This is a genomic window from Actinosynnema sp. NPDC050801 (genome assembly GCF_040673975.1).
Taxonomy (GTDB): Bacteria; Actinomycetota; Actinomycetes; order Mycobacteriales; family Pseudonocardiaceae; genus Actinosynnema.
In genome coordinates, this window is the sequence record NZ_JBFAQZ010000026.1 from 1 (window position 1) to 56,728 (window position 56,728).

Sequence of the window (56,728 nt, forward strand, 5' to 3'; positions counted from 1 at the left end):
CGCTGCGCTCGGCGCTGCCGGGTCGTTCCGGCGGGCGCGGCAGCCTGACCGGCGATCACGCTCTTCGATCGTCGGGGAATCAGGGCGCGAACGACCGACTTCCCGGCGACCGAGCCCGCCGTCTGCGGAGCAGCGGCAATCCAACACAGGCGCGAACGACCGACTTCCAGGCGACCTCGCCCGCCGTCTGCGGAGCAGCGGCCTAGTACTCCGAGGCGTACAAGGCGTCCAGTTCGGCGTGCAGCTCGGTGGAGTCGGCCAGCGTCTTGCCGTCCAACGTGTGCAGGCGGGTGATCTTGCGGACGCTCGACGCCAGGAACAGGCCGTCCGCCGAGTACAGCTCGTCCACCGCGATCGGCCGCACCTCGACCGTCCAGCCCTCGCGCTCGGCGGCCCGGAACAGCGCGGCCTGCGTGGTGCCGGGCAGGATGCCCAGCTCGGCCGGCGGCGTGGTCAGGGTGCGTCCGCGGGCCATGATCAGCGTGGACGTGGGGCCCTCCAGCACCGAGCCGGACGACGTGGTGAACACCACCTCGGCCGCGCCACGCCGTTCCGCCTCACGGATCGCGGCCATGTTCACCGCGTACGAGAGCGACTTGGCGCCCAGCAGCAGCCACGGCGCGCGTTCCATCAGACCGGGCTCGATGCCCCGGTCGAGGGTCACCGCGGCGAGGCCCTCGGCCCGCTGCGCCATGACCTTCGGCGCGATGTCCATGCCCAGGGCGAACCCGGTCGGCGTGCCGTCGCCGCCCTCGACACCGCGCGTGTAGACGAGCTTCAGCGCGATCTCCGCGCCACCCGTCCAGTGGTCCAGCACGAGGCCGACGGCGCGCTCGAACGCCGCCCGGTCGGGCTCGGGCAGGTCGAGCATGGCGGCCGACCGGGCCAGCCGGTCCAGGTGCGGGCCGAGCTCCCGCGGCTTGCCGTCGACGACGAGGATGGTCTCGAAGACGCCGTCGCCGCGCAGCAGGCCGTAGTCGTCCACCCGGATCAACGGGGCGTCCGGGTCGGCGAGCGTTCCGTCCAGTAGTGCGAGCACACGCATACCGTGAGACTACTCACGGCCTACCATCGGATTCGTGGACACCGCCAGCGCTCCGAAAGCCCTGCGCAAGACGCTGCACGAACGCGGCATGCGGATGACGCCCCAGCGCCAGCTCGTGCTGGACGCGGTGCGCGAGCTGGGGCACGCCACGCCGGAGCAGATCTGCCAGCGCGTGCAGGTCACCGCGCCCACGGTGAACATCACCACCGTCTACCGCACGCTGGACCTGCTGGACCGGCTCGGCCTGGTCCGGCACACGCACCTCGGGCACGGCGCGCCGAACTACTCGGTCGACGCGCACGAGCACGTGCACCTGGTGTGCCACCGGTGCGGCCGGGTGGACGAGGTGCCGTGCGAGCTGCTCTCGCCGCTCGGGGGAACACTGCGGGACCGGTACGGGTTCGAACTTGATGCGAGCCACCTCGCGCTGTCCGGCACGTGCCGCGAGTGCCTGACCCAGAACGTCCCCGAGGAGTCCGAGTGAACTCACCGCTGTTGACCGCCCCCGGCGCGATCGCCCCGTTCGAGGGCGTTCCCGACCAGGGCGTGCCGTGGCACTTCGGCGACCCGTTCGCCGAGCAACGCGCGGCGGCGCGGTCGGTGGCGGTGTTCGACCGGTCGAACCGGGCCGTGATCGCGGTGCCCGGCGACGACCGGTTGACCTGGCTGCACTCGCTGACCAGCCAGCACTTCACCGCGATCGGCGAGGGCGAGGGCACCGAGGCGCTGATCCTGGACGTCCAGGGCCGGGTCGAGCACCACGTGGTGGTGGCGAACGTCGGCGGTGTCGTCTACCTCGACACCGAGGCCTCGCGGGCGGCCGAGCTGCTCGCCTACCTGACCAGGATGGTCTTCTGGTCGAAGGTCGAGCCGCGCGACGCCACGCCCGAGCTGGCGGTGCTGACCGTCGTCGGCCCGGAGGTCGTCCGGTTGTTCACCGAGCTGGACCTGCCGCTGCCCGACGGCCCGCACGGCGTGGTCGCGCTGGCGGGCGGCTTCGCCCGCCGCACGACGTGGCCGGGCCGGAACGCGGTCGACCTGGTGGTCCCGCGCGGCGACATCGCCGCCTGGTGGGCCAGGCTCACCGACGCGGGTGCCCGCCCCGCCGGCAGCTGGGCGTTCGAGGCGCTGCGGGTGGAGTCCCTGCACCCCCGGCTCGGGGTGGACACCGACGAGAAGACCATCCCGCACGAGGTGAACTGGATCGGCGACGCCGTCCACCTGGACAAGGGCTGCTACCGGGGCCAGGAGACGGTCTCGAAGGTGCACAACGTCGGCCGTCCGCCGCGCCGGATGCTGCTGCTTCACCTGGACGGGTCACGCGAGGTGCAGCCGGAGACCGGTGACCCGGTGCTGGTGGACGACCGCGTGGTCGGCCGGGTCGGCAGCGTGGCGATGCACCACGAGCTGGGCACGATCGTGCTGGCGCTGGTCAAGCGGTCGGTCTCACCGGAGACGGAGCTGCTGGTCGGCGCGGAGGACCGCCGGGTGCAGGCCAGCGTCGACCCCGACTCGGTCCCGCCGGACACCCCCGGCCTGGGCCGCGAGGCGGCGCGCAACCTCGGCCGCTGATCATCCGGACCGGAAAACCGGACACCGCGCCTGCCTGCGGTTCCGGGTTCCGGGGGCACCGCTGAGTCGCTGGTCCGAACGGGTTCTGTGCCAGGATCACCGCATGTCCCGACCCGGATCCCACGGCACGCTGCTCACCGTCGCCCCCACCGGGGCCGAGCACGCGAAGGCCGACGTCCCCAACCTGCCGGTCACGGTGGAGGAACTGGTCCGCACCGCGCAGGCGTGCGAGCAGGTCGGCGCCGCGATGGTGCACGTGCACATCCGCGGCGCGGACACCAGGCCGACGCTGGACCTCGGCCGGCTCAAGGAGACGGTCGCGGCTCTGCGCGAGCACACGAACCTGATCGTGCAGCTGTCCACGGGTGGCGCGGTGACCGACCCGGAGGCCGACCGGCTGCGGGTGCTCGACGCCCTGCCGGACTCGGCGTCCTGCACCATGGGCACGGTGAACTTCGGCGACGACGTGTTCCTGAACCGCTGGGAGTTCGTCGTCGCGCTGCACAAGGGGATGCGGGAGCGGGGCATCGTCCCGGAGTACGAGATCTTCGACATCGGCCAGCTGGCGTCGTTGCGGCGGCTGCTGGACCAGCACGGTCTGCCCGCGGGTGGCAAGGTGCACGTCGACCTGGTGATGGGCGTGCCGGGAGGCATGCCCGGCGACGCGGAGACGCTGGTGGCGGCGTTGCGGCTGCTGCCGGAGGGCGCGTCGTTCTCGGCCACGGGCATCGGGCGGACCACGCTGCCGGTGATGCTGACGGCGTTGGCCGCCGGCGGTCACCTGCGCGTGGGCATGGAGGACACCATCAGCTACGCGAAGGGCCAGCCGGTCCGGGACAACGCCCAACTGGTCGCCCGTGCGGCGGGACTGGCGAAGATCGCCCAGCGGCCACCGCTGTCGCCCGCGGATGCACGTGCACTTCTCGGCGTGCGCAGTCCGGTACAGGTTTGAGACAACTTTGGAAGCAGGTTTGTGTTGGCGGGTGGACACGAACTACCTCAGGATGAGTACGTGATCGAGGTGCGTCCCGGCGGGCGCCGCCGTATCGACCGGGTGCTCGCCCCCGACTACGCGGAGGGGGTCGAGCGGCTCCCGCTCGCCGAGGTGCGCGCGTTGCGCGACGAGGCGGCGCAGGAGGAGACGGACCTGTCGTACCTGCGGCGACTGCTGCACGCGCGGATCGACATCGTGCGGGCCGAGCAGGAACGGCGGACCTCGGGCGGTTCGGCGGTGGTCGACCAGCTGGCGACCATCCTCGCGTCGAACGCCGTGGGGCCCGCCACCGGTCTCGGGCGGTACCAGACGCAGGAGCCGTCCCGGGCCGAGGCGCACCGGCGGCACGTCGAGGCGCTGGTCTCCGACGTCGACCTGTCGGACGTGAGCGCGCTCTCGGACGACAAGCTGAACCTGGCCCTGCGGGTGTTCATCGGCGAAGAGGCCTCGGTCTCGTCCCGGCGGCGCGAGGTGCAGGCCGTGGTCGACCTCCTCAACGCCGAGATCGCCGGGCGGTACCAGAGCGGCAGCGCCTCGGTGGACGAGCTGCTGGCCGCGGAACGGGGCTGGCCGGCCAACCCGGGCCGCAACAAGGAGTAGCCCACGCCGGGCCGTACCACATGGTAAGACGGCACTCCCGCCATCTGAACAGGCCGCCTAACGTGGCCGGTTGATGGCACACCAACGGTCCGCGGCGCCCGGGTACAGGTGGGTGGTGCTCGCGGTCGGTGCGGTCGCGCAGGGCACCAACGCCGCGGTGTTCCTCGGCCTGCCCGCGATCACCCCGCAGCTGCGCGCGCACTTCGGGCTGTCCCTCCCCCAGGTCGGGATGCTGCTCGGCGCGGTCAACCTGGGCACGATGCTCGCCCTCGTGCCGTGGGGCGCGGCGGCCGACCGGCGCGGTGAGCGGCTGGTGATGGCCGTGGGCGGTTTCGGCGCGGCCGGCTGCCTGGCGCTGGCCGCGTTCGACGGGCCGGTGGCGGCCGGGTTGGCGCTGGTCGGCGTGGGGTTGTTCGGTGCGAGCGTGAACGCGGCCAGCGGCCGTGCGGTGCTGACCTGGTTCCCCGCCGAACGGCGCGGGTTCGCCATGGGCCTGCGGCAGACCGCCACCCCGCTCGGCGCGGCCGTGGCCGCCGCGGTGCTGCCGGTGGTCGCGCTGCGGGCCGGGGTGCCGGTCGCGTTCCTCGCGCTGGCGGGCTTCACCGGGTTCGTCGCGGTCGCGGTGGCGCTGTGGATCCGCGAACCGCCGTGGGCGGTGCGGTCGGGCCGCGGTCGGCACGGTGTCGTGCTCAAGGACCCGAACCTCATCCGGCTCAGCACGGCGAGCGGCCTGCTGGTGGTGCCCCAGTTCACGGCGGCCGCGCTGATGGTCGAGCTCCTGCACGACCACCGCGGCGTGGCTGTCGGGTTGGCCGCCGGGTTGTTCGCCGCGGCGCAGGTCACCGGCGGTGTCGGCCGGCTGGTCGTCGGGGTGTGGTCGGACCGGTCGACCACCCGGGTCCAGCCGTTGAAGGTGCTCAGCGTGCTGATCGCGGTCGGCTTCGTGCTCTGCGCCGCCCTCGACCGGGCGCCGGTGTGGGTGCTGGCTGCCGTGCTCGTCCCCACGGCCGCGCTCGCGCTGTGCTGGAACGGGGTCGCCATCACGGCCGCGGGCGAGCTGGCCCCTCCCGGGCGGACCGGGATCGCGCTCGGCATGCAGAACACCGCCAACTACCTCAGCGCCACCATCACGCCACCGCTGGCCGGCTGGGTCGCGGTGGGCATCGGGTGGCCCGCCGCCCTGCTCATGGCCGCGGCGGCGGCCGCGGCCGCCCGCGTGCTGCTATCCGTGCCGTTCGTGGCGCGCGAGCTCGCCCCAGAACTCCCGTAGCTGCTCGTACCGGAGCGCGACCTCCTCGGCGTCACCGGTCTCCAGCGCGTCCACGATCGCGTTCACGTCCGCGGCGGAGCTGTCTTCGAGCAGGTCGGGGTCGTCGATGAGCTGCACCAGGCCGCCGTAGTCGAGCTCGACCGCCGAGTCCGGCGCGAAGTGGTCCAGCCAGCGCCCGGTGTCCGCGAGCACCTTGGCCGGACCCGCCTCGCCCAGCGAACCCTCCACCACGCGGTGCGCCCGCGCCACCCGCTCGCGGGCGTCCGCCATGGACACCCGCCACGACACCTGGCGCTCCGGGTCGTCCTTCGGCGCCAGGACGACCCGCCGCGCCTCCGGCTCGACCAGGGCGAACCACGGCAGCGGCACGGTCCAGGTGGTCGAGATGACGTGCACCGCGCCACCGGTCAGCTCGGCCATCACCGACGACGCCCGCGCCCGGATCGTCTCCGGCTCGACCGCCACCGCCTCCTCGCGCAGCGGGCCGGTGGCCGTGGCCAGGAACCCGACCAGCGCGGCGGCCGACCGGGCGCGCAGGTCGAGCGGGCAGACCAGCGGACCGGGACCGACCTCACCCGGCACCTCGGCGGGGCTGATGGTCATCACGTCGAACGGCGCGTCGGGCGAGACCCGGCCGTCCGACCGCTCACCGGGCAGGAGGCGGCGCGGCCGGGCCAGCTGTGATCGCAACCACAGCTCCCGTTCACGCGCGCCGACGTCCGCGCGGCTCAACGGCCCGTTCTCCAGGGCTTTTCGCACCTGATCCGCCAACGGTGCGTCAAGAGCCGACAGCGGTTCGTACACCCTGAGGTAGGCGACGAACGGTCTAGGCACCCGCGCATCCTCCCACGGTGAGATTTGGCGGTACGTGTCACGCCTACCGCGTCGCGGGGAACCCCTTCGACACGGTACGGTAGTTACCAGGAACTAGTTGTCGAGACGAGTGGGGCCGCCGTTCCCCCGGCCGCCCCCGTCCCTGTGCGAGGGGGTCGAGCCATGGGGCGCGGCCGAGCGAAGGCCAAGCAGACCAAGGTGGCGCGAGAGCTCAAATACAGCTCTCACAACATCGACGTCGACGCCTTGCAACGCGAGCTGTCCGGCGGTGAGTCCGCTGGTGTTCGTCGAAGCGAAGAACGCTTCGACGAGCCGTCGGACGACGAATACGACGACTACCGTCGCTGAGACACACCAACACCCGCTGCTGAGGTTGGGCTGCCGGTTCTCCAGACCGGCAGCCCGACCTTTGCAGCGGGCACCTACAACGCCCTGGCGTACTGCCTCGGCGGGTCGACCTGCACCCCCAACTGGCGTGCCGCGTGCAGCGGCCAGTACGGGTCGCGCAGGAACTCCCGGCCGAGCAGCACCAGGTCGGCCGATCCGTCGGCGAGGACCTGTTCGGCCTGCCGGGCATCGGTGATCATGCCGACCGCCCCGGTGGGCACGTCGGCCTTCCGCCGCACGGTCTCGGCGAACGGCACCTGGTAGCCGGGGCCGGTCGGGATGTCCGCCGCGGGCACGTTGCCGCCGGTGGACACGTCGACCACGTCGGCACCCAGGGCCGCGAGGTCGCGTGCCAGCTCGACGCTGTCCTCCGCGGTCCAGCCGCCCTCGACCCAGTCGGTGGCGGAGATGCGCACGAACACCGGCACGTCCTCGCCCACCGCCGCCCGGACGGCGGCGGTGACCTCGCGCACCAGCCTGGTGCGGTTCTCCGGGGAGCCGCCGTAGGCGTCGGTGCGGTGGTTGCTCAGCGGTGACAGGAACTCGTGCAGGAGGTAGCCGTGCGCGGCGTGGACCTCGACCACCCGGAAGCCGGCTGCCAGCGCGCGCCGGGCGGCCGCGGCGAAGTCGGCGACCACCTGCGCGATGTCCTCGCCGTCCAGCTCGGCGGGCACCCGGTAGCTCTCGTGGAACGGCACGGCGCTCGGCGCGACCGGCGTCCAGCCGCCGTCGGCGTCCGCGACCCCACCCCGTTCGGGCGCGAACGGCGGGTAGGTCGAGCCCTTGCGCCCGGCGTGGGCCAGCTGCACACCGGCCACGGCGCCGTTGGCGTGGATGAAGTCCACCACCGGTCGCCACGAGGCGATGTGCGCGTCGTCCCACAGGCCGGTGTCGGCGGGCGAGATGCGCCCGACCGCCTGCACCGCGGTCGCCTCCGTGAGCACCAGGCCCGCGCCGCCGACCGCACGCGAGCCGAGGTGCACCAGATGCCACTCGTTCGGGTGGCCGTCCTGCGCCGAGTACTGGCACATGGGGCTGACCGCGATGCGGTTGGGCAGCGTGACGGTGCGGAGGGTCAGCGGGCTGAACAGCTGGCTCACGTGCGGCTCCTGGAGGCGTTCGGGCACGACATCCGCCCTTCGGCGGGTCAACCCGTGCAAGTCCGCCGGATCGGCCCCTTGTTCCCCGGTGTGGTGCCCGTCCCACCTCGCAGGAGCTGCGCAATTCCATTCGATTCGGTATTGCGCCCGCATTCGCAGGTGATCTTCAATGGGGGTCGCCGGGCAAAACGCCGAACAAGAGGACACCAGTTACGCCCATTCGGGTGTACTGTCCGCAGCACGTTCGGGGAGACCATCACTTGCCGCCCGACGCAGGTCGGCCCATTCGAAGTCCCGCCGGTCACGACAGTAACAGGATCCACATGCTGCCCATGCCGACCACGATGACGCAGGATCCAGGGTGGCCCAGCAACAGCCTCCTGGGTCGCCTCCGAGACAACACCCGACAAGAACTGCTGAACATCGGCACGGTCGTGCGGTACACGGCCGACCGAGAGGTCATCGAGCAGGACGCGAAGGACACTCACGTCCTGCTGCTGCTCGACGGCGTGGTCAAGGTGCAGACCACGGACGAGACGGGTGACACGGCGCTGCTCGCGATCAGAGTCGCGGGCGACCTGGTCGGCGAGATGGCGGCGCTGGACCAGAAGCCCAGGTCGGCCACGGTCGTCACGTGCGGTGACGTGGTCGCCAAGCTGATCACCAGCGGTGAGCTGATGAGCTTCCTGCACCGACGCAACGACGTGTTCGTGGAATTGATCGGGATGATCAACGACCGGCTCCGCTGGGCGAACCAGCGCCGACGGGATTTCCTGTCCCACCCGGCCGCCGAACGGGTGGCCAGGGTGCTGGCCGAATTGGTGCAGACCTACGGGCGCGAAGAGGCGCACGGGTGGACGTTGGGAATTCCGCTGACGAAGGTGGAACTCGCCTCGATCGCCGGCATGAAGCCCAGAACGGCCGAGAAGGCCTTCTCCGATCTGCGAAAAGCGGGGGTGGTGGTCAGTCACCTGAGGCGCGACGTGCTGGTGCCGGATCTGGCGGGACTGCGTAAATTCGCGGGCTTCTGACGCGAGACCGCATTTCTGCGGTATTCGCGCCGATGCAGTAGTCCACAGTGACTCTGCGCAGTCGTGTGTCCGCAGTGCGTCAGCACCCGTCGAAAGGCCGAGCCCATGAGCTTCCAGCGCAGTCTGCTGGTGTGTTGTGACCTGAAGAGCTACGGGTCGGCCGACGACCTGCTCCAGCGCGAGCTGCAGGAGCTGCTGGTGCGCAGCCTGGACCGGGCGGGCGAGGCCGCCGGTCTCGACCGCTCGGCGTGGCGGCGGCAGGCCAAGGGCGACGAGGAGTGGGCGGTGCTGCCCGCCACGACGCCGGAGGGCGACGTCGTGGACCGGTACGTCCGCGCGCTCGACGCCGAACTGGCCGCGACCAACCGGTACCGGGTGCCGGAGGCCAGGCTGCGGTTGCGGCTGGCGATCCACTTCGGCACCACGGTCGAGGGCGCCAACGGCTACCCCGGCCAGGACGCGGTGCTGGTCAGCAGGCTGCTCGACAGCGCGGCGGCGCACGCGGCGCTGGAGCAGTCGCCGGCCGACCTCGTGGTGGTGCTGTCCGAGACGCTGTTCACCTCGCTGGTCGCGGCCAGGTTCACCACGCTGCGGCCGGAGGACTTCCGGCGCGTGGACGTGCGGGTGAAGACCTTCAGCGGCCACGGGTGGATGTGGCTGCCGAGCGGGAACGTGCACGAACTGGTGCTGGACGACGCGGCCGCCGCGGGTGCCGCGCCCGGGATCACGCTCGACGCGGACGCGGTCGCGCCGGTCGTGGGCGGACCGGTCGCGGGCGGGCCTCCGTCGGTCAACCAGAGCGCGGTGGCCACCGGCGGGTCCACGGTGGTCCAGGCCGGTCACGACGCGCACGTGTCGACCCAGCAGGCCGACGTGATCCAGCACTTCGACCGCAACGACCAGCGGGGCTCGCACTTCGGCCCGGTCTACCGCAAGGACACCGACGAGAGGGCATGAGGTGCGTGAGGAACCGCTGAGACTCCTCGCCGGCGCGACGGCGGGCGCGCTGGCGACGGTCGTGGACACCGAGCAGTGGCCCGCCCTGCGCGCGCGGGTGGCCGCGGTCCTCGCGCCGGACCTGGTCGACCTGGTCAGCGCCCGGATGGACGAGGCGCGCCGCAGGCTCGTCGCGGTGCCGCGGGCGCGGCTGGAACTGGCGCGCGCCGAGTTCACCACCGAGTGGCGCGGTTCGATCCACACCATGCTGTGGGAACGCCCCGAGGCCGCCGGCCCCCTGCGCGCGGTGCTGCACGACGTGAGCCCGGCCCTGCCGCGGGTGGTCGGTGATTTCGCGACCGGCGCCGGCACCCGGCGTTGATCGGCGGTTCGTGGAACTCGGCGGTCACAGGTAGCGAATTTGTTTCGCCTTTCCGGTGGCCACTTCGTCGTGCGCCGCGGTGATGTCCGGGCGGTGCGCCACTTCCGGCACGCCGATTTCCCACCAAGCGCCCGCTTCCGTCCACGCGGACGGGTGGGTGCGAATCACGACCACGGCCGGGCGGCGTTCGGTTCTCGCGACCGAACGGGCTTCGCGGTAGGCGTCGCGCAGGCCGTCGAGGTCGTCCACCGGGAACGCCGCACACCCCATCGCGGCGGCGTGTGCGGCGAAATCGCTGCGCGGCGGCCGGGCGTGCGCGGTGCGGACGTCGGCGTAGAGGTTGTTGAAACCCGCGCCGCCCTGACCGGTCTGGAGGCGGTGGATCACGGCGTACCCGTCGTTGTCGCACACCACGGCCACGAAGCCGTGCCCGGCGAACGCCGCCGAGAACAGCTCGGAGTTGAGCATCAGGTAGGAACCGTCGCCCAGGAGCGTGGTCACCACGCCGTCGGGCCGGGCGATGGCCGCGCCCCACGCGCCGGCCAGCTCGTAGCCCATGCAGGAGAAGCCGTACTCGACGTCCATGGTCGCCTCACCGACCGCGCGCCAACCGCCGATCAGCTCGCCGGGCAGGCCACCGGACGCGGTCAGCACGTAGTCCCGCGGCGTGGACTCCTCGTTCACCACGCCCACGACCTGCGCGTACGTCGGCGTGCCGCCGGGCGCGCGCAACCCGTCGACGTGCGCGTCCCACTTCCCGCGCTCCTCGGCCGCGCGTGCGGCCCAGGTCCGGTCGGCCCGCCAGTCGCCGAGTTCGTCGGTGAGTTCGCGCAGGCCCTCGTCGGCGTCGGCGACCAGGGCGAGCGCGCCGTGCTTCACCGCGTCGAACCGGGCGGCGTTGAGGGAGACGATCCGGACGTCGGGTGCGAAGACGGTCCACGACGCGGTGGTGAAGTCCTGCAGGCGCGTGCCGACGGCCAGCACCACGTCGGCGTCGGCGGCCAGGGCGTTGGCCGAGGTCGAGCCGGTGATGCCGAGCGGACCGGCGTGCAGGGGGTGGTCGTGCGGGACGAGGGTGCGGCCGGCGGTCGTCTCGGCGATCGGGAGCGCGTGCCGCTCGGCGAAGCGGATCGCCCGGCCCGCCGCGCGGGAGTAGCGGACGCCGCCGCCGAGGACCAGCAGCGGTCGGCGGGCCGCGCGGATCGTCGCGGCGGCTTCGCCGAGGTCGCGGGTGTCCGGGCGGGGACGCGACGGGCGGTGGACGACCGGGGTGAACAGGGCGTCCGGGAAGTCGAACGACTCGGCCTGCACGTCCTGCGGCAGGGCGAGCACGACGGGTCCGCAGTCGGCCGGGTCGGTGAGCACGCGCGCCACCTGGGGCAGGGTGTTGAGCAGCTGCTCGGGCCGGGTGATCCGGTCGAAGTAGCGGCTGACCGCGCGGAACGCGTCGTTGACCGTGGTCGTGGGGTCGCCGAAGTGCTCGACCTGCTGGAGCACCGGGTCCGGCGCGCGGCTGGTGAACGTGTCGCCGGGCAGCAGGAGCAGCGGCAGGCGGTTGGCGTGGGCGACGCCGGCGGCGGTGACCATGTTCAGCGCGCCGGGGCCGATGGACGAGGTGGCGACGCCGACCTGGCGGCGGTGGGTGGCCTTGGCGACGCCGACCGCGGCCAGTGCCATGCCCTGCTCGTTGTGGCCGCGCCAGACCGGCAGTTCCGCGCGTGCCTCTTCGAGGGCGTTGCCGAGGCCGAGCACGTTGCCGTGGCCGAAGATCGCGAACACGCCGGGGAACAGCGGTGCCCACGTGCCGTCGGAGAGCTCGGTGCGTTGCGCGACGAGCCAGCGGACCAGTGCTTGGGCGGTGGTGAGCCTCATTCGACCCGTCCTTCGGCGGTGGTGACCGGGCAGCGGGGGTCGGGTTCCCGGCTCGCCCAGGTGTCCCGGATCCAGGTGTGCGCGGGGTCGTCGCAGAACGCCATGGAGCGTTCGGGGTTCGGGCCGGCCAGCACGTTCAGGTAGTACATCGGGTAGCCGGGCGCGGCGACGCACGGGCCGTGGTAGCCGCGGGGGATGAGGAAGACGTCGCCGTCGCGGACGACGACGTCCTCGTCGATGGCGTCGGTGTCGGTGTCGCCGTCGCCGGTGTAGGTGCGGTGGAAGCCGAACCCGTCACGCGACGGGGTGATCTTGTCGCGGCCGGCGATGCGGAAGTAGTAGATCTCCTCGTTGACGACGTCGCAGGTGTGGTCGTGCTTGTGCGGCGGGTAGGACGACCAGTTGCCGTCGGGGGTGATCAGCTCGCAGGCGATGAGCTTGTCGGCGTGGTCCCAGACGCCGGGCACGCCGAAGTTGGTGACCTGGCGGGTGGCGTTGCCCGCGCCCCTGACCTCGACCGGGACGTCCTCGGCCGGGCCGTACCGGGGGGTGAGCCGGCGGTCGCAGCGGGCCATCGGCAGCGCCACCTCGACGCCGTCCTTCGTGGACAGGCGCACCTCGGCGTCCCTCGGCACGTAGGCGAAGTCGGTCACCCGGGTGAAGACGGAGTCCCGCCCCCGCAGCTCGAACCGCTCCCCGGCCACCTCGACCACGCACCCGCCGGAGAGCGGAAGCACGAACGCCTCGTAGTCACCGGTCTCGAACGTGGTCGTCCCGCCGGGGTGCAGCAACAGGACGCGCAACCCGGCGTGGTCCCACCCGGCGGTGTCGGCGGTGAGCTCGACGGCGTTCTCGCCGTCCGACAACGTGCCCAGCGGACGGTGCAGGCTCATCCCTCGACTCCCCTCCTCATGCGCCGACCCCTTCCCTCGCGGACTCCCGGGCCGTGCGCAGCACCCGAGCCGCGGCGTCGACCGCGGCGGCCACGTCACCGTCCGGCGGGTAGAGCAGGGCGCGCCCGACGACCAGCCCGCGCACGGTCGGGTGACGCAGGGACCGGCCCCACGAGGCCAGGTCGTCACCCAGCCGGGCGGACGGCACGCCACCGAGCACGAGCGCGGGCAACGTCGTCGCGCCCAGCACCTCGTCGGGCGACGGCGGCAGCTTGAGCCAGGTGAACGCCGACGTCGCGCCCAACCCGGCCGCGACGCTCGCGGCCCGCGCCAACGCGGCGGCGTCCGTCTGCAACACCAGCTCACCCGCCGCGTTCCTCGCGTAGGGCAGCGGCTCGACCATCGCCATCAGGCTCCGTTCGGCCAACGCCGACACCGCCGCGGCACAGCTCTCCAGCGTCGGCGCGGTGCCCGCGTCGGAGTCGACCAGGCGCAGCAGCATCTTGCCGCCGTCCAGCCCGTTGCCCGCGATGGACGTGGGGTCGTAGGCGGTGAACCGGTCGTCGATCTCCCAGTCCGCACCCGCCAGGCCGCCGCGGTTCATGGAGCCGATGACGACCCTGTCGTGCAGGCCGTCGAGCAGCAGCAGCTCCTCGATCACGTCCGGCGTGCCGAGCACCCCGTCCACCGCCGGGTTCGACAGTGCCGTGAGCAGCCGGTCCAGCAGCGCGCGGCGGTCGGCCATGGCCAGCGGGTCGCCGCCGACGCCGAGTGCGCCCCGGGCCGGGTGGTCGGCCGCCACCAGGAACAGGGTGCCCCGGCCGGAGAGCAGCTGGGTCCGCCGCCGGCGCGCCTGGTAGGCCCGGCGGATGGCGGCCGGGTCGGTCGCCCTGGTCTCCAGCAACCCCCACCACTGCTCGTCGGTGATCAACCGGTACCTCCCGGACGGATGCGTGCGCGGGAAGGTGGGGTCGTCGCCCGGAGGACCGGTTGACCTCGGCGTGGGTGCGCCCGTCGCGGCGTCTTCACAGGTGGTCCTCGATCTCGGTGGGTGTCGGCATGGCGTCGGCGCAGGCCAGTCGGCCCGCCACGAGAGCGCCGGCGACGCTCGCGTAACGGGCGATCCGCTCCGGCTCCCAACCCGCCAGCAGGCCGTGGGCCAGTGCCCCGCCGAACGCGTCACCGGCGCCGAGGCCGCAGACCACGTCCACCGGGTGCGGCGGGAGGGTCCACGAGTCGGTGGCGGTCGCGAACAGGACGCCCTCGCCGCCCTTCTTCACCACGGCCAGCGCGACGCCACGGCCCAGCAGGCGCGCCGCGGCCTCCTCCGGATCCGCGGTGCCCACCGCCACCTCGACCTCCGCCCGGTTGCCCACGGCCACCGTCACGTGGTCGAGCATCCAGGCGATCTCGCGCCGCGCTGTCGGCACGTCGGGCCAGAACATCGGCCGGTAGTCGAGGTCCAGGACGGTGTGCGCGCGGCGGGCCCGGTGTTCCAGGATCCGCCGTTGGGTGGCACGGGCAGGCATCGCGGAGACACCCGTCCCGGTGACCCACAGCAGCGGCACGTCGGCCACCAGGTCCCACGGCACGTCCTGCTCGGTGAGCGCCAGGTCCGGCGCGAGGGGCGCGCGGTAGAACAGCAGCGGTGGGTCCTCGGGCGGGTCGAGGGCGCAGAACACCACGGGCGTCTGGAGGTCCGGCGCGGTGCCCACGTAGGACGACGACACGCCGAAGGACTCCAGCGCGGAGCGCACGTACGGGCCGAAGCCGTCCGGGCCGACCTTCGTCAGCACGGCGGCGGAACGGCCCAGGCGCGCCGCGGCCACGGCCACGTTCGTCGCCGTGCCGCCGAGCGACTTGGCGAACGTCCGCACCAGCGCCAACGGCACGCCGCTCTGCTCGGGGTAGAGGTCGACCCCGACCCGGCCGACGGTGAGCACCTCGACCGTCATCCGTCGGCCCCGCGCAGTTCGTCGACCCCGCGCAGCTCGTGGGCCAGCGCGTCCAGCTCCACCCCGCCGGCCATCTGCCGGGTCAGCTCCTCCAGGCCGATCTCCGACTTCCGGTAGGTCCCCAACGCCCGCCCGCGCTTGAGCAGCAGGAACCGGTCGCCGACCGGGTAGGCGTGGTGCGGGTTGTGGGTGATCAGCACGACACCCAGCCCGCGGTCACGCGCCTGCGCCACGTACTTCAGCACCACACCGGCCTGCTTGACCCCGAGCGCGGCCGTCGGCTCGTCCAGGATCAGCACCTTCGCCCCGAAGTGCACCGCCCGCGCGATCGCCACGCACTGCCGCTCGCCGCCGGACAGCGTGCCCACGGGTTGCTCCACGTCCCGCAGGTCGATGCCCATGTCGGCCAACGCGCGCCGCGTCACCTCCCGGCCCCGCCGCCGGTCCAGGAACCGGAACGGGCCGAACCCGACGGTCGGCTCCGACCCGAGGAAGAAGTTCCGCCACACGCTCATCAGCGGCACCACGGCCAGGTCCTGGTAGACGGTGGCGATGCCCAGGTCGAGGGCTTCGCGCGGCGACGAGAACCGGACCGGGGAGCCGTCGACCAGGTACTCGCCGGAGTCGTGCTGGTGCACGCCCGCCAGAACCTTGATCAACGTGGACTTGCCCGCGCCGTTGTCGCCGAGCACGCACGTCACCTCGCCGGCGCCGACCGAGGTCGAGACGTCCTTCAGCGCGATCACGCTGCCGTGGGTCTTGCCGATCCCGCGGACCTCCAGCAGTGTCCGACCTGTCGGGACGCTCATCGCCGCACCCTCTCCGCCCGCCGCCGCAACGCGTTGTTGACCAGCACGGCGGCCAGCAGCATCACGCCGAGGAACAGCTGGAACCAGTCCGAGTTCCAGTTCGCGTAGACGATGCCCTGCCGGGCCATGCCGAAGATCAGCGCGCCGATCGCGGCGCCGACCGCCGAGCCGAACCCACCGGTCAGCAGGCACCCGCCGATCACCGCGGCGATGATGAACTGGAACTCCAGCCCGATGCCCTGGTTGGCCTGCACGCTGGTGAACCGCAGGATGTTGATCGACCCGACCAGCCACGCCGCGCCCGCCGTGGTCATGAACAGCAGGACCTTCGTGCGCACCACGGGCACGCCGACGGCCCGCGAGGACAGCGCCGACCCGCCGACCGCGTAGATCCAGTTCCCGAACCGCGTGCGCACCAGCACGAGGGCCGCGGCGATCGTGAACAGGACCCACCACGCGATCGACACGTAGAACGTCGCGCCGCCGAGGGTGAACGTCGAGGCGAACAGGAACCCGGCCGACGAGTAGCCCTCGGCCGACCTCATGCCCGACACCTGGACGGTGCCGGTCACCAGCCTGGTCACGCCCAGGTTCAGGCCCTGCAACGCCAGGAACGTGCCCAGCGTGACGATGAAGCTGGGCAGCCCGGTGCGCAGCACCAGCCACCCGTTCAGCGCGCCGACCGCCAGCGCGAACACCAGCGACGCGAGCAGCGCGAGCCACACGTTCCAGCCGAGCCGGGTGGCCAGGACGGCCGTGACCAGCGCGGTGGAGGCGGTCATCACGCCGGCGGACAGGTCGAACTCGCCGCCGATCATGAGCAGCGCCACCGCGACGGCCATGATGCCGAGCGTGGACGCGTCGTCCAGCCAGGTCGCCACACCGCCCGCGCTGAGGAACCGCTCGGTCACCGCGGTGAAGAACACGAAGACCAGCAGCGCGCCGAGCAGCGCGCCGATCTCGGGTCGGAGCACGAGCCGGTCGACCAGCCGAGCCGAGCCGACCCGCTCGTCCGGTGGCGCGGCCGAAGGCGCTGTGGTCACGGGCGTCCTCCTCAGCGGGTGCCGCGCGCGGCGTACTCGGCCACCTTGTCCACGTTGGACTTGTCGACGAAACCGGGCCCGGTGAGCACCGGCTTGCCACCGCCGACGGTGTTGGCGTTGTCGCGGTAGAGCTTGAGCATCACGATCGGCAGGTAGCCCTGCTCGTACTGCTGCTGGTCGACGGCGAACAGCACGTCACCGGCCTTGATCGCGGCGGTGACGTCGGCGTTGAGGTCGAACGTGGCGACCGCCGCCTTCGACGACGCGCCCTTGACCGCGCTCACCGACGACACCGCGACCTGCGGGTTGAGCGCGAGCACCGCGTCGACCGACGGGTCGGTCTGCAACGCGCCCTTGATCCGGGACTCCACGTCGGTGGGGTTGTTGATGTCCACCTGGAGGTTGGTGACGGTGCCGCCGAAGCCGGTGCGCGCGCCGTCGCAGCGCTGGTTGAGGCCGACGTTGCCCGCCTCGTGGATCACGCACAGCAGCTTGGTCTTGCCGGCGTCCTTCAGCTTCTGCCCGGCCTGCTCGCCCGCGACGTTCTCCTCCTGGCCGACGTGCGCCAGCGCGCCGAACGACGTGCTCTTGTCCGAGCCGGAGTTGATGGTGACGACCGGGATGCCCGCCTTGACCGCGTTCTCGATCGAGGTCCGCAACGCGTCCGGGTTGGCCATCGACACCACGATGCCACCGACCTGCTGCGAGACCGCGTTGTCGATCAGGGTGGACTGCCGGCCGGGGTCGCCGTCGGAGTTGTAGTCGACCGTGACGCCGAGCTGCTTGCCCGCGTCGGTGGCGCCGTTCTTCACCACGTTCCAGAACGCGTCGCCCGCCGAGCCGTGGGTGACGACGGCGACGCGCAGGTCACCGGTCGTCGGCGCTTGGGCGGCACCGGTGTTCGTCGTCGCGGTGTTCTCCGCGCCGGGCCCGCTGCACGCGGCGAGCAGCGCGAGTCCGGTCAGTGCCAGTCCGATGCGGGCGGTGCCCGCGGGCAGGGCCTTTCGAGTGGACGTCATCGTCTCTCCTCGCCGGGGGCGGGTTCAGTTGGCGGTGAACTGGGTCAGGTGCGCGAGGCTGCGCGCGGTGTCGCGCACCGGTGTGTCGAGCGGGCTGTCGTCGCCGAGCGCGGTGTCCTGCTCCAAGACGTACCAGCCGGTGTAGCCCGCGTCCCGGAGGAACGCGACCAGGGCCGCCACGTCCACGTCGCCTTCGCCCAGCGGCACGTACATCCGCTGCTGCACGGCGGCCATGTAGGCGGTGTCGCCGTCGCGCACGGTGGCCGCGATGTCGGCACGCACGTCCTTGAGGTGCACGTGCCCGATCCGGCCGGGGTGGCGGCGGGCCAGGTCGACCGGGTCCGTGCCGCCGATGAGCAGGTGGCCGGTGTCCAGGCAGAGGTCGAGGTCGGAGTCGGCGAGGAACCGCTCGACCTCGGCGGTGCGCTCGACGTGCGTGCCGACGTGCGGGTGCAGCGCGGTGCGCAGCCCGTGGTCGGCGGCCCGGTCGCGGACGAGCGCGGCGGTGTCGACGAGGGTGCGCCACTGGTCGTCGGTGAGGGCGGGGCGCTCGTCGTAGCCGTCGAGGCCGGTGGCGGCGGCCAGCACGAGGACCTCCGCGCCGGCGGCGGCCAGCAGGGCGGCGACCCGGTCGGCTTCGTCGACCGAGGACCGCGCGCCGGTGTGCAGCGGGACGGCCAGGAACCCGCCGACCAGTGACAGCCCGTGCTCGTCCAGCAGGGATCTCAACGACGACGGTTCGGCGGGCAGGTAGTCGGGCGGACCGAGTTCGGTAGCCCGCAGGCCGAGCGACGCCATTTCGGCCAGCACGGTCGCGGGTTCGAGGACCCTGCCCCACCCGGGCACCTCGCAGACACCCCACGAGATCGGCGCACCGGCGATCTTCACGCGACAACCTCCGTCTGGATCCGGACCGGAGCGCCCGAGCGCCGCGACTGCTCACACGCCTCGGCGAGTCGAAGGCTGATCAAACTCTCCCGCGCGGGTGACGGGTTCGCCACCGTGCCGGCCACCACCTGCGCGAACGTGGCCACCTCGGTCAGGTAGGCGCGGTGGAAGCGCTCCGCGAAGCCCGGGTAGGCGTCGCCCGCGGCCTTCGGTCCCTCCGGTTCCAACGACGTCAGCGGCGTGCGCGGGTCGAGGCCGACGGCCAGCGAGTCCCGGCTGCCCAGCACCTCGATGCGGTGGTCGTAGCCGAGCGGGTCGTGCCTGCCGCCCGCGAGGGTGGCGTGCGCGCCACCCGCGAACTTCAGCAGCACCACGGCGTTGTCCACGTCGTCGGCGTCCGCGAACGCCTGGTCGACCAGCACCGACCCCGACGCGTACACCTCCACCACGGGCTCGCCCACCAGCCACGGCACCGCGTCCAGGTCGTGGATCAGCAGGTCGCGGAAGATGCCGCCGGACTGCGGCAGGTAGGAGAAGTCGGGCGGCTGGGCGTCGTTGCCGAGCGCGCGGACCAGGTAGACCTCGCCGACCTCGCCGGCCCGGACGCGCCGGTGCAGCTCGGACACCGCCGGGTCGAACCGGCGCTGGAACCCGACCAGCACCTCCACCCCGGACGCCTCCACGTCGTCCACCAACGCGCGCATCTCGTCCAGGTGGCTCGCGATCGGTTTCTCGCACAACGTGGGCACGCCCGCCGCGATGGCCGCGCGCAGCAACGCGGGGTGCGTGGTCGTGGGCGTGGCCAGCAGGACGCCGTCACAGGACGTGAACAGCGCGTCGAGGTCGTCCACGCTCCTGGTGCCGGGCAGGTCGGCCGCCGCCCGCGCCGCGCGGCCGGGCACCGGGTCGAACAGCAGCACCTCGTCGACCTCGTCGAGGGTGGCCAGGTTGGTGGCGTGCATGGTGCCGATCCGGCCGACCCCGACAACTCCGATGCGCATTCGGCTGGTCTCCGTCCTGGTAGAGGCGCTCCGGCGTTAGAGCGCTCCATTTGTTGGAGCGCTCTAATGCTGTAACGTCCGTCACACCGGTGTCAAGGGCGCGTTTCCCCGCCCGTGCCGGTCCACCGCAGGCCGCAGGAGGGGGACACGGTGGCCAGACCCACGATGGAAGACGTCGCGGCACGCGCCGGCGTGTCCCGCGCCCTGGTGTCGTTGGTGATGCGGGGATCACCGAAGGTGAGCGACCAGCGCCGCGCGGCCGTGCTGAAGGCAGCCGAGGAGCTGGGGTACTCGCCGCACGCCATGGCGCGCTCGTTGGCCAGCCGCACGTCGCACGTGCTCGGCGTGATGGTGTCGGACCTGCACAACGCGTTCTTCGCGGAGGTGGTGGACGGGTTGGACGCGGTGGCGACCGAACACGGCTTCGACCTGATCATCAACACCGGCGGGCGCAGCCCGGCGCGGGAACGGCGGGCGTTGCGGAGCCTGCTGTCGTTCCGGCCGGCGGGCCTGGCCCTGCTGTCACCGGTGGTGCCGACCGCGGACATCGGCCGTGCGGCGGACCAGACGCCGGTGGTGCTGGTGGCGCGGTCGTCCCGACTGGCCACCGTGGACACCGTGAACGACGACGGCGAGCGCGGCATCGCGTTGGCGGTGGACCACCTGGTGTCGTTGGGGCACGAGCGGATCGCGCACCTGGACGGCGGCGAGGGATCGCGGGCCGCGCCCCGCCGGCGCGGGTACCTGGCCGCGATGGCGTCGCACGGCCTCACGCCGCGGGTGGTCGCCAGCGAGTACACCGACGCGGCCGGGGCGCGCGCCGTGCGGGGCCTGCTGGGCGACATGCCGACCGCGATCGTCTCCTGCAACGACTTCAACGCGGTCGGCGCGATCTCCGCGCTGGAGGACGCCGGGTTCCGCGTGCCGCAGGACGTCTCGGTGGTCGGCTACGACAACACCTCGCTGGCCGCCCTGCGGCACGTCTCGCTGACCACGATCGACCAGCCGCGCAACGAGTTCGGCCGGCTCGCCGCCGAGGCCCTGCTGCAACGGGTGCGCGGCGAACGGGCCGAGCCCGTGCGCCACCTGCTGCACCCGTCGCTGGTCGTCCGCTCGACCACCGCCCCGCCGATCAGGTCAGCTTGAGCCCCACCACGCCGACCACGATCAACGCCAGGCACGCCAGCCGCAGCGGCGACGCGCTCTCACCGGCGTGGATCCCCACCAGGACGACGCCCACGGCGCCGAGGCCGACCCACACCGCGTAGGCCGTGCCGACGGGCAGGTCGCGCATGGCGATCGCGAGCACCACGAAGCTCGTCACCGCCGCCGCGATCCCGACCGCGGTGGGCACCGGGCGGGTGAAGCCGTCCGACCGGCCCACCGCCGTGGCCCACACGACCTCCAGCAACGCCGCACCGAGCAGCAGCAACCAGGCCACGGCTACGCCACCGCGCCCGCGTCCACGACGAACGCCGCACCGGTGACGTTGCGCCCGCCGTCGCCGGCCAGGTGCGCCACCGTCGCGGCCACGTCCTCCGGGTCGCAGTACCGGCCGAGCGCGGTGTAGCGGCGCTCCTCGTCGGCGTCCGGTCCGTCGGCCGGGTTCATCTCGGTGTCGGTCGAGCCCGGGTGGACCAGGTTGACCGTGATGCCGCGCGGGCCGAGGTCGCGGGCCAGGCCCTTGGTCAACCCGATCAGCGCCGACTTGCTCATCGCGTAGAGCGCCCAGCCCGGGTACGGCACCCGTTCGGCCAGGCTGCTGCCGATGTTGACGATCCGCCCGCCCGCCGCCATGTGCGGCACGACCGCCTGGACCAGCACGAACGCGGCCCGCGCGTGGATCGCCAGGATCCGGTCGACCTCCTCCACCGCGACGTCCTCGAACGGCCCGAACGGGGCGATGCCCGCGTTGTTGACCAGGACGTCCAGGCCGCCGAACGCGGACGCGGCCCGGGCCGCGGCGTCACGCAGGGCGTCGACGTCGGTGGCCTCGGCCCGCACCGCGAACGCCCGCACGCCCGAGGCCGTCATCTCCTCGACCACCGCGTCGGCGCGGTCGGCCGCACGGGCGTACGTGATGGCCACGTTCGCGCCGTCGCGTGCCAAACGCTTGGCGATCGCCGCCCCGATCCCCCTGCTGCCGCCGGTGACCAGCGCGGCCCTGCCTTCGAGCTGCCCCATCGCTTCCCCCAATAACCGGAACTGGTTCCGCTTGAGCATAAGCGGAACCAGTTCCGGTTGTCGAGGTGCGGGCTAAGCTGCCGGGGTGACGCGGGAACGGGCCGACGCCGCCAAGAACCGGGCGAAGATCCTGGCCGCCGCCACCGAGATCGTGGCCGCACGGGGCATCGAGGGCCTCGCCATGGCCGACGTCGCCGCCGCGTCCGGCGTGGGCGTCGGCACCCTCTACCGCCGCTTCGGCGACCGATCGGGCCTGGCCCACGCGTTGATCGACGCCTCGGAGCACGAGTTCCAGGCCGCGTTCCTCACCGGCCCGCCCCCGGTGGGCCCCGGCGCGCCTGCCGCCGACCGGATCCGGGCGTTCCTGCACGCCCTGGTCGACCGCACGCTCGCGCAGCTGGACCTGCTGCTGATGGCCGAGACCACCGGCCCGTTCGCCCGCTTCGGCGGCGCCTACGACGTCCACCACCGGCACCTGACCGTGCTGATCACCCAAGCCCGCCCGGACGTGGACGCCGCGTTCACCGCGGACGCCCTGCTCGCCCCGCTGGCCGCCAACCTGGTCGCCCACCGGGCCGCCGGGCCCGACACGGTCAAGGCCGGTCTCGACACCCTGCTGGACGGCCTGCTCACCAATTAGGCGTGAGTCAACCGATCCACCCTGCCGCGGTCCCGGAGTCGCTGCTGCGGTCACACGACCACGATGACGGCCACCACCGCGCGGAGGACATCGCCAGGACCACCGGGGCGTGGGACGGCCGGCCGGGCTCCTGGCACGGAGTCCGGCCGGCGGGGTCGGGTCAGGCGTCCACCTTCGGCCGTTCGGGCCGCGGTGGCGCCTCGGTCGGCGGGGTGGGCTTGCGGAACAGGCGGCGGGCCAGGGGCCAGGCCAGCAGGACCACCACGATGCCGTAGACGACCAGTGCGAACGGGGTGTTGACCAGGCCCGTCAGCGAGCCGTCGGACAGTTGCAGGGCGCGGCGCATCTGCTGTTCGGCGGCCGGGCCGAGGATGACGCCGAGGATCGCGGGCAGCACCGGCAGGCCGTAGCGGCGCATCACGAAGCCGAGCACGCCGATCACGAACATCACCAGCAGGTCGAACACGTCGGCGTTCACCGCGTACGCGCCCACGCTGGCGAAGAACAGGATGCCCGCGTACAGGTACGGCCGCGGGATGCCCAGCAGCTTCGCCCACACCGGCGCGAGCGGCAGGTTGAGCACCAGCAGCAGGCACAGGCCGATGAACAGCGACGCGATCAGGCCCCAGACCAGCGCGGACTCCCGTTCGAACAGCAGCGGTCCCGGCTGGATGCCGTACTGCTGGAACGCCGCCAGCATCACCGCGGCCACCGCCGTGGTCGGCAGGCCGAGGGTCAGCATCGACACCAACGTGCCCGCCGCGGACGCGCTCGCCGTGGCCTCGGGACCGGCCACGCCCTCGATCGCGCCCTTGCCGAACTCCTCGCGGTGCTTGGAGAGCCGCTTCTCCGCCACGTACGACAGGAACGTCGGGATCTCCGCGCCGCCGGCCGGGATCGCACCGAACGGGAACCCGATCACCGGGCCGCGCAGCCACGGCTTCCACGACCGCCGGAAGTCCTCGCGGCCGAGGAACGCCCGGCCGACCGGGATGGGCCGGGCGGGCTTGCGCCGCAGGTGGGCGGCCACCCACAGGGACTCGCCGACCGCGAACAGGGCCACCGCCACGACGACCACGTCGATGCCGTCGGCCAGGTGCAGCGACCCGAACGTGAGCCGCTGCTGGCCGGTCATCTCGTCCAGCCCGACCAGGCCGATGGTGAGGCCGATGAGCAGGGACGCGAAGCCGCGCACGCGGGACGCGCCGAGCACGGACGTGACCGCGATGAACGCCAGCACCATGATCGCGAAGAAGTCCGGCGCGCCGATGTCCACGGCGAACTTCGCCACCGTCGGCGCGAGCAGGACGAGCAGCACGGTGCCGATGGTGCCACCGACGAAGTGTCCGATCGCGGCCGCCGCAAGCGCTTGCGAGCCGCGGCCCTTGCGCGCCATCGGGTTGCCGTCGATCGCCGCGACCACCGCTGCGCTCTCCCCCGGCGTGTTGAGCAGGATCGACGTGGTCGAGCCGCCGAACATGCCGCCGTAGTAGATGCCGGCGAACATGATGAACGCCCCGGTCGGCTCCAGGCCGTAGGTGACGGGCAGCAGCAGCGCCACCGCCATGGCCGGCCCGATGCCCGGCAGCACGCCGATCGCCGTGCCCAGCAGCACGCCCAACGCGGCCAGCGCCAGGTGCGTCGGCGTCAGCGCGGTCGCGAATCCTTCGAGCAGGTTGTTGAACGAGTCCACGTCAGAACATCCCCACCAGCGGTCCGCCGGGCAGAGGCACGCCCAGGAGGTTGTTGAACAGCAGGAACGTCGCCACCGACAGCCCGGCGGCGAGCAGGGGGTCGCGGACGGGGTTGCGGCTGCCCAGCGCGTAGGCCGCGCCCCAGAACAGGATCGCGCCGGAGATCGGGAAGCCGACCACCCCGATCAGCGCCGCGTTGGCCAGGAACGCGCCGCACAGCAGCAGCACGGTCCGCCAGTCGGCCGGGGCGGTGAGGTCGACGTCCTCGCCGCCCTCCGCCTCACCGCGCCCACCGCGCAGCACGTCACGCGCGAGCAGCGCGGCGACCACGATCAACCCGACGCCGACCACCACCGGCACCGCCTTCGGCCCCACCGGGCCGCGCTGCGCGAAGTCGGTGTGGATCCGGATCGCGTCGACCAGGACCAGCACACCCAACCCGACCAGCACCGCGGACACTCCGAGCTCCGAGCGCTCCCGCAGCCACGCCCTGCTCAAGGGCTTGTTCGGGGTACCGCTCCGGGCTTCGTTCACGGCCTCGTGCACGCCCAACCCTCCACTCATGCCAACCCCAGGTCCTTGAGCACGGTCGCCACCCGGTCGTTCTCCTCGCGCAGGAACGCGCCGAACTCGTCACCCGGCGCGAACGCGTCCGTCCAGCCGTTGCGGGCCAGCGCCTCCCGCCACTGCGGTGTGCCGTGCAGGTCGGTGAACAGGTCCACCAGCCGGGCCCGGTCGGCGTCGCCGATGCCCGGCGGCGCGACCACGCCGCGCCAGTTGTTGAACTCGACGTCCACACCGGACTCGCGCAGCGTCGGCGCGTCCACGCCGGACAGCCGCGACCCGCTGGTCACCGCGAGCACCCGGATCTGCCCGGCCTCGATCTGGTCGCGGTACTCGCCGACGCCCGACACGCCGAACGCCACCTTCCCGCCCAGCACCGACGCCAGCAGCTCGCCACCGCCGTCGAACGGGATGTAGTTCACCTGCCGCGGGTCGAGGCCGACCGCCTTGGCGATCAGCATCGGCGCCAGGTGGTCGGGGCCGCCGGGCGAGGATCCGCCGCCGACCGTGACCGCGCCGGGGTCGGCCTTCCAGGCGCCCACCAGCTCGTCCAGCGTCCGGTACGGCGAGTCCTTGCCGACCACGACGATGTCCGGCTCCTCGATGAGCTTCGCGATCGGCGTGGTGTCCAGCAACGACGACGGCGCCTTGTTCGTGTAGACGCTGCCGACCACGCCCAGGCCCATCGACATCACGAGCTTGCCGTTGCCGCGCTCGCTGACCGTGCGGCCCAGGCCGACCGTGCCGCCCGCGCCGGGCAGGTTGAACACCTCGGTGTTGCGGATGAGCCCCGCGTCCTCCATCGCCTTCGCGGCGGTGCGCGCCGTGACGTCGTAGCCGCCGCCCGGTGCGTTCGGCACCAGCACGCGCAGGCTGCGCAACGACGCCGTGGTGTCCGCGCCGGACGTCAGCAGCGGCGGCACGAGGACGACGACCGCCAACGCGCCGACGACCGCGAGCCAGTTCCTGATCCGCACTGTGATCCCCGCCTCTCTTCCGCGTGGTTGGACATGTTGCACTCGTGTAAACAGGGAAGTCCCGCTTGCGCGCCTAAGGGTTCTTTTGTTCTTTGTGGTCACGGGAGGTGCTGGTTGACCGAGAAGGTGCCGCGTGGTCGGGGGTCGCTCGCCCGCCAGCTGCTCGTGTGGCAATTGGTGGTGGTCGTGGCGCTGCTCTGCGCGGTGGGCGCGCTGTCCGTCGTCCAGGCGGGTGACAACTTCCGCACGACCGAGGGGCGGCGGATGCTGTCCGTGGCCGAGGACGTGGCCGCCACGGCGGGCGTGCGGGCGTCGTTGGCCGACCCGCTGCGGCACTACGCGCTGGCGCCGTTCGCGGAGAGCGCCCGCAGCCTGTCCGGCGCCAGCTACGTGATCATCACCGATCCCGCCGGCGAGGTCCTGACCTCGCCGGACCCCGGTCAGGTCGGTGAACCGCTCGACGTCGGCGGCAGCACCGCGTTGCGCGGCCGGTCGTGGGTGGGAGAGCTGGGCGGCGCGACCGCGGCGCACGTGCCCGTGATCGGCGACGACGGCGCGGTGATCGGGCTGGTCGCGGCCGGGCGGCAGGCGCCGGGGTTCTGGGACGGTGTGCTGGACTCGCCGGACAACGCGCTGCGGCTGCTCGGCGTGGCGCTGGTCATCGGCGTCGCCGGGTCGCTGCTGCTCGCGCGGCGGGTGAAGAACCAGACGCTGGGCCTGGAGCCGCACGAGATCACCGCGCTGGTCGAGTACCGGGAGGCACTGCTGCACGGCATCAAGGAGGGCGTGGTCGCCCTCGACCCGCAGCACCGGATCACCCTGGTCAACGACCACGCGCGCGACCTGCTGGCGTTGCCGCCGGACGCGGTGGGGCGCGCGGTGGCCGAGCTGGACCTGGACGAACGGCTGCGCGACGTGCTGACCGGCCGGGCGACCGGCGTGGACCAGCTCGCGCTGACCGGCGGCCGGGTGCTGACGCTGAACTACATGCCGCTGGACGTGCACGGCGCCGTGGTGACCCTGCGCGACCGCACCGAGCTGACCACGTTGCGGGACGAGCTGGACGCGAACCGGCACGCCACCGACACCCTGCGGGCGCAGGCGCACGAGTTCAGCAACCGCCTGCACACCATCGCGGGCCTGGTCGAGCTGGGCGAGTACGACGAGGTGCGCGGGTTCATCAGCCGCATCAACACCGCGCAGGGCGCGTGGCGCGCGGAGGTCGCCTCGAAGGTCGCCGACCCGGCGGTGGCGGCGCTGCTGGTCGCCAAGTCGAGCCTGGCCGCGGAACGCGGCACCGGGCTGCGGATGGCGCCGGACAGCTCGCTCGGCGCGGTGGACGAGGAGTTGTCCACCGACCTGGTCACGGTGGTCGGGAACCTGGTGGACAACGCGTTGGACGCGCTGGCGGAACGGGGCTGGATCGAGGTGTCGGTGCGGTCGACGTCCGACGAGGTGGTCGTGGTGGTGCGGGATTCCGGGCCCGGTGTCGCGGCGGGGTTGGCCGAGGAGGTGTTCCGGCACGGGTTCACCACCAAGGCCGCCGAACAGGGTCGGCGGGGGCTCGGGTTGGCGTTGATCCGGCAGACCTGCCTGCGACGCGGCGGATCCGTGCGGGTGCACAACGAGGACGGCGCGGTGTTCACCGCCCGGCTGCCCGTGGAGGTGCCGGTGTGATCAGGGTTCTGGTGGTGGACGACGACTTCATGGTCGCGAAGGTCCACAGTGGATACGTGGCGCGGACGCCCGGCTTCGAGGTGGTCGGCGTGGCGCACAACGGCGCGGACGCGGTGCGGCTGGTGCGGGAGCTGCGGCCGGACCTGGTGCTGCTGGACGTGTACCTGCCCGACGTCGACGGGCTGACCGTGCTGCGGGAGCTGCGCGGGTTGGCCGACGACGTGGACGTCATCGTGATCACCGCGGCGACGGACGTGGAGACGGTGCGCAGCGCCATGCGCGGCGGGGTGCTGCACTACCTGATCAAGCCGTTCGAGTACGCGGCGCTGCGCGACCAGCTGGCCCACTTCGCCGCGTTGGACCGGCGGCTGGACCAGCTCGCGTCGGCCGGTCAGGCGGACGTGGACCAGGTGTTCGGCGCACGGCCGCGCAGCTCTCCCGTGCTGCCGAAGGGCTTGACCGCGCAGACCGCCGCGCTGGTGGAGCGCGTGCTGCGGGAGCGCCCGGTGACGGCCAGCGAGTGCGCGGACGCCACCGAGCTGGCCCGCGTGTCGGCCCGCCGGTACCTGGAGCACTTCGTGGGCACGGGGAAGGCCGAGGTGCGGCTGAAGTACGGCGGCACCGGCCGGCCCGAACGCCTCTACGTCTGGCTGGGCTGACCGGGCCGGTCCGGCTGGTCGGGCTGGTCGGGCTGGTCGGGCGCACCGCTCTTGCGCACGATCAGGTAGCCCTGCCGGGTCTTCTCCCACTTCGGGTCGGCCGGCTCCCGCTCCAGCCGGGTGTGCGGCTCGAACCCGGCCTCGGCGAGCTGGCCGAGCACCCGGTCCGGGTTCAGCCGGAACACGTCCAGCAGGATGTCGTGCCCGTAGCCCTGCTCGTACCGCCGGACCTCGTCGCCCACCTGGAACGCCATCAGCAGCAGGCCGCCGGGCGCGAGCACGCGGTGGAACTCGGCGAACACCGCCGGGTGCTCCTCCCACGGCACGTGGATCACCGAGTACCAGGCCAGCGCGCCACCGAGCGAGGCGTCGGGCAGGTCGAGGTCGAGCATCGAGCCCACCTCGAACCGCACGTCCGGGTGCTCGCGGCGGGCCACCGCGACCATCTCCGGCGACAGGTCGACGCCGAACACGTCCACGCCGAGCTGCCTGAGGTGGCCGGAGATCCGGCCCGGACCGCAGCCGATGTCGGCGACCCGACCGCGCACCAGCTCGGCGAACAGGCCGAGCACCGCCCGGTCCGCCGGGATCTCGGCGAGGAGGTCGCGCGCGAGGTCGGCGTAGCTGTGGGCGACGGTGTCGTAGGCGGTGCGCGCCATGGTGAGGAATTCCGGCTCGGTCACGCCCGGGACCTTAGTCCCAGCCCCCGCCGCGCCTGCCCTGCTTGGTCTGGGCGCGGCGCTTCTTCTCCGCGATCCGGCGTTCCTTCGAGCCCCTGGTCGGCTTGGTCGCGCGGCGCACGGGCGGCGGCGCGGCGGCGGCGTCACCCAGGATCCGGGCCATCCGTTCGCGGGCCGCCTGGCGGTTCTGCAACTGCGCCCGGTGCTCGCTGGCCACGACCGTGAGCACGCCGTCCACCAGGCGCTTCTCGAGGCGGCCGAGCATCCGGGCGCGCAACCACCCCGGCACCGACGGCGAGGCAGCCAGGTCGAAGCTCAGCTCGACCCGGCTGTCCGCCGTGTTCACGCCCTGTCCGCCGGGGCCCGAGGACCGGGAGAACCGCTCGCTCAACTCGGCCGCCGGTATCACCAGCGTCCGCGTCACGGTCAAGTCCTCGGGCACCCGTCCAGGCTAGAACGTGAAGCCGGGGTGTGTCGCGATCTTTGCCAGCTGCTCCCAGGTGAGCGGCGGCGGCGTCCCGTTGCTGGTGCCCTTGTCGCTGCTGTTCGACGTCTGCGCCGACATCACCGCGCCGTCGGGCGTGGCCGTCCGGACCGTGACCAGGGTGATGCCGTTGTGCTCCTGCGAGGACACCGCCACGGTCCGGCCGCCGTACGTCTCCTGCCGGCACGTCGTGTCGTGGGCCTCGCACGCCGCGTCGCCCGGGTACAGGTGCAGCAGCACCGCGCCCCGGCCCGCCGCGGTGGTGACGTCGGTGAACGACAGGTACGCGTTCGCGTTGCTGATCCGGAACGTCCACGGGTCCATCGGGTCCTGGGGGATCACCTGGCCCCTGGCGTCCGCCGGGATCGTGCCGGACGCGGCGAGCAGCGCGCCCAGCTCGGTCGCCCGCCCTGGCGTCACCGGCTTGGGCGGCTTCGGCTGCTCGTACGACGACGGGGCGTTCGACGAGCCGGGCTTGGTGGTGAACGTGGTCTCGGGCGTGGACGCGGAGGTGCTGGTCACCGGCGCTTCGGTGGTCAGCGGCGGCGCCGGGGTGGTGGACTGCCCGGCGGCCGCCTGGAGTTGCCCACCTCCGCTGCCACCTCCGGCTCCGGACCAGAGCAACGCCGGGACGGCCACGGCGGTGACGGTGGCGAGCACGGCGGCCGCGGTGTAGCCGCGGCGGAAGGTCGCCTTGCGCCGACCGTCCTTCAGGATCGTCGCCTTGTCGATGCCCAGCGGCGGCTCGTCCTCGAACGCGGTCGACAGGGTCTGCTTGATGTCGGTCATCGCTGCTCCTCGAATACGTGGCGGCCGAGAAGTTCGCGCAGCGCGGCAAGGCCCTTCGCCGCCTGGCTCTTCACGGTGCCTTCGGTCCGACCGAGCAGTCGGGCGGTTTCGGTGACGCTCAGGTCCTCCCAGTAGCGGAGCACCACGACGGTGCGCTGCCCCTGGGGCAGCATGGCCAGCGCCCGGCGCACGTCCAGGTCGGCGGGCACGGTCGGGGACACCGGGGTGTCCGGGACGGCGTCGACCACCGTCTCCCGACTCCGGAACCCGCGCCGGCCCTCGTCGATGGCCGCGCGCACCAACACCTTGCGCGCGTAGGCGTCGACGCTGTCGCGCCGCACCCTCGGCCAGGCGACGTACAGCTTGGTCAGGGCCGTCTGCACCAGGTCCTCGGCGCGGTGCCAGTCGCCGCACAGCAGGTACGCGGTCCTCCGCATCACCAACGCGCGGGCGTCGACGAACTCGCCGAACTCGCGATCACGTTCCACTCACCCTCCTCGGTCGCCGCTTAGTACGGGACGACGACCGCCGGAGGTTGCCGCAAACGCCCAGCCTCGTGCCGGGCCGAGCTGATCCGGCCCGGCCTGACTTGGACTAGAAGCGCGGGTGGTCGCCGACCAGGGCGGCGCCCGGCTCGTCGGAGCGGACCACGTCGCCCAGCACCCAGGCGGGCACGTGGCGGGCCGTGAGCACGGCCAGGGAGCGGTCGACGTCCTCGGGCGCGACCACGGCGACCATGCCGACGCCCATGTTGAACGTCTTCTCCATCTCCTCGCGCTCCACCCGGCCGCGCTGGGCGATCAGGGCGAACACCGGCGCGGGCGTCCAGGTGCCGCGGTTGAGGTTGGCGCGCAGGCCCTTGGGCAGCACGCGGGCCAGGTTCGCGGCCAGGCCACCGCCGGTGACGTGCGCGAACGTGCGCACCTCGGCCTCGGCGGCCAGCGCCAGGCAGTCCTTGGCGTAGATGCGGGTCGGCTCCAGCATCTCCTCGCCGAGGGTGCGGCCGAACTCCTCGACGTGACCCTCCAGCGGCATCCGGGCGATGTCCAGCAGCACGTGCCGCGCCAAGGAGTACCCGTTCGAGTGCAGGCCGGACGAGCCCATGGCGATCACCACGTCGCCCTCGCGCACCCGGTCCGGGCCGAGCATGGCCGAGGCCTCGACCACGCCGACGCCCGTGCCGGAGATGTCGTAGTCGTTCGCGCCCATCAGGCCGGGGTGCTCGGCGGTCTCGCCGCCCAGCAGCGCGCACCCCGCCAGCACGCAGCCCTCCGAGATGCCCTTGACCAGGGCGGCGACCTTGTCCGGGACGACCTGGCCGATCGCGATGTAGTCCTGCATGAACAGCGGCTCGGCGCCGCACACCACGAGGTCGTCCACGACCATCGCGACCAGGTCGATGCCGACCGTGTCGTGCTTGTCCATCGCCTGCGCGACCGCGATCTTGGTGCCGACGCCGTCGGTCGAGGACGCGAGCACCGGCTCCTTCCAGCGGTCGAGCCTGAGCTGGAACAGCCCCGCGAAGCCGCCGATGCCGCCGAGCACCTCGGGACGCTGCGCCTTCGCCGCCCACGGCTTGAGCTTCTCCACCGCCTCGTCGCCGGCTTCGATGCTTACTCCAGCTGCGGCGTAGGTCGCCTTGGCGCTGTCCGTCACGTCTCTGTGCTCCACTTTCAGGGCAACTGTTCACACCGGGCGCGCGCCCGGCTCGCCGTCACTCAGGGGCGTTGCAGGGCGTCCTCGGCACCGTACCCGTTCGTCAGGACGGGGGTGGCCGAGCCCGCGACACCCCGGATGCCTTCGAGCAGGTGCTTGCCGATCAGCGCGTCGTCGGGCAGCGGGATCGGGTAGTCGCCGTCGAAGCACGCCGTGCACAGCCGGGTCTTGGGCTGCTCGCTGGCCGCGATCAGCTCCTCCAGCGACACGTAGCCCAGCGAGTCGGCGCCCACCGAGCGGCGGATGCCGTCGGTGTCCAGGCCGTTGGCGATGAGTTCGGCCCGGGAGGCGAAGTCGATGCCGTAGAAGCACGGCCACTTGACCGGCGGCGACGCGATCCGCACGTGCACCTCGACCGCGCCCGCCTCGCGCAGCATCCGCACCAGGGCGCGCTGCGTGTTGCCGCGCACGATCGAGTCGTCCACCACGACCAGGCGCTTGCCGCGGATGACGTCGCGCAGCGGGTTCAGCTTCAGCCGGATGCCCAGCTGGCGGATGGTCTGCGACGGCTGGATGAACGTGCGGCCGACGTAGGCGTTCTTGACCAGGCCGGAGCCGTAGGGGATGCCGCTGGCCTGGGCGTACCCGATGGCGGCGGGCGTGCCGGACTCGGGCACCGGGATGACCAGGTCGGCCTCCACCGGGTGCTCCACGGCCAGCCGACGGCCGATCTCGACGCGCGTGGCGTGCACCGAGCGGCCGGCGATCGTGGTGTCCGGTCGGGCCAGGTAGACGTACTCGAAGATGCAGCCCTTGGGCTCGGGGTTGGCGAACCGGCTCGACCGCAGGCCGTTCTCGTCGATCGCGATCAACTCGCCCGGCTCGACCTCGCGCACGAACGACGCGCCCACGATGTCCAGCGCCGCCGTCTCGCTGGCCACGACCCAGCCGCGCTCCAGCCGGCCGAGCACCAGCGGGCGCACGCCCTGCGGGTCGCGCGCCGCGTAGAGGGTCGACTCGTCGGAGAACGTGAGGCAGAACGCGCCGCGCAGCGTCGGCAGCAGCTGCAGGGCCGCCTGCTCGATGCCGATGTCGGCGGCCTGCGCGGCGAGCAGGCCGCAGATCAGGTCGGAGTCGGTGGTCGCGCCGTGGCTGGTGTCCACGCCCACCTCGCGGGCCTTGACCAGCAGTTCGGCGGTGTTCACCAGGTTGCCGTTGTGGCCGAGCGACAGGCCGGAGCCGGTGGCCGTGGTGCGGAACGTCGGCTGCGCGTTCTCCCACGTGGTGGAGCCGGTGGTGGAGTAGCGGCAGTGGCCGACCGCGACGTGGCCGCGCAGCGACTGGAGCACCTGCTCGTCGAACACCTGGCTGACCAGGCCGAGGTCCTTGAAGACCACCACCTGGCTGCCGTCGCCGACCGAGATGCCGGCGGCTTCCTGGCCGCGGTGCTGCAGGGCGTAGAGGCCGAAGTAGGTGAGCTTGGAGACGTCTTCGCCGGGTGCCCAGACGCCGAACACACCGCATTCCTCGCGGGGTTCTCTTTCTTCCTGGCTTTCGGGGTCAGTGCGGCCGGTTGCTGAATGGTCGGTGACCACCGGGTGCTCCCTAGCGACGAGGGTCGAGCTGCACCATCGAGTGTAAGGCTGATGGGGGTGCCACCACCGTCGCGCGAGGGGTGAGACTGCGTGAGTTCACTCATGTCCAGGTCGCCGGCAACTGCCGGCGACCGCTCCTGACCAGGCCGAAGCCGCCGGTGGCGACTAGTCGAGCCGCAGCGCGAACCAGACCTGCTCGTCACCGGTGCGCTTGAGCGGCAGGCGGCCCCACAGGCCGTAGTGGACGAGTTGCGCCTCGCCGCTGAGCTGGAGGTCCGCCTCCTCGCCCGGCCACGCCGCCCGGACCTCCGGCACGACGCCCGGCGCGAACGTCACCACCCACGCCTCGGGCACGTCGGTGAGCTGGACCAGGGCGGTGCCCTTGGTGGCCAGCGGCACGTCGGTGGCGTACTTGGCGGCGAGGAGCGTGGTCAGCGCCTCGTCGATGCCGTCGACGGCGAAGTCCGCGTCCCCGACCACCAGCTCGCGCAGGGCGGCTTGGGCGTCCCAGCGGCGCAGGTCCATCTCGTGCGCGATGCGGCGGTGCCAGACCCACGCCAGGTCCGGGGCGGAGGGCGAGAACGTCCAGGCCGTCCGGTTGCCGGGGGTGGCCGGGAGCAGCTCGGCGGCCTTGGCGAGCTGGGCGTCGAGGTACTCCAGCGGCACCACCTCGGCGGGCGGGCGTGGCAGCCGGAGCTGGACGGTGCTGCCGGTGCGCAGGTACTCCAGGGACGTCTCCAGGAACCTGCCGACGTGCAGCGTCAGGTCGGTGAACGTCCAGCCGGGGCAGCTGGGCACCTTGGCGGTGGGGTCGGCCTTCCCGACCGCCGCCCGGAACATCTCCGCCTGGGCGGTGAAGACCTCGGTCCACCGCTGGGTGGTCCAACCTCCTGGCACGTCCAGCCTCCCGCTCTAGTCGAACCGCTCCGGTCGATCACTGCGCGGCCATCGTGCCGCACGGGCCGGCGTCCCGGCGGCGGCAGGCCGACCTTCCCACCTACCGACGCAGGGACGGGCCCGCCGGTGCCCTCGGATCACGACCGGCTCCCGGCAGGCGGTGTCCGGCGGCGGCCGGCTCCGGTCACCACACGGGGCTGCGGACCTCGTCGGCGTACCGGATCAGGATGGGTTCGGTGAGCGCGGACTGGGTGAGTACGGACTGGGTGAAGGCGGGTTCGGCGACGGGAAGGGCGACAGCGGCGCGGTACTCGGCGAGCGCGTCGGCGAGGGACCGCAGGGTGACCGGCGTCCTGAGCCGATGCCTCCCGACCGAGGGCTCGGTGGCGGCGAGGTCGTCGAGGTAGTCCGTGAAGCGGTCGTCGACCTGCTCCGGCCGGACCTCGGGCCAGGGCTCAGACCAGGTCACATGCGAAGTCTCGGGCCAGGTCTCGGGCGAGGCCTCGGGCCAGGTCACAGGCGAGGTCTCGGGCGAGGTCTCGGACCACTCCTCGGGCCAGACCTCAGGACACTCCCCGAACCACACCTCGGGCTCCTCCGAAGCCAGGTCGCACGGCGCCGCCAGGGCCTGCGGGTCCGTCCAGTGGTCGTCGACGGGTTCGGCGGGCACCGCGGATTGGGCCGTTCGGGGTGGTGGGTGCAGCGCGTTCCACCGCGACGTGAGGAACGCCTGGACGTTCGGTTGCACGGGCGGGTCCGGGCGCGGCGCGCGGCCGACGGGCGCCGTGGGGGACAGGTGGTGCGCGACGATGAACTTCCAGCGCCGCCAACGGATCTGCCGGGGCGAGAGCACGCGGTGGCGGGCGCGGGACGGTGTTCGGGTCAGCCGCGCGGCCAGGAACACGCGGAGCTTGTCCAGCAGTCCGAGGGAAGCGATGAAGGCCAGGTTCCGGGGTGTCGGGAGCAGAATCGTCATGCGTCAATGGTCGAACTGCTGTTCGACGCTGGCAAGATCACCTTCGAGTGATCACCACCGGGCGGATTTGTTCACCTGCTTGGCCCACGGGGCGAGGGAACCGAAGATGGTGAACGCGCGTCGCATTGCCGGCGACTAGCAGCACGAAGGGTGGGGAATCGTGTTCGGTGTGCAACCGGAGACGTTGCGCGCGGCGTCCAAGCAGTTCCACGAAGGGGCGGACGCGACCGCCGACGGCGCTGAGATGATCTCCATGCTCAGGCTGGACGCCGACGCGCTCGGCCAGGTGCCCGCGGCGGCGGAGTTCGTGGACGCGTTGGCGAAGTGGTCCGGCGAGCAGTCGGACGACCTGCGCCGGGGCAGCGCCTGGTACCGCGACGCGGGTGACGGTCTCAACGAGAACGCCGACTCCTACCAGCGCGCGGACGACGACTCGCACACCTCGTTCCGCGGCATCGAAGGGGGCATGGCGTGAGCTTCACCGACCCCGAGGTCCTGTACGGCCGGTTGGCCGCGGGCGACGCCGGCCGTGTGGCCGCCGCCGCGGACCCCATCACCGGCGCGATGAGCGCCGTCGACCGCGCCGGCCAGTCCGTCGCCACCGGCGGCAGCACGGCGACCGCGACCTGGCAGGGCGACGCCGCGGCCAGGTTCGGCGCCCGGGCCGAGCTGTCCACCAAATCCGCGACCGTGGCCGGTGAGCGGCTGGGCGCCGGCGCGGACGTCGTCCAGGCCGCCTCGCGCGCCTACACCCAGATGCGCGGCAGCGCCGACCAGCTGATCGACTTCTGGCGCGGCCGCTCGCCCGCGCTGGACGAGGCGCAGACCCGAGAGCTGGCCAACCGCGTCAACGAGCAGCTCAACAACGTCAAGACCGGCTACGAACGCGTGCTGCGCTCGTACGCCGACGCCCTCACCAAGGTCCGCCCGGGCTTCGAGGAGACCGCGGGCCGGGACGCGGGCTGGAACACCGCCGTCGCGGCCGCGCGCACCCCCGCCGTGCCCGGCCCCGGCACGGACCCCAGGCAGGTGGCCGCCTGGTGGAAGTCGCTGACCAAGGAGCAGCAGGACGAGCTGCTGCGCACCAAGTTCCAGGAGATCGGTCAGCTGCGCGGCCTCCCGTCGGAGGTGCTCGACCAGGCCAACCGCCTGCGCATCGAGGACGACGCCCAGCGCTTCGGCGCGCAGCGCGACCAGCTCGACGCCCAGCTGGCCGCGCGGGCGCAGGAGTTGGGTCTGGACCCGGACAACTCCGAGGACATGACCAAGCTCCTGAACGACGAGCAGTACGCGTCGCTCAACGAGCAGCGCCAAGAAGCCGCCACCAAGGCCGAGAACGCCGAGAAGGTGCAGAAGAGCATCGAGCAGGCGGAAACCCTCGCCCGGGACAACGGCTGGCTCAACGCCCAGGGCCGGCCGGACGTCCGGATCCTGGCCTGGGACCCCTACGGTCCGCGCGGCGACGGCGGGACGGCCATCGCCTACGGCAACCCCGACACCGCCAAGAACCTCGCCGTGAGCGTGCCCGGCACCGGTTCCACGCTGGACGGCTTCTCGGTGAGCCAGGCGGGCAACCTGCGCGAGGCCATGGGCGCGGAGGGCAACGCCACCATCCAGTGGCTCGGCTACGACGCGCCCGGCTGGGCGCCCGGCGAGGTCGACAACCCGGCGCAGGCCCGCGAGGGCGGCACGAACCTCGTCGCCGACGTCGACGGCTACCGCGCCGCCGCCGAGGCCGCCGGCGGTAACCCCCACGTCACGGTGATCGGCCACTCCTACGGCTCCACCACGGTCGGCTACGCGGGCATGAACGGCCTGGCCGCGGACGACATCGCGTTCGTCGGCTCGCCCGGCGTGGGCGCGTCGAACGTCAACCAGCTCTCCGCGGGTCCCGGTCACGTCTACGTCGGCGCGACCGAGCACGACCCGGTCGTCCAGGGCACGAGCCAGACCTGGTTCACCGAGGACGGTTCCTCGATCGGCCCGTACGACGACCGGTTCGGTGCCAAGACCTTCGGCACCACCGACGGGACCTCGGCGCTGGGCGCGCACTCGCAGTACTACGCCCCCGGTTCGGAGTCGGTGCAGAACCTGGCCCGGATCGCGACCGGCGACGGCGGCTCGGTGACCGCGCAGGAGTGGGACGAGAACCCGCTCGGCCCGTCGCTGCCCGGCTCGCACATCCCCGGTGTCGGACCGGTGGTGGACTTCGTCGGCGGCACGGCCGTCGGCGCGGCGGACCTGGCGGTCGACGCCGGGACCGGGCTCTACAACGCCGGTCGCGACGCGTGGAACGGCAACTGGTCCGACGCGGGCACCGGCCTGCTCAACACGGGCAAGGAGGTCGTCAACGACACCGTGGACGTGGTCGTCGGCGGTGTCGGCGACGTGGTCGAACTCGGTCGGGACGCGGTCGAGGGCGTCGGCAAGGCCTGGGACAAGACCGTCGGGTCCTGGTTCTAGTCAGCGCAGGCGGCAGGGACCGACGTCGGTCTGGACGCCTTCCTGGTCGAAGCCGCTCCGGTCGGACTGGCGCACCGAGCACACCACGAGGTCGCCGACCTTGATCCCCTCCGGGAACTGGTCGAGGTCGGCGGCCTTCTTGTCGATCTGCTCGACCCCGCCCGGCTGGTCCTGGTCGATCTCCAGGTTCACGTACGACGGCTTGGTCTCGCCCATCGACTCGTACGGTGGGTTGATCTTGACGACCTTGAACCGCACCTCGCCCGACCACTCGCTGCCGCAACCGGCCAGGAGGGCTCCGACCGCGAGGACGGCGACACACGCCTTGAGCGCCTTCACGCGGTCGAGCTTAGCTAGAAGCGGAGCACCGGGAGCAGGCTTGAGAGATCCGCCCGGCTCCCGGACGCGGTGACCTTGGCGTCCCGCACCGCTTCCGCCCACCCGAGCCGGCCGACGGCCAGTTCCAGCCACGTGCGCGGGTCGGTCTCGATCACGTTCGGCGGCGTGCCGCGGGTGTGCCGGGGACCCGCCACGCACTGCACGGCGGCGAACGGCGGCACCCGCACCTCCACGCTGCGGCCCGGCGCGACCTGCTCCAGCGTCCGCAGGCTCAGCCGCACGGCCGCGGCCAGCACCGGGCGTTCGGGCTGCTCCGCCGCACCGGCGAGCCAGGGCAGCACGGCCTCGACGGCGGCGCGCACCTCGTGCGGGTCAACGGTTTTGGACGGCACCCGCCCAGGCTATCGTCGCCGGCACGCCCGCAGGCACGCCGCCGACCGCTTGCCGAGCCGGGGTCCCGGGCGCCGGGGTCAGAACTTCGCGGCGCGCACCGCTTCGGCGAGCAGCTCCTCCACCTGGTGCGCGAGTCGGCGCGAGTCGGTCGGGCTGAACGTGCTCCACGGCACGGACCCGTTCGCCGCCCGCCGTTGTTGCAGGTAACGACCGTCCTCGGTGTCGAAGAACGCGACCACGCGGTCCGGTCGGCACCGCTTGCCGTACTTGTCGCGGGCCGCCGCGCCGAAGTTGCCGGTGTGCACGAGCCCGGTGAACATCTTCACCAGCGTGGTGGCGTCCTCCTGGCGCACCCCGTGCTCGCGCAGCGAGTTCTCCAGGCTCTTGGGCGAGCCGTCGGACTTCTTGACCGCGGCCTCCAGGTCGGCGCTGGGCATGGTGACCGAGTGCCCGCTGCCGGCGGGGTGCGCGGGCAGCGCGCCCAGCACGGCCGACGGCAGGCCGCTGCCCGCCGCGCGCCGGAACGTGAGCCGGTTGTCGGTCAACGTGGCCACCGCGCCCTCGTCGCCGTTGGCCACGGCCAGCACCCGCACGCTCTTGCCCACCCACACCCGGCCGTCGACCTCGCGCTCGGGCCGGTTGAACAACCGCAGCAGGTAGTCGAGTTCCGGGTGCAGCCCGGTCGGACCGCCGAGTCCCCGCGCGCCGATGTCGTGCCAGACGCGGCGTTCCAGGTCGGCGCGCGCCTGGTGGGTCTTGCCCGGCGAGGGCACCTTGATCACCAGCGGCATCTGGCCGAGGTCGAGGCGCTCCCAGAGCACGTCGAACTCCTCGGCGGAGAGCTCGATCGGCTCCCGCTCCGCAGGCCCCCCGAAATACGTCACCGACATCCCCGTCCCCTGAACACCGGACACGGGCCCGCGCCGGGTCGACGCGAGCCCGTGCACCGGAGGATTCCCTACTGCGGCGCTTCCCCGATCACCGGCGGCGCGACGAGCCGGTCGTCGCCGAACACGTCGTTCGTCTCGACCAGGTAGTCGGCTGCCTTGTGCTCGATGTCGTCCTCACCGTTGGCGCCCTGCGCACCGGCCGCGCCACCGGCCATGCCGGGGCCGCCCGCACCCGGACGACCTGCGGCGCCGGGGCCACCAGCACCGCCGGGGCCGCCCGCGCCGGGGCCGAAGCCACCCGCGCCGGGCATGCCACCGCGACCGGGCACACCGGACGGGTGGTTACCGCCGGGCACACCCGCGCCGGGCATACCGCCCGAACCGGGCATCCCCGGCATACCGGGACGCATGGGGTTGGGACCGCCCTGACCACCGGGGCCGGGCATGCCGGGCATCCCCGGCATCCGACCGGGCGGCAGGCCCGGTCGCTGGCCACCGGGGCCGGTGGGCGCCTTCGGCGGGACCTGCGGGCCGCTGCCCGGGGGCTTCGGCGGGGTCCACGTGGGCGGCGGCACCGGGCCGACGGGCGGCCGGACCGGCGGGTTGACCGGCGGGGTCACCTGCGGCGGGAGCGACGTCGGCGGGCCGGAGGTCGGCGGCGCCCACGACGGGGTCGTGGTGCCACCGGTGCCGGGCACCAGGCCCGGCTGCGGCACCGGCGCGCCCCCCGACGGCGGTGCCCACGACGTGGTCGTGGTGCCGCTGCCGCTGCCACCGATCGGCGGCGTCCAGGTCGAGGTGGAGTTGTAGTTGGCGTTCGAGTTGTTGAACTCGCCCGCGCCGGCAGGCGGCGGCGTGTCGATCACGACCTTCGGCGGGGGGACGAACTGGCCGAGCGTGTTGGCGTTCCACTCGCTGCTCGACTGGTAGTTGTTCATCACCTCGACGGCCTTGGCCTCGGCGTTGTCCTGCGCCGCTTCCTGCCGCTCGTGGTCCTGCTGCTGCTTGATCACGTGCATCATGCCGACCGGGCCGGTCAGCCCGCCGACGATCGCGTCGCCGAGCGACGGCGCCTCGGTGGTCACCGGGAGCGGCTCGGGCATCTCCTTGCGGGCGTTCGCGATGTAGTCCGCCTGGAGCTGCGCGGAGGTCTCCATCGTGCTCGAACCCTGCTGGGCGTCCGCGGCCCAGGCACCGAGGGGCGACAGCGAGGCCGTCGTCGTGTCGGCGGTGTCGCCCTCCCAGCTCGCGCCGAGCTTGGCCAGCCCGTCCTTGATCGTGGAGTCGATCTCTCCGAGGGTCTCGGACAACGACTTCCAGGAGTCTTCGAGCGGTCGGGACGCGGCGACGCCGGGCCCCTCGTTGATCATGCGGTGGAGATCGGGGTGGGCATACCCGCGCCAGCGGTGATCACCCATCGTGCTCGCCCCCCTCGGGTGCGTAGGTCAGCAGGTCAGCCGTTGTTGATGCGTCCCCAGGACGCGGTGTTGTCGCCTTCGACTCGCCGGTAGTCGGCCTCGATCGCGGTGAGTTGGTCGACCACGCCCGCGAGCTGCTCGCGGTAGGCCTTGAGGGCGGTCAGGCCGGCCGAGTCGCCCGCCTCGAAGGTGTCCTGGTTGAACCGGTCGGCGGTCTCGTTGCTCACCGGGTCGCCGGCCCACGGCTTCGCCCTCAGCTGCGCGATCGCCACCCGGAGCTTCGCGTCCAGCTGGTCCAGCGCGTCCGAGAACACCTTGCGCGCGTCAGGGATCGCCGAGGGCTCGATGCTCAACTTCCGCTGCGCCCCGGCGTAGTCGGGCAGCGTCGTCTGCGTCGATCCTCCGCCACCACCATCCGCGATGAACACGGCACACCCCTCCTCAGTCCTGCACATACCCCAGCGTGTGCATTCGGGACGACTTTAGCTCTGATGCGTGACGCGGGTGAACGGTTCCCTCTGCAAAGAAGTAGTTCTACTTGTTCAAGTTGGTCACGACGGCCGCCGCGACCGACTGGGCGATCCGGCAGAGGGCCGGGATGTTGGTCTCGCCGAGGCTGAACGCACCCACGTCGACCACCTGGCCGTCCGAGACGTCCACCGCGACGGAGCAGGAGAGCCCGAGGTCGGTGTCCGCCTCCACCAGCAGCGCGGGGAAGCCGCCCACCTCCAGCTTCGTCACCTTGCCGTCGGACTCGGCGTAGTCGTCGATGCCCGCGGTGGTGTCGGCGGTCACGCCGACGAAGTACGTCCGGTCCTCGCGGCTGATCGTGCAGCCCTTCTTCCCCGGGTCGTCGCTGGGCTGCGGCGGGCGGTCCAGACCGAACCCCGCGCGCTCCGCCTCGGTCAGCAGGGTGCACGGGTCCACGTCGGCGATGTTGATCGTCTTCGGGCGCTTGGCCGGTTCCTTCGACGCCGAGGTCGCCTTGGCCGACGTCCCGCCCGCCGCCGTGGTGGACGTCGAACCACCGGGGTTCGCGGACCCGTCCGTGGCTTGCGAACAGCCCCCGAGCAGGGCCAAGGCGGCGATGAGCGGCACGACACGGCGCATGAGCACCAACGTATCGGATCTACGTCACCCACAAGGCGCATTGCGGGCAACGTGACGCGGACGACCGCGTCACCGGCAACCGGTGTAGCGGCAGGCGACCGCGGCGGGTCGCTCCACCGGCCGGCCGGCGTCGATCGACCACGCCAGCCGCACGTACTGGGCGTGCGTCCACGCCAACGGCGTCGCCGACGTGGTCCCCCGGCCGTCCCAGACCTGCTCGGGCAGCATCCGGCCGGCGTTCGCGGTGGTGGCGATGTCGGCGAGCCGGCGGCGGGCGCCGCCGACGTCACCGGCCAGCAGCTCGTACTCGCCGCGCTCACCGGCGAAGATCGGCCACAGCCTGCCGTAGGTGCGGCCGTGGCCGATGTTTCCCCGGTAGATGTTCCACGGCCCGCCGTCGGCGCGCTCGCCGTAGCCGTCGCCGTTGTAGCGGTGCCAGAACCGGTCCACGCCCAGCTGCTCGTCCACCACGCGCACGGTGTTGCGGACGACCGGGTCGTCGTGCGGGCGGACGCCGAGCCGCACCAGCTCCAGGAAGCTCGGGTCCACCGCGGCCCGCTGGTCGATCTCGGTGGGGTGGTTGTCACCGGGGTTGTAGGTGGTGCCCGAGTCCGGCCGACCGTCCTTGGTGAGCCGCAGGTAGTAGGGGTCGGGAGAGAACGGCCCGGTGGTGGTGACGGTCCAGCCCTCCAGGCGGCGCTCCCAGTCGTCGGCGACGGCGAGGTACTTCGCGGCACGCGGGTCGCCGGACCGCTGGAGCAGGTCGGCCAGGCACACCAACCCGGCGATCTCGCTCGCGATCGTGCCCGGCGAGTAGCCGCTCTGGTTCTCCCAGCGCTCCTGCTGGGTGAACGGCGCGTTCGGCTGGGCGATCATGAACTCGGCCGCCGCCACCAGGGAGTCCACTGTGGACCGGTCGGCGCGGCCGAGCAGCCAGGCCAGCAGCATCGGCGCGGCCTGCTCGTCCTGCTGGATGTTGGTCCAGTACGGCTCACCGTCGACCCTGGTGTTCTGCGGCAGGTGCCCGTCGGCTTGCTGCTGCACGTCCAGCATGAAGTCGAGCGCGCGCTCCGCCGCCCCGCGATCGCCGGCCGCGAGCATCGCACTGGCCACCTGGTACAGGTCACGGGGCCAGACCAGGGCGTAGGAGCCGAACTCCGGGGCGATGGTGCGGTCGAACCCGAACGCCCAGGGGAAGCCGGGCGACGCGATGAACGCGCCGGGGTGGCGCTTGTCCTCGGTCGCCGCCAGCACCATCATCGACGTGTCGTACAGGTCGCGGTCGGCGCTCTTCGGGCGCTTGAGCCCCTTGAGGTAGTCGTCCCAACCCCGGTCGTACCGGCGGGCGTGCCGGGGGAAGCCCTCGACCAGCGACGTCTTCGCCGTGGTCAACGCCTCCTCGACGTGGGTGCCGAAGCCCATCGCCAACGTGGCGCCGCGGTCGCGCACCCCGTCCACGCGCAGCGAGCCGGTCTGGATGACGTTGCCCTCGGTGGAGCCGCGCGACGTGATCGGCTCGTCGGCGATCAGGGCGCTCGCGGACCGGGCGTCGTGCGCCAGCAGCGCCTCGGGGTGCCGGACGGCCGAGTCGTCGTCGCCGTCGCGGGACAGGTTCGGGTCGAAGACCACCTGGACGTCCACCGGCCGGTCCGCGTGCAGCCGCAGGTCCGCCAGGACGGTCGGCCGCGCCGGGTCGGTGGTGTAGGTGATCCAAGCCTGCCAGCCGTCGCCCCGGAACTCCTGCCGGTAGCGGAGCCTGCCGACGGGCTCGGTGCGGCCCTCGGCGGTGCGGCCGTCCACGACCAGCCGCAGGTCACGGGTCGCCGGGGTGCTCAGGTCCGGGTAGAAGACCTCGGTCAGGCCGGTGCGGCCGAGGGTGAACCAGACCGGGCTCGTCGCCTGGCGGGCGGTGCCGAACCCCTGCTTGTCCGCGGGGGCGTAGGTGGCCGGGGGACCGGGGACGGTCAACGCGCTCGCCAGCAGCACCGCGACTAAGGAGGTCATGGGAGTTGGGTGCGCAACAGCGCGCGCCGTCAAACGCGGGTACGTAGGGTCGGCGGGGTGGGAGACACGGGACCGGGACGGATCGAGGACTACGCGCTGCTGTCGGACCTGAGGACGGCGGCACTGGTGGGACGGGACGGGTCGATCGACTGGCTGTGCATGCCGCGGTTCGACTCGCCGTCGTGCTTTTCCCGGCTGCTGGGCACCGAGGACGACGGGCACTGGCGGATCGCGCCGACCGGCGAGGTGGTGTCGGTGCGGCGGTCGTACCGCGACGGCAGCCTCGTGCTGGAGACCGAGTTCGAGACGGTCGACGGCGTGGTGCGGCTGATCGACACCATGCCGCCCGAGCAGGACGACTGGGACGCCGACACCCGCGTGGTGCGGGTGCTGGAAGGCGTGTCCGGTCAGGTGGAGATGTCGTTGCGGTGGGTGCTGCGGTTCGCCTACGCCGACTCCGTGCCGTGGGTGCGGCGCGGTGAGCGGGACGGGCAGGAGTGCATCGTGGCGCTCGCCGGGCCGTCCGCCGTGGCGCTGTACGGCGACCGGCTGCCGTACCGGGTGCACGGCAAGCGGGCGCACGAGGCGGAGTTCACCATCTCGGCGGGCGAGCGGCTGTCCTGGGTGATGGAGTTCGCGTACTCGCCCGACGAGCCGCCCGCACCGGTGGACGCGATGTCGGAGGTGGCCCGGTCCGAGGCGTTCTGGCTGGACTGGTCGTCGCGCATCGACTACGACGGCCCGCACGCGGACGTCGTGCGGCGGTCGCTGATCACGTTGAAGGGCCTGTCGTACGCGCCGACCGGCGGGATCGTGGCCGCGCCGACGACGTCGCTGCCGGAGACGTTCGGCGGCGAGCGCAACTGGGACTACCGGTACTGCTGGCTGCGCGACGCCACGTTCACGCTGCTGGCGCTGGACAACTTCGGCTGCACGGACGAGGCGGTGGCGTGGCGCAGGTGGCTGCTGCGCGCCGTCGCGGGCGACCCGGCCGACCTGCAGATCATGTACGGCCTCGGCGGCGAGCGGCACCTGGTCGAGTGGGAGGTCGACTGGCTGCCCGGGTACCGGGGCGCGCGGCCGGTGCGGGTCGGGAACGCGGCCTACCGGCAGTTGCAGCTCGACGTGTACGGCGAGGTGATGGACGCGTTGCACCTGGCGCGGGAGCGCGGGTTGGGCGAGACCGCGGACTCGTGGGCCATGCAGCGCGGCATGATGCGGCACCTGGAGAAGGTGTGGGAGCAGCCGGACAAGGGGCTGTGGGAGGTGCGCGGGCCGGACCGGCACTTCACCCACTCCCGGGTGATGCTGTGGGTGGCGTTCGACCGGGCGGTGCGGGCGGTGGAGCAGTTCGACCTGCCCGGCCCGGTGCAGCGGTGGCGCGAGCTGCGCGAGACCGTGCACGCCGAGGTGCTGGCGAAGGGCTGGAACTCGTCGCTGGGCGCGTTCACCCAGTACTACGGCGGCACCGAGCTGGACGCGGCCACGTTGCTGATCCCGGCGGTGGGCTTCCTGCCCGGCGACGACCCGCGCGTGCTCGGCACCCTGGACGCGATCTCCGGCGTGCTCAAGCGCGGCGACCTGGTCGACCGGTACGAGACCTCCCACGGCGAGTCCGAAGTGGACGGATTGGCCGGTGTCGAGGGAAGCTTCCTGGCGTGCTCGTTCTGGTACGTCGACGCGCTGGCGTTGGCCGGGCGACGTGAGGAGGCGCTGGCGATGTACGACCGGCTCGTGGACCTGTGCAACGACGTGGGGTTGTTGGCCGAGGAGTACGACGCGGGCACCGGGCGGATGCTCGGCAACTTCCCGCAGGCGTTCAGCCACCTGGCGCTGGTGAACAGCGCGGCGGTGCTGTTCGGCGGCCACACCCGCGACGAGCGTCACCGCAGCGGTGCGGCGTGAGGGCGGCGGAGGTCGTACCCGGCGAGCCCGAGTCGTCACGGGTGGTGGACCGACCGGATCCGGGTCGTCCGGGTGAACTGCTGGTCCGGGGCTTGCTGGTGGGCATGTGCGGCACCGACGTGGAGATCATCCGCGACGGTTTCGGCTCGTTGCCGCCGGGTCGGGACCACATGGTGCCGTTCCACGAGTCCCTGGGCCGGGTCATCACCGCGCCCGAGGACTCGGGCTTCTACGAGGGCGACCTGATCGCCGGGGTGGTCCGCCGCCCCGACCCCGAGCCGTGCCCGGCGTGCGCGGTGGACGCGTGGGACTTCTGCCGCAACGGCCGCTACACCGAGCGCGGCATCAAGGAGCTCGACGGGTACGGGATGCAGCGCTGGACCGTGCCGCCGAAGTTCGCGGTGAAGCTGGACCCGACGCTCGGTGACGCGGGCGTGCTGACCGAGCCCGCCTCGGTGGTGGCCAAGGCGTGGGCGCAGGCGGAGGCCGCGGCCGCCCGTTCCCACTTGCCGGTGCGCTCGGTGCTGGTCACGGGCGCCGGCCCGATCGGCCTGCTGGCGGCGCTGCTGGGCGTGCAGCGGGGGTTGGACGTGCACGTGGTCGACCGCGTCACCGACGGCCGCAAACCGGACCTGGTCACCGCGCTCGGCGCCAGGTACTACCCGGACCTGGCGAAGGTCACCGCCGAGGTCGACGTGGCGTTCGAGTGCACCGGCGTGGCACCCCTGATCTGGGAGTGCGTGCGGCGGGCCACCGTCACGGTCCTGGCGGGCATCGCCGGCGAGCACGACCCCGTGCCGCTGGACCCGAGCGTGTTCGACGGGATCGTGATGGGCAACAAGTCCGTCGTCGGCACGGTCAACGCGGGCCTGCCGGACTACCTCGCGGCGGCGGAAGCCCTGTCCCAGGCCAGCCGCCCGTGGCTGCACGGTCTGATCACCAGGCGGGTGTCGCTCGACCGGTTCACCGACGCGCTGGAGAAGGAGCACGACGACGTGAAGGTGATCGTGGACCTGGCGTAGCGGATGCGGGCGGTCCGGCGACTGAACAGGGGTGAGCACCCCGAAGCCGGTCCCGGTCCTGACCGACCTCAGCGAGGTGGAGGACCACGTGGTCGCCGCCGCCCTCCGCGGCGTGGCGGTGGTGTGCGGCGACCTCGACGTGGACGAGTTGGCCGCCTCCGAGGACCCCCGGCACCTGGTCCGGGCGGAGTTGATCCGGGAACTGCTGCTGGGTCGCCGCGGCGACCTCGACCCCCGGGGCGTCCGGGTGACCGGCGCCCGCGTCGTCGGCTCGCTCGGCCTGGACCACGTCAAGGCGGGCGCCGGTCTCTCCCTGGTGCGGTGCGCCTTCACCGAGCCGATCACCGCGAACGACGCACGACTCCCGCACCTGGTGCTCAGCGGCAGCCTGGTGCCCCGCCTGGAGGCCTGGGGCCTGCGCACCGAGTCCAACCTGCACCTGGACGGCGTGATCACGCGCGGCAACACCGCGTCGGCACTGATCAACATGCCCGACGCGCACGTCGGGGGCGGAGCGGACCTCAGCCGCGCGAACATCACGAACTCCGGTGGCACGGCCGTCGAGATGAGCGGTCTGCACACCGACAACAACCTGGTCATGCGGGGCGCCACCATCGCCGGGACCGGTCACCTCGGCGCGATCCGCCTGCTCAGCGCCCAGATCGGCGACGAGGCGATCCTGGACGACGCGACCGTGACCAACGCCGCCGGGCCCGCGCTGTGCGCGGACTTCCTCCGCACCGGCGGTTCGCTGGTGCTGCGAAAGGCGGTTCTCCACAGCGGGGACAGCGCGCTGCGGCTGCCCGGCGCCGTCATCAAGGGCCGGTTGCTCTGCGCCGGCCTGACCGTCACCGGCTCCACCGGTGCGTCGCTGGTGCTGAGCGGTGCGCAGGTGGACCAGCCGCTCAGCCTGCCGGTCACCGCGATCTGCCCCCACCCCGACCGTCCCCGGTGCGACGCCACCGGGCTCCTGCACCTGGACGGGTTCGCCTTCACCGACCTCGGCTCGGCCGACTGGCGCCAGTGGCTGCACCTGGTCCGGTGGCACACGCCGGCCTACCGGCCCCAGCCGTACCAGCAGCTGGCCGCCGTGGAACGGGCCGCCGGGCACGAGAACAACGCGCGCGAGATCCTCATGGCCCAGCAGGACGACCTGCGGCGGCGCAATCCCGAGGCGCTCGGCGGACCGGCCGCCCGGCTGGCGCACCGGCTGTGGGGCTGGCTCGGCGGGTACGGCTACCGGACGCGCAACACGGCGTTGGCGCTGGTGACCGCGTTATTCCTGGTCGGCGCGCTCGGTTTCTGGGCGGGCCACTGGGTCACCGGTCCCGGCCACCACGCCGTCGAGCGCGCCAACGGCTCCGGCACCCCGTGCTCGACCCTCGAACAGATCGGGGTCGGCATCGACCGCGGCCTGCCGCTCGCACCGGCCGGCGTCCGGAGCAAGTGCGACCTGGACACCACGACCACCGCGGGCCAGTGGTTCACGGCCGCGATCTGGCTGTTGCAGGCCTGCGTCTGGGTCCTGGCCACGCTGGCCATCGCCGGGTACACCGGGCTGATCCGCAAGCCCGCGTGAACCGGCTCAGCGGCGCAGCAGGTCGTCGATCTCCTCCGGCTTCATCGGCTTGGCGAAGAACCAGCCCTGGCCGGTGTCGCAGCCGATCCGGTGCAGCCGCTTGGCCTGGGCCGGCGTCTCCACGCCCTCGGCCGTCACGCCGAGTTGCAGCGCGTGGGCCAGTTGGACCAGTGTGGAGACGATCTGGGCGTCCACCGCGTCCTCTTCGTCGGCCGCGCGCAGCCCTTCCATGAACGAGCCCGCGATCTTCAGCTCGTGCACGGGCAGGTGCTTCAGGTAGGCCAGGTTCGAGTACCCGGTGCCGAAGTCGTCGATGGCGATCCGCACACCCATGTCCGACAACGCCCGCAACGCCTCCAGCGGCTCGTCGGCGGTGCCCATGATCGCGCTCTCGGTCAGCTCCAGCTGCAGGTGGTGCGGCGGCAACGCGCACTCGTCCAGGATCCGCTTGACGTCCCGGACCAGCTCGGGGTCGCGCGACTGGCGCACGGCCAGGTTCACCGACACGAACGGCGCGGAGTCGCCGAACTCCTCCAGCCACCGCCGTGCCTGCTCGCACGCCCGACGCAGCACCCACCGGCCCAGCGGGACGATCAGCCCGGTCTCCTCGGCCAGCTCGATGAACCGGTCCGGCGCCAACCGCCCGAACTCGGGGTGCTGCCAGCGCACCAGCGCTTCCACGCCGACCACGGTGCTGTCCTCAAGCCGCACCAGCGGCTGGTAGTCCACGTAGAACTCGTCGCGCTCCAACGCCGCCGGCATGGTCGCCGACAGGGTGAACCGGGCGACCTCCTTGGCGTTGCGCTCGGGGTTGTACAACGCCCAGCGGGACTTGCCGTCGGCCTTGGCCCAGTACAGCGTGATGTCCGCGTCACGCATCAGGTCGGCGGCCGTGGTGCCCGACAGCGCGCGCTCCACGATGCCGATCGACGCCGACACGGTCAGCTCGTGGCCGCCGATCCGGATCGGCGACTCCAGCTCGCGCAGCACCCGGTCGGCGACGTTGACGATGTCCTGCGTGTCCTGCGAACCCTCCACCAGGATGACGAACTCGTCGCCGCCCATCCGGGCGACCAGCTTCCCCTCGCCGGACACCGAGTGGTCCAGCCGCCGCCCCACCTCGACCAGCAGCTGGTCGCCGATGTCGTGACCCAGGCTGTCGTTGATGACCTTGAACCCGTCCAGGTCCAGGTAGCACAGGCCGGCGCGGTGGCGTGCCTTGTTGTTGAACACGCGACCGAGTCGTTCCAGGAACAGGGCGCGGTTGGGCAGGCCGGTCAGCGGGTCGTGCAACGCCTGGTAGCGCAACCGGTTCTGCAGCAGGTGCCGGTCGGTGACGTCCTCGATCATCGCCACCTGGTACTGCGGGTCGCCGTGGTCGTCGCGCACCAGCGACAGGGTCAGGTGCGTCCACACCTGCTCGCCGTCGGCCCGGCGGAACCGCTTCTCCGCCCGGTAGTGGTCGCACTCACCCGCGGTGAGCTGGTCGTAGAGCCGCCAGACGCTGCCGCCGTCCTCCGGGTGCATCAGGTCGCGGATGTTGTACTGCCGCATCTCCTCGACGCTGAACCCCAGCATGTCCTGCAACGCCTGGTTCACGTCCAGGATCCGGCCCTCGATGTCGGCGATGCCGATGCCGATGGCGGCCTCGGTGAACATCGCCCGGAACCGCGCCTCGGACGCGCGCAACGCGGCTTCGGCCTGGTCGCGGGCGTCCAGCACGGCCGCGCGGATCGCCTCCTGCTCGGCCAGCGTCCGTTCGCGCAGCGCACGGGCGTACCCGGCGGCCAGCGCGCCCTGAAGCGCGGCCAGCCGCGACCGCATCAGCTCGTCCGGCTGGATGCCCAGCTCGCCGAGCAGGTCGTCGCCGAGCAGCTGCACCGTGCGGCCCAGCGTGTCCGTGCCGGTGAAGTGGGCCTCGACCAGGCGTGCGCCGATCTCGTAACCGGGCGCGGTGCGGAACGGGCTGGCGTGCAGCGCGTGCACCAGCACCTCGGTCAACGCCTGGAGGTGCTCGGCGACCTCGGCCCGTGTCATGGGCACGTAGCTGCTGCCGATGACGGCGGTCGCCCAGGTGCGGGCGAAGGACTCCGCCCCGGCCAGTACGGCGGGGTCGAGGTTCGATCGGCCCGGTGCTGCCACCCGATGGTCAACCTGTTCCGTCATGTCCGCCGGCCTACCGCCACAACCCAGAGGATACGGCCGGTCGCCGGGCGCGGTCGACTGCCCGGCGGGCCGTGCGATCGGCGTCGGCCGCCGTCCATCAGGCCTTCTGCCCGACGCCGCCGAAGCTGATGAAGTGCGCCGCGTTCTCGTCCACGTCGTCGGGCGACTCCGGCCGCCACAGCGGCAGCCGCGCCACACCGGGCTCGACCAGCTCGAAGCCGTCGAACAGGGCCTGCACCTCGCGCTGGGGCCGGAAGCACATCTCGCTGACGCCGCGGTTGTAGACCTTCCTCGCGTCGTCCCACGCCGGGTCCCACTCGCCCTGCTCGAACCCGGCGTGCGAGATCGCCAGGTAGCTGCCGTCCGGGAGGGCGTCGCGGTAGTCCGCCACCACCCCGCCCGGGTTCTCGGAGTCCGGCATGAAGTGCAGCAGCGCGATCATCAGCACGCCGATCGGCTGGTCGAAGTCCAGCAGGCCCTGCACCTCGGGCGAGGACAGCACCTGCTTGGCGTCCCGCACGTCGGTCTGCAGGACGTTCACCAGCTCGTTCCCGGTGAGGATGGCCCGGCTGTGCGCGACCGCGACGGCGTCCACGTCGACGTACACCACGCGGGCGGCCGGGTCGGTGGCCTGGGCGATCTCGTGCACGTTGCCGACCGTGGGGATGCCGGAGCCCAGGTCGAGGAACTGGCGGATGCCCTGCGCGAGCATGAACCGCACCGCGCGCCGCAGGAACGCCCGGTGGTTGAGCACGATGGTCTTGATCACCGGCACGTCGGCCAGGACCTTGTCCGCGACGGCCCGGTCGACGGCGAAGTTGTGCGCACCGCCGAGCCAGTAGTCGTAGACCCGCGCGATGCTCGGACGTGCCAGGTCGATGTCCCCCGGCGCCCAGGTCGGCCGCCCCACGCTGTCCACTCGGATTCTCTCCTCAGCCGTGCTCGTGTTCTCACCGTTGCGGTGACACCCACATCATGGGCCAATCCGGTGAGTTAGCACACCGTCGACTTGCGCGAGTTCTTCAATCACCCACCCCAGACTCGATCACCCGCAAGAATGACGACCTTGTGAAGCACCTGTGGATCGCGGGCGCGGTCGTCCTGGTGGCGGCGGGGGTCTGGCTGGTGGTGGCCCACCGCCGGGGGCGCGGTGTGGTCATCCCCGTCGTGCTGGGCGCGATCGGCGTGTTCCTGCTGGTCTCGGGCTGGCTGTTCGCCACCGACCCGAACGCGCCGAAGCACGAGGCGATCAAGACCGGCGGGCTCGCGGGCGGCTCGGTGGTGGCGCTGTACGCGCTGTGGCTCAACGACCGGCGGCGGCGCACGGACGAGGAGCGGCATCGGATCGAGTACCAGCGGCAGCAGTTGGAGAACGAGCGGGCCGAACACGATCGGTCGCGGGTCGCGGACGAGAGGTTCGCTCGATCGGTCGAACTGCTCGGTCACGACGCGGAGCAGGTGCGGGTGGGCGCCATGCACGCCCTGGCCGGTCTGGCCCGGTCCCGCGCCGAGTACGCGCAGACCGTGCTCGACGTGCTGTGCGCGTACCTGCGGCGGCCGTTCGACGTGACGCGGGAAGGTGAAGCGGTGGTGCGGGACGAACGCGAGCTGGAGGTCCGGCTCACCGCGCAACGGCTGGTCGCCGACCTCCTCCCCCGCGCCGACGCCGCCGACGCCCCGCTCTACAACCTGGACCTGACCAGGGCTTACCTGGAGTACTTCGACCTGTCGCACCGCCTGCTCGGCGACCTGGTCCTGAGGGCGGCGCACCTGCGGGAGTCGAACTCCCTGCACCACGCGGTCGTGCGCGGCAGCGTCTGGTTCACCGACGCCACCAGCGAAGGCCGGCTGCACCTGCACGACATGGTCATCCACGGCAAGGCGTGGTTCAGCCGGTTCCGGTGCCACCAGGCCGCCGACTTCACGGCGACGAGGTTCCTCGGCCCGAACAAGTTCGCCGGGGTCGCCTTCACCGGGCCGGTGACGTTCAGGGGCGGCGAGTTCGCCGAGCCGATCGACTTCGAGGGTGCCCGGTTCGGCGGGGGCGTCGACCTGGCCCTGGCCAAGCCCTCGGTGGCCCGCACGCACGCCATGCACGTGTCGCTGGAGCACGAGAACGCCCTGCCCGACGGCTGGGTGGTGGAGCGCCGCGCGGACGGCGGCCTCGGACTGGTCAGGAGCTGACGTGCGCGGACGTGGGTTGCTGGTGGCGAGCGTGCTCGCCGCCATCGTGGTGGCGGTGGCGACGACCGCCGTGCTGATCCTGGTGGACCCGAGGCAGCCGAAGGCGGAGGCGATCAAGACCGGCGGGCTGGCCGGCGGCGCGGTCGTCGCGCTGTACGCGCTGTGGCTCAACGACCGGCGGCGGCGCACCGAGGAGGCGCGGCACGACCTGGAGAGCGAGAAGGTCGCCGACGAGCGGTTCGCGCGGGCCGTCGAGCTCCTGGGCAACGAGGCCGACCAGGTCCGGGTAGGTGCGATGCACGTGCTCGCGGGCCTGGCCCACACCACGCCCCGGTACAAGCAGACCGTGCTGAGCGTGCTGTGCGCGTACCTGCGGCGGCCGTTCGAGCACGCGGCCGTCGAAGAGCTGCCCGAGGACCCGGACCAGGCGTTCTTCGGCAAGAAGCGCGACGTGGAACCCGCGCAGGACCACGAGATGACCGTCCGGATGACCGCCCAGCGGCTGATCACCGACATGCTGCCCTGGGGCAACGACCCGGACCCGGCGCTGTACCACCTGGACCTGACCGGGGCGAAGCTCGTGCACTTCCGGCTGGAGGGCCGCCGGCTCGGCCGGATCGTCGCCCGGCGGGCGCAGTTCTACGGCATCACGCAGTTCGGCGAGGCCGTGATCGGCAAGCCCGCCCTGTTCTCCGGCGCCACCTTCCACGGCCGGGTGAACTTCCGGGACGGCAGGTTCGACGGCGGCATCTCGTTCCAGGACACCACGTTCGAGCGGGAGGTCAACGTCACCGGGGCGAGGGTCGGCACGTTCCTGCACGTCTCGCCGGCGCCGCCGCGCGAACTCGTCGGGGCCCTGGAGGTGCTGGCGGGCACCGCGTTCCGGGTCGACCCGACGGGCTGGCGGCTAACCGGCGACGGGCAGTCCCCGACCGGCTTCGAGGACCATGTCCAGCAGGACTGACGCGGCGGCGCTCACCGTCGGCGTGGTGACCACGGCGGTGTCGGTCGTCGGCGCGTCGACCAGCTCCACGAACCGCGCCCGGGTCTGCTTCGCCGCGAACGACGCGGGCACCAGGGCCACGCCGAGGCCGAACCCGACGAAGTCCAGCAGCGAGTGCACGTCGTTGACCTCGACCGCGACCTTCCGGTCCACGCCGGCGGTGGCCAGCGCCCGGTCCACGTCGTCGCGCGTCCCCCAGTCGGGGTTGAAGTCCACGAAGGGCTGACCGGCCAGCTCGGCGAGCCGCACCGACTCCCGTTCGGCGAAGGGCAGGTCCGGCGCGCACGCCAGCACCAGCGGCTCGCTGGACAGGGTGGACACGTTCAGGTCGTCGCCCGTGCGACCCGAGGTGACGAACGCCAGGTCCAGCCGCCCGGCGCGGACCAGGTCGACCAGCTCGCCCGAGCCCGCCTGGCGCAGCCGCAGCTCCACGCCGGGGTGCAGCTCGTGGAACCGGGCCAGCACCGCGGGCAGGTGGACGGCGTGCAGGCACTGGATGCTGCCGACGGCGAGCGTGCCGCGCAGCAGGCCCTGGACGGCGGCCACCGCGTCCCGCGCCGCGTCGATCGTGCCCAGCACGCGCCGTGCCTCGACCAGCAGCGCGCGTCCGGCCTGGGTCAGCTCGACCTGGCGGGTGCTGCGCACGAACAGCGGCGCGCCCAGCTCGACCTCCAGCGCCCGGATCGACGCGGAAAGACCTGACTGGGCGACGTGCATGCGCCTGGCGGCGCGGGTGAAGTGGCACTCCTCGGCCACGGCCACGAAGTACTCAAGCTGCCGGAGTTCCACAATTCATCACCCGTACTGCTGAATGGCATCAGCTTCTTCTGTTGGACAGCTTAATGCCTACCGCCCAAGCTGGTGGCGCACAGCCACGCGAGGTCGCGTCGGTCGTTCGAGCCGCCGTCCGCGGCGCGGCGGCCGACAAACACGGGAGGTACGTCGAAGATGCTGACTCGCCGAATCGGAGGAGTCGAGGTCAGCGCCATCGGCCTGGGTGCGATGCCGATGTCGTTGGAAGGCCGCCCCGACCGGGCCCGGTCGATCGAGACCATCCGCACCGCCGTGGACCGGGGCGTGACCCTGATCGACACGGCGGACGCGTACTCGGCCGACGACGGCGACTTCGGGCACAACGAGGAGCTGATCGCCGAGGCGCTGAAGGGCGTCGACGGCGTCATGGTCGCCACCAAGGGCGGCCACACCCGCACGCCCGGCGGCGGCTGGGGGCTCGACGGGCGCCCGGAGTACCTGAAGTCGGCGTGCGAGGCGTCGTTGCGGCGGCTCGGCGTGGACGCGATCGACCTCTACCAGTTCCACCGGCCCGACCCGTCCGTGCCGACCGCCGAGTCCGTCGGCGCGCTGGCCGAGCTGCTGGACGCGGGCAAGATCAAGCTCGCGGGCGTGTCCAACTTCGACCCGGCGCAGATCCGGGAGGCGAACGAGGTCCTCGGCGGCCGGCTGGCGAGCGTGCAGAACCAGTTCTCGCCCGCGTTCCGGTCCAGCGAGCCGGAGCTGGAGCTGTGCGCCGAGCTGGACGTCGCGTTCCTGCCGTGGAGCCCGTTGGGCGGCATGAGCGAGGCCGGCCGGCTGGGTGAGCGGTTCGCGCTGTTCGCCGAGGTCGGCCGCGACCACGGAGCCAGTCCGCAGCAGGTGTGCCTGGCCTGGATGCTCGCCAAGGCGCCGCAGGTCGTGCCGATCCCCGGTTCGTCGCGGCCGGCGAGCATCTCCGACTCGGCCGACGCGGTGCACCTGCGGCTGTCGGAGGAGGAGCTGAAGCGCCTGGACGGGTGACGTCCTGCGGATGCGGTGGTGGACGTCCGGCCTGACGATCTAGGCCGGACGTACCAGCACCACCGACCGGATGGGGGCGTCGATGGCCACGCACACCCGCCTGCGCACCTTGAGCACCCGACTGGGCGCACTCACGATCACGCTCGCGATCGTCCCGGCGCCCGCCGTCCAGGCGCTGCCCGAGGGCTCCGCCGACCACTTCGCGGGCTCGCAGATCGCCGAGCACGAGGGCCGGCACCACACCGCGCGGCACCGGCCGCGGGTCGAGGGCACCGTGCCCGGCATGGACGTCAGCAGCCATCAGGGTGACGTCGACTGGGCGAAGGCGTGGGCGGACGGCGCGCGGTTCGCCTACGTCAAGGCCACCGAGGGCACCGGGTACCGCAACCCGGACTTCGCCCGGCAGTACAACGGGTCGTACGCGATCGGCATGATCCGCGGCGCTTACCACTTCGCGCTGCCCGACCGGTCCGGCGGCGCGGCGCAAGCGGACTTCTTCGCGACCAACGGCGGGGGTTGGTCGCGGGACGGCAAGACCCTGCCGGGCGCGCTGGACATGGAGTACAACCCGTACGGCGACCCGTGCTACGGCCTGGACCAGGCCGCGATGGGCGCGTGGGTGCGGGCGTTCAGCGACCGCCTGGTCGAGCGGACCGGCAGGCACCCCACCATCTACACGTCCACGAGCTGGTGGCACCGGTGCGTCGGCCGGGCGGAGCGGTTCGGCGACACGAGCCCGCTGTGGGTGGCGCACTACGCCGACGTGCTCGGGCCCCTGCCGCACGGGTGGGACTACGAGACGATCTGGCAGTGGCAGGCGGCCGGGCGGTTCCCCGGCGACCAGAACCTCTTCAACGGCAACGCCGAGCAACTGCTCGGGGTGGCCCTCGGGTAGCGGTCGTTGCTCCGTTTTCGTGACTGATTAACACGAACTCTGGTCAATTGGTTAGGCGTGCATCACACTGCCCAACGAGTCAACCCCCTGCACTGGCTCCAGGAGTCACGATGATCAATTTCACACGCTCCGCAACAGCCATCCTCACCAGCACCGCACTGGCCCTGCTCGGCTTGGCCGTGCCCGCGGCGGCAGTGCCCGGATCATCAGGCACCGCGCAGGCCGCACCCGCCGTCGAGGACCACGCCATGGGCTCGCAGATCGCCAAGCACGAAGGGCGCGGCGACCGGCGCATCGTCATCCCGACCGACCCCGGCGCACAGGCCGTCGTGTACGGCATCGACGTCAGCGGGCACCAGGGCAACGTCGACTGGGCCTACTGGTGGGGCCAGGGCAAGCGGTTCGCCTACGTCAAGGCCACCGAGAGCACCACCTACCGCAACCCGTACTTCGCCCAGCA

General features: G+C 72.4%; 58 protein-coding genes and 1 pseudogene (1 of these 59 cut by a window edge). 23 read left to right on the top strand and 36 right to left on the bottom strand.

Annotated elements, in window-relative coordinates:
- Positions 1–202 precede the first annotated feature (202 nt).
- The gene (locus tag AB0K14_RS35145; RefSeq protein WP_360461894.1) at positions 203–1,045 is read right to left on the bottom strand and encodes an aminodeoxychorismate lyase; all 843 of its coding nucleotides are present in this window, start codon (positions 1,043–1,045) and stop codon (positions 203–205) included.
- Positions 1,046–1,133: 88 nt separating this feature from the next.
- Here AB0K14_RS35145 and AB0K14_RS35150 point away from each other — a divergent pair, with 88 nt between their 5' ends.
- The 5 genes from AB0K14_RS35150 to AB0K14_RS35170 all read left to right on the top strand — a co-directional run bounded on the left by AB0K14_RS35150 (position 1,134) and on the right by AB0K14_RS35170 (position 5,481).
- Complete coding sequence (locus AB0K14_RS35150; RefSeq protein WP_360462029.1) at positions 1,134–1,529, top strand: transcriptional repressor; 396 nt, start codon at positions 1,134–1,136, stop codon at positions 1,527–1,529.
- Positions 1,526–2,617 carry a glycine cleavage T C-terminal barrel domain-containing protein gene (locus AB0K14_RS35155; protein WP_360461897.1) on the top strand — a complete coding sequence of 364 codons (1,092 nt, stop codon included), beginning with the start codon at positions 1,526–1,528 and terminating at the stop codon, positions 2,615–2,617. The genes AB0K14_RS35150 and AB0K14_RS35155 overlap by 4 nt, the downstream gene beginning before the upstream one ends.
- Positions 2,618–2,720: 103 nt before the next feature.
- Positions 2,721–3,569 (top strand): 3-keto-5-aminohexanoate cleavage protein, encoded by an 849-nt coding sequence (locus AB0K14_RS35160; protein WP_360461900.1) that lies wholly within the window; start codon positions 2,721–2,723, stop codon positions 3,567–3,569.
- Positions 3,570–3,629: 60 nt separating this feature from the next.
- Positions 3,630–4,211 carry an aerial mycelium formation protein gene (locus AB0K14_RS35165; RefSeq protein WP_360461903.1) on the top strand — a complete coding sequence of 194 codons (582 nt, stop codon included), beginning with the start codon at positions 3,630–3,632 and terminating at the stop codon, positions 4,209–4,211.
- A 73-nt stretch (positions 4,212–4,284) separates the two neighbouring features.
- Entirely contained in the window at positions 4,285–5,481 is a 1,197-nt protein-coding gene (locus tag AB0K14_RS35170; protein WP_360461906.1) for an MFS transporter, read from the top strand.
- On the opposite strand, the gene AB0K14_RS35175 is transcribed toward AB0K14_RS35170, so the two are convergent.
- Positions 5,434–6,315 (bottom strand): hypothetical protein, encoded by an 882-nt coding sequence (locus AB0K14_RS35175; protein ID WP_360461907.1) that lies wholly within the window; start codon positions 6,313–6,315, stop codon positions 5,434–5,436. The two genes, AB0K14_RS35170 and AB0K14_RS35175, sit on opposite strands and share 48 nt — an antisense overlap.
- 162 nt (positions 6,316–6,477) lie before the next feature.
- On the opposite strand from AB0K14_RS35175, the gene AB0K14_RS35180 reads away from it, so the two are divergent.
- Complete coding sequence (locus AB0K14_RS35180) at positions 6,478–6,663, top strand: DUF3073 domain-containing protein (protein WP_360461910.1); 186 nt, start codon at positions 6,478–6,480, stop codon at positions 6,661–6,663.
- Between the two features lie 74 nt (positions 6,664–6,737).
- Here AB0K14_RS35180 and AB0K14_RS35185 read toward each other — a convergent pair whose 3' ends face one another.
- Positions 6,738–7,802: an NADH:flavin oxidoreductase/NADH oxidase gene (locus AB0K14_RS35185; protein ID WP_360461913.1), complete on the bottom strand. Its 1,065-nt coding sequence runs from the start codon at positions 7,800–7,802 to the stop codon at positions 6,738–6,740.
- 344 nt (positions 7,803–8,146) lie between these two features.
- Here AB0K14_RS35185 and AB0K14_RS35190 point away from each other — a divergent pair, with 344 nt between their 5' ends.
- The 3 genes from AB0K14_RS35190 to AB0K14_RS35200 all read left to right on the top strand — a co-directional run bounded on the left by AB0K14_RS35190 (position 8,147) and on the right by AB0K14_RS35200 (position 10,151).
- Positions 8,147–8,833 carry a Crp/Fnr family transcriptional regulator gene (locus AB0K14_RS35190; RefSeq protein ID WP_241828468.1) on the top strand — a complete coding sequence of 229 codons (687 nt, stop codon included), beginning with the start codon at positions 8,147–8,149 and terminating at the stop codon, positions 8,831–8,833.
- Between the two features lie 105 nt (positions 8,834–8,938).
- Entirely contained in the window at positions 8,939–9,790 is an 852-nt protein-coding gene (locus AB0K14_RS35195) for a hypothetical protein (protein WP_360461916.1), read from the top strand.
- A gap of 1 nt (position 9,791) precedes the next feature.
- Complete coding sequence (locus AB0K14_RS35200; protein WP_360461919.1) at positions 9,792–10,151, top strand: hypothetical protein; 360 nt, start codon at positions 9,792–9,794, stop codon at positions 10,149–10,151.
- A 24-nt stretch (positions 10,152–10,175) separates the two neighbouring features.
- On the opposite strand, the gene iolD is transcribed toward AB0K14_RS35200, so the two are convergent.
- The 10 genes and pseudogenes from iolD to AB0K14_RS35250 all read right to left on the bottom strand — a co-directional run.
- Complete coding sequence (gene iolD / locus AB0K14_RS35205; protein ID WP_360461922.1) at positions 10,176–12,023, bottom strand: 3D-(3,5/4)-trihydroxycyclohexane-1,2-dione acylhydrolase (decyclizing); 1,848 nt, start codon at positions 12,021–12,023, stop codon at positions 10,176–10,178.
- Positions 12,020–12,916 carry a 5-deoxy-glucuronate isomerase gene (gene iolB, locus AB0K14_RS35210; protein WP_360461925.1) on the bottom strand — a complete coding sequence of 299 codons (897 nt, stop codon included), beginning with the start codon at positions 12,914–12,916 and terminating at the stop codon, positions 12,020–12,022. The genes iolD and iolB overlap by 4 nt, the downstream gene beginning before the upstream one ends.
- A gap of 16 nt (positions 12,917–12,932) precedes the next feature.
- Positions 12,933–13,847 carry an aldolase gene (locus tag AB0K14_RS35215; RefSeq protein WP_360461928.1) on the bottom strand — a complete coding sequence of 305 codons (915 nt, stop codon included), beginning with the start codon at positions 13,845–13,847 and terminating at the stop codon, positions 12,933–12,935.
- Between the two features lie 94 nt (positions 13,848–13,941).
- Complete coding sequence (gene iolC, locus AB0K14_RS35220; protein ID WP_360461930.1) at positions 13,942–14,871, bottom strand: 5-dehydro-2-deoxygluconokinase; 930 nt, start codon at positions 14,869–14,871, stop codon at positions 13,942–13,944.
- Positions 14,868–15,680, bottom strand: a complete 813-nt coding sequence (locus AB0K14_RS35225; protein ID WP_360461933.1) for an ATP-binding cassette domain-containing protein — start codon at positions 15,678–15,680, stop codon at positions 14,868–14,870. The genes iolC and AB0K14_RS35225 overlap by 4 nt, the downstream gene beginning before the upstream one ends.
- Positions 15,677–16,723, bottom strand: a complete 1,047-nt coding sequence (locus AB0K14_RS35230) for an ABC transporter permease (protein WP_360461936.1) — start codon at positions 16,721–16,723, stop codon at positions 15,677–15,679. Before AB0K14_RS35230 ends, AB0K14_RS35225 begins: the two co-directional genes overlap by 4 nt.
- Before the next feature lie 11 nt (positions 16,724–16,734).
- Entirely contained in the window at positions 16,735–17,742 is a 1,008-nt protein-coding gene (locus AB0K14_RS35235) for a sugar ABC transporter substrate-binding protein (protein WP_360461939.1), read from the bottom strand.
- A 24-nt stretch (positions 17,743–17,766) separates the two neighbouring features.
- Positions 17,767–18,630, bottom strand: coding sequence for a TIM barrel protein (locus AB0K14_RS35240; RefSeq protein WP_360461942.1), 864 nt, complete (start codon positions 18,628–18,630; stop codon positions 17,767–17,769).
- Positions 18,627–19,313 carry a Gfo/Idh/MocA family oxidoreductase gene (locus tag AB0K14_RS35245; protein ID WP_360462032.1) on the bottom strand — a complete coding sequence of 229 codons (687 nt, stop codon included), beginning with the start codon at positions 19,311–19,313 and terminating at the stop codon, positions 18,627–18,629. Before AB0K14_RS35245 ends, AB0K14_RS35240 begins: the two co-directional genes overlap by 4 nt.
- Positions 19,290–19,643 (bottom strand): annotated as a pseudogene (locus AB0K14_RS35250) (Gfo/Idh/MocA family oxidoreductase); the annotation flags it as partial. The pseudogene AB0K14_RS35250 and the gene AB0K14_RS35245, both read right to left, overlap by 24 nt.
- Positions 19,644–19,781: 138 nt before the next feature.
- On the opposite strand from AB0K14_RS35250, the gene AB0K14_RS35255 reads away from it, so the two are divergent.
- Positions 19,782–20,777, top strand: a complete 996-nt coding sequence (locus tag AB0K14_RS35255) for a LacI family DNA-binding transcriptional regulator (RefSeq protein ID WP_360461945.1) — start codon at positions 19,782–19,784, stop codon at positions 20,775–20,777.
- Here AB0K14_RS35255 and AB0K14_RS35260 read toward each other — a convergent pair.
- Entirely contained in the window at positions 20,764–21,072 is a 309-nt protein-coding gene (locus tag AB0K14_RS35260; protein ID WP_360461948.1) for a multidrug efflux SMR transporter, read from the bottom strand. The two genes, AB0K14_RS35255 and AB0K14_RS35260, sit on opposite strands and share 14 nt — an antisense overlap.
- 2 nt (positions 21,073–21,074) lie before the next feature.
- Positions 21,075–21,815: an SDR family oxidoreductase gene (locus AB0K14_RS35265; RefSeq protein ID WP_360461951.1), complete on the bottom strand. Its 741-nt coding sequence runs from the start codon at positions 21,813–21,815 to the stop codon at positions 21,075–21,077.
- A gap of 85 nt (positions 21,816–21,900) precedes the next feature.
- Between AB0K14_RS35265 and AB0K14_RS35270 the strand changes: the two genes are divergently transcribed.
- Positions 21,901–22,455 carry a helix-turn-helix domain-containing protein gene (locus AB0K14_RS35270; RefSeq protein ID WP_360461954.1) on the top strand — a complete coding sequence of 185 codons (555 nt, stop codon included), beginning with the start codon at positions 21,901–21,903 and terminating at the stop codon, positions 22,453–22,455.
- 160 nt (positions 22,456–22,615) lie between these two features.
- Here AB0K14_RS35270 and AB0K14_RS35275 read toward each other — a convergent pair whose 3' ends face one another.
- From AB0K14_RS35275 to AB0K14_RS35285, 3 genes are all read right to left on the bottom strand, one after another.
- Entirely contained in the window at positions 22,616–24,148 is a 1,533-nt protein-coding gene (locus tag AB0K14_RS35275) for a tripartite tricarboxylate transporter permease (protein ID WP_360461957.1), read from the bottom strand.
- Between the two features lies 1 nt (position 24,149).
- Complete coding sequence (locus tag AB0K14_RS35280) at positions 24,150–24,647, bottom strand: tripartite tricarboxylate transporter TctB family protein (RefSeq protein WP_360462035.1); 498 nt, start codon at positions 24,645–24,647, stop codon at positions 24,150–24,152.
- A gap of 62 nt (positions 24,648–24,709) precedes the next feature.
- On the bottom strand, positions 24,710–25,690 hold the full coding sequence (locus tag AB0K14_RS35285; RefSeq protein WP_360461960.1) for a tripartite tricarboxylate transporter substrate-binding protein: 981 nt from the start codon (positions 25,688–25,690) through the stop codon (positions 24,710–24,712).
- Between the two features lie 114 nt (positions 25,691–25,804).
- Here AB0K14_RS35285 and AB0K14_RS35290 point away from each other — a divergent pair, with 114 nt between their 5' ends.
- Entirely contained in the window at positions 25,805–27,367 is a 1,563-nt protein-coding gene (locus AB0K14_RS35290; RefSeq protein ID WP_360461963.1) for a sensor histidine kinase, read from the top strand.
- Positions 27,364–28,026: a response regulator gene (locus tag AB0K14_RS35295; protein ID WP_360461967.1), complete on the top strand. Its 663-nt coding sequence runs from the start codon at positions 27,364–27,366 to the stop codon at positions 28,024–28,026. Before AB0K14_RS35290 ends, AB0K14_RS35295 begins: the two co-directional genes overlap by 4 nt.
- On the opposite strand, the gene AB0K14_RS35300 is transcribed toward AB0K14_RS35295, so the two are convergent.
- From AB0K14_RS35300 to AB0K14_RS35335, 8 genes are all read right to left on the bottom strand, one after another.
- A complete protein-coding gene (locus AB0K14_RS35300; protein WP_360461970.1) occupies positions 28,008–28,709 on the bottom strand; it encodes a class I SAM-dependent methyltransferase in 702 nt (233 codons plus the stop codon). The genes AB0K14_RS35295 and AB0K14_RS35300 overlap by 19 nt on opposite strands.
- Positions 28,710–28,719: 10 nt before the next feature.
- Positions 28,720–29,148: an alternative ribosome rescue aminoacyl-tRNA hydrolase ArfB gene (gene arfB / locus AB0K14_RS35305; RefSeq protein WP_360461973.1), complete on the bottom strand. Its 429-nt coding sequence runs from the start codon at positions 29,146–29,148 to the stop codon at positions 28,720–28,722.
- A 9-nt stretch (positions 29,149–29,157) separates the two neighbouring features.
- Positions 29,158–29,979: a hypothetical protein gene (locus AB0K14_RS35310; protein WP_360461976.1), complete on the bottom strand. Its 822-nt coding sequence runs from the start codon at positions 29,977–29,979 to the stop codon at positions 29,158–29,160.
- Entirely contained in the window at positions 29,976–30,467 is a 492-nt protein-coding gene (locus AB0K14_RS35315; RefSeq protein WP_360461979.1) for a SigE family RNA polymerase sigma factor, read from the bottom strand. Before AB0K14_RS35315 ends, AB0K14_RS35310 begins: the two co-directional genes overlap by 4 nt.
- Before the next feature lie 106 nt (positions 30,468–30,573).
- Positions 30,574–31,635, bottom strand: coding sequence for a phosphoribosylformylglycinamidine cyclo-ligase (gene purM / locus AB0K14_RS35320; protein WP_360461982.1), 1,062 nt, complete (start codon positions 31,633–31,635; stop codon positions 30,574–30,576).
- A gap of 62 nt (positions 31,636–31,697) precedes the next feature.
- Positions 31,698–33,230 carry an amidophosphoribosyltransferase gene (gene purF / locus AB0K14_RS35325; protein ID WP_360461984.1) on the bottom strand — a complete coding sequence of 511 codons (1,533 nt, stop codon included), beginning with the start codon at positions 33,228–33,230 and terminating at the stop codon, positions 31,698–31,700.
- A 165-nt stretch (positions 33,231–33,395) separates the two neighbouring features.
- On the bottom strand, positions 33,396–34,127 hold the full coding sequence (locus AB0K14_RS35330) for a maleylpyruvate isomerase N-terminal domain-containing protein (RefSeq protein WP_360461987.1): 732 nt from the start codon (positions 34,125–34,127) through the stop codon (positions 33,396–33,398).
- A 184-nt stretch (positions 34,128–34,311) separates the two neighbouring features.
- Entirely contained in the window at positions 34,312–35,103 is a 792-nt protein-coding gene (locus tag AB0K14_RS35335; protein ID WP_360461990.1) for a hypothetical protein, read from the bottom strand.
- A gap of 160 nt (positions 35,104–35,263) precedes the next feature.
- Between AB0K14_RS35335 and AB0K14_RS35340 the strand changes: the two genes are divergently transcribed.
- Positions 35,264–35,578 carry a hypothetical protein gene (locus AB0K14_RS35340; protein WP_360461993.1) on the top strand — a complete coding sequence of 105 codons (315 nt, stop codon included), beginning with the start codon at positions 35,264–35,266 and terminating at the stop codon, positions 35,576–35,578.
- The gene (locus tag AB0K14_RS35345; RefSeq protein WP_360461996.1) at positions 35,575–37,566 is read left to right on the top strand and encodes an alpha/beta hydrolase; all 1,992 of its coding nucleotides are present in this window, start codon (positions 35,575–35,577) and stop codon (positions 37,564–37,566) included. Before AB0K14_RS35340 ends, AB0K14_RS35345 begins: the two co-directional genes overlap by 4 nt.
- On the opposite strand, the gene AB0K14_RS35350 is transcribed toward AB0K14_RS35345, so the two are convergent.
- The 7 genes from AB0K14_RS35350 to AB0K14_RS35380 form a co-directional block, all read right to left on the bottom strand.
- Entirely contained in the window at positions 37,567–37,905 is a 339-nt protein-coding gene (locus tag AB0K14_RS35350; RefSeq protein WP_360461999.1) for a hypothetical protein, read from the bottom strand.
- 14 nt (positions 37,906–37,919) lie between these two features.
- Positions 37,920–38,297, bottom strand: coding sequence for a sterol carrier family protein (locus AB0K14_RS35355; protein ID WP_360462002.1), 378 nt, complete (start codon positions 38,295–38,297; stop codon positions 37,920–37,922).
- A gap of 78 nt (positions 38,298–38,375) precedes the next feature.
- Positions 38,376–39,182, bottom strand: a complete 807-nt coding sequence (locus AB0K14_RS35360) for an ESX secretion-associated protein EspG (protein ID WP_360462004.1) — start codon at positions 39,180–39,182, stop codon at positions 38,376–38,378.
- A 74-nt stretch (positions 39,183–39,256) separates the two neighbouring features.
- A complete protein-coding gene (locus tag AB0K14_RS35365) occupies positions 39,257–40,558 on the bottom strand; it encodes a PPE domain-containing protein (RefSeq protein ID WP_360462007.1) in 1,302 nt (433 codons plus the stop codon).
- 83 nt (positions 40,559–40,641) lie between these two features.
- A complete protein-coding gene (locus AB0K14_RS35370) occupies positions 40,642–41,034 on the bottom strand; it encodes a transcriptional regulator (protein WP_360462009.1) in 393 nt (130 codons plus the stop codon).
- 106 nt (positions 41,035–41,140) lie between these two features.
- A complete protein-coding gene (locus AB0K14_RS35375; protein ID WP_360462011.1) occupies positions 41,141–41,716 on the bottom strand; it encodes a DUF3558 domain-containing protein in 576 nt (191 codons plus the stop codon).
- A gap of 69 nt (positions 41,717–41,785) precedes the next feature.
- On the bottom strand, positions 41,786–43,720 hold the full coding sequence (locus AB0K14_RS35380) for a glycoside hydrolase family 15 protein (protein ID WP_360462014.1): 1,935 nt from the start codon (positions 43,718–43,720) through the stop codon (positions 41,786–41,788).
- 57 nt (positions 43,721–43,777) lie between these two features.
- On the opposite strand from AB0K14_RS35380, the gene AB0K14_RS35385 reads away from it, so the two are divergent.
- From AB0K14_RS35385 to AB0K14_RS35395, 3 genes are read left to right on the top strand one after another with little or no spacing between them, the layout of a single operon-like run.
- Complete coding sequence (locus AB0K14_RS35385; protein WP_360462017.1) at positions 43,778–45,625, top strand: glycoside hydrolase family 15 protein; 1,848 nt, start codon at positions 43,778–43,780, stop codon at positions 45,623–45,625.
- Positions 45,622–46,647, top strand: a complete 1,026-nt coding sequence (locus AB0K14_RS35390; protein WP_360462020.1) for a glucose 1-dehydrogenase — start codon at positions 45,622–45,624, stop codon at positions 46,645–46,647. The genes AB0K14_RS35385 and AB0K14_RS35390 overlap by 4 nt, the downstream gene beginning before the upstream one ends.
- A 31-nt stretch (positions 46,648–46,678) precedes the next feature.
- Positions 46,679–48,226, top strand: a complete 1,548-nt coding sequence (locus tag AB0K14_RS35395; RefSeq protein ID WP_360462023.1) for a hypothetical protein — start codon at positions 46,679–46,681, stop codon at positions 48,224–48,226.
- A gap of 6 nt (positions 48,227–48,232) precedes the next feature.
- Here the strand turns inward: AB0K14_RS35395 and AB0K14_RS35400 are convergent, their stop codons facing one another.
- Together AB0K14_RS35400 and AB0K14_RS35405 are read right to left on the bottom strand one after the other, a co-directional pair.
- Entirely contained in the window at positions 48,233–50,392 is a 2,160-nt protein-coding gene (locus AB0K14_RS35400; RefSeq protein ID WP_364339985.1) for an EAL domain-containing protein, read from the bottom strand.
- A 97-nt stretch (positions 50,393–50,489) separates the two neighbouring features.
- Entirely contained in the window at positions 50,490–51,311 is an 822-nt protein-coding gene (locus AB0K14_RS35405) for an SAM-dependent methyltransferase (protein ID WP_360462996.1), read from the bottom strand.
- A gap of 149 nt (positions 51,312–51,460) precedes the next feature.
- Between AB0K14_RS35405 and AB0K14_RS35410 the strand changes: the two genes are divergently transcribed.
- Positions 51,461–52,576 carry a pentapeptide repeat-containing protein gene (locus AB0K14_RS35410; protein ID WP_360462999.1) on the top strand — a complete coding sequence of 372 codons (1,116 nt, stop codon included), beginning with the start codon at positions 51,461–51,463 and terminating at the stop codon, positions 52,574–52,576.
- Position 52,577: 1 nt separating this feature from the next.
- A complete protein-coding gene (locus AB0K14_RS35415) occupies positions 52,578–53,540 on the top strand; it encodes a pentapeptide repeat-containing protein (protein ID WP_360463002.1) in 963 nt (320 codons plus the stop codon).
- On the opposite strand, the gene AB0K14_RS35420 is transcribed toward AB0K14_RS35415, so the two are convergent.
- On the bottom strand, positions 53,484–54,368 hold the full coding sequence (locus tag AB0K14_RS35420) for a LysR family transcriptional regulator (protein WP_360463005.1): 885 nt from the start codon (positions 54,366–54,368) through the stop codon (positions 53,484–53,486). The genes AB0K14_RS35415 and AB0K14_RS35420 overlap by 57 nt on opposite strands.
- Before the next feature lie 159 nt (positions 54,369–54,527).
- Between AB0K14_RS35420 and AB0K14_RS35425 the strand changes: the two genes are divergently transcribed.
- From AB0K14_RS35425 to AB0K14_RS35435, 3 genes are all read left to right on the top strand, one after another.
- The gene (locus tag AB0K14_RS35425) at positions 54,528–55,373 is read left to right on the top strand and encodes an aldo/keto reductase (protein WP_360463008.1); all 846 of its coding nucleotides are present in this window, start codon (positions 54,528–54,530) and stop codon (positions 55,371–55,373) included.
- Positions 55,374–55,455: 82 nt separating this feature from the next.
- Positions 55,456–56,268, top strand: a complete 813-nt coding sequence (locus AB0K14_RS35430) for a lysozyme (protein WP_360463011.1) — start codon at positions 55,456–55,458, stop codon at positions 56,266–56,268.
- A 248-nt stretch (positions 56,269–56,516) separates the two neighbouring features.
- Positions 56,517–56,728, top strand: the 5' end (the start) of a protein-coding gene (locus AB0K14_RS35435) for a lysozyme (RefSeq protein WP_360463108.1). Its footprint extends 475 nt past the window's final position; the window shows 212 of its 687 coding nt (coding positions 1–212); the start codon lies at positions 56,517–56,519; the stop codon falls past the right edge of the window.

Excerpts from the sequence above, each read along its gene's own strand:
- AB0K14_RS35145 (WP_360461894.1), bottom strand. The coding sequence starts at position 1,045 with ATGCGTGTGCTCGCACTACTGGACGGAACGCTCGCCGACCCGGACGCC.
- AB0K14_RS35150 (WP_360462029.1), top strand. The coding sequence starts at position 1,134 with ATGCGGATGACGCCCCAGCGCCAGCTCGTGCTGGACGCGGTGCGCGAG.
- AB0K14_RS35160 (WP_360461900.1), top strand. The coding sequence starts at position 2,721 with ATGTCCCGACCCGGATCCCACGGCACGCTGCTCACCGTCGCCCCCACC.
- AB0K14_RS35170 (WP_360461906.1), top strand. The coding sequence starts at position 4,285 with ATGGCACACCAACGGTCCGCGGCGCCCGGGTACAGGTGGGTGGTGCTC.
- AB0K14_RS35180 (WP_360461910.1), top strand. The coding sequence starts at position 6,478 with ATGGGGCGCGGCCGAGCGAAGGCCAAGCAGACCAAGGTGGCGCGAGAG.
- AB0K14_RS35190 (WP_241828468.1), top strand. The coding sequence starts at position 8,147 with ATGACGCAGGATCCAGGGTGGCCCAGCAACAGCCTCCTGGGTCGCCTC.
- AB0K14_RS35195 (WP_360461916.1), top strand. The coding sequence starts at position 8,939 with ATGAGCTTCCAGCGCAGTCTGCTGGTGTGTTGTGACCTGAAGAGCTAC.
- iolD (WP_360461922.1), bottom strand. The coding sequence starts at position 12,023 with ATGAGGCTCACCACCGCCCAAGCACTGGTCCGCTGGCTCGTCGCGCAA.
- iolB (WP_360461925.1), bottom strand. The coding sequence starts at position 12,916 with ATGAGCCTGCACCGTCCGCTGGGCACGTTGTCGGACGGCGAGAACGCC.
- iolC (WP_360461930.1), bottom strand. The coding sequence starts at position 14,871 with ATGACGGTCGAGGTGCTCACCGTCGGCCGGGTCGGGGTCGACCTCTAC.
- AB0K14_RS35225 (WP_360461933.1), bottom strand. The coding sequence starts at position 15,680 with ATGAGCGTCCCGACAGGTCGGACACTGCTGGAGGTCCGCGGGATCGGC.
- AB0K14_RS35235 (WP_360461939.1), bottom strand. The coding sequence starts at position 17,742 with ATGACGTCCACTCGAAAGGCCCTGCCCGCGGGCACCGCCCGCATCGGA.
- AB0K14_RS35265 (WP_360461951.1), bottom strand. The coding sequence starts at position 21,815 with ATGGGGCAGCTCGAAGGCAGGGCCGCGCTGGTCACCGGCGGCAGCAGG.
- AB0K14_RS35310 (WP_360461976.1), bottom strand. The coding sequence starts at position 29,979 with ATGACCGACATCAAGCAGACCCTGTCGACCGCGTTCGAGGACGAGCCG.
- AB0K14_RS35335 (WP_360461990.1), bottom strand. The coding sequence starts at position 35,103 with ATGACGATTCTGCTCCCGACACCCCGGAACCTGGCCTTCATCGCTTCC.
- AB0K14_RS35365 (WP_360462007.1), bottom strand. The coding sequence starts at position 40,558 with ATGATCAACGAGGGGCCCGGCGTCGCCGCGTCCCGACCGCTCGAAGAC.
- AB0K14_RS35375 (WP_360462011.1), bottom strand. The coding sequence starts at position 41,716 with ATGCGCCGTGTCGTGCCGCTCATCGCCGCCTTGGCCCTGCTCGGGGGC.
- AB0K14_RS35380 (WP_360462014.1), bottom strand. The coding sequence starts at position 43,720 with ATGACCTCCTTAGTCGCGGTGCTGCTGGCGAGCGCGTTGACCGTCCCC.
- AB0K14_RS35400 (WP_364339985.1), bottom strand. The coding sequence starts at position 50,392 with ATGACGGAACAGGTTGACCATCGGGTGGCAGCACCGGGCCGATCGAAC.
- AB0K14_RS35425 (WP_360463008.1), top strand. The coding sequence starts at position 54,528 with ATGCTGACTCGCCGAATCGGAGGAGTCGAGGTCAGCGCCATCGGCCTG.
- AB0K14_RS35430 (WP_360463011.1), top strand. The coding sequence starts at position 55,456 with ATGGCCACGCACACCCGCCTGCGCACCTTGAGCACCCGACTGGGCGCA.